The organism is Oryzibacter oryziterrae (assembly GCF_021864535.1).
In the GTDB taxonomy this organism is placed as follows: domain Bacteria; phylum Pseudomonadota; class Alphaproteobacteria; order Rhizobiales; family Pleomorphomonadaceae; genus Pleomorphomonas; species Pleomorphomonas oryziterrae.
Genome location: NZ_JAKJIC010000015.1, coordinates 1 through 56,115 on the forward strand (window position 1 = coordinate 1; position 56,115 = coordinate 56,115).

Consider the following 56,115-nt stretch of genomic DNA (forward strand, 5'->3'; position numbering starts at 1 on the left):
GAGGGGTGAACGCCGGTTCCGTCTGCGCAAGGTGCGAGGATAGGACAGCCAAGGCAGAGGGCCAGTCCAGCCGACGAACGTTTGTTGCGAGACAAAGCGTCGAGCCGGAACCCCTCTCTCCAACTCTCCCCCACAAGGGGGGAGAGGGTGCCGGTTGGTTCCCTCGAAAACCTACCAGCCTTGAAGATTCCAGTCCGACACTCCGACAGGCTCTCTCCCCTCTTGTGGGCGATTGGTTCCTGCCCAGCCCAATCAGCGTAGAGACTTCAGGACAGGGCCTCCAACAAGGTCTGTCCATATGCCCTGCCCAGCCAAGATCAGCCCGCGAGGTCGCGGGCTTGTTCGATCCAGTGTTCGCGTTCGATGCGGCCGGGGAAGGCGAGGTAGGTGCCGATCCACTTGGCTTCGGCCTCGGTCCAGGCGGCGATCTGGCTGAAGTGGAAGATGCCGAGCGCGTTGAGGCGGGCTTCGTTCTGCGGGCCGATGCCCTTGATCTTCTTGAGGTCGTCGGCCCTGCCCTCGCGAGGGCCGGAGAGGGCCATGGGGCGGAGGCCGACCTGATCGGCAGCGGCGGCCTTGACCGGATCGGTGACGCTGTCGCGTGCCTGGGACTCGGCGGCCTGGATGGCCTGCTCGACGGACTCGGGGGCGGCGTCGGCTGCAGGCACCGGTTCGACGGAGGTGGACGGTGGCGTGATGTCGGCTGGAGCTGAGGGCGCGGCCGATGGCGGCTCGTTCAGGAACTCCGCAAGGCTCTGCCCGGCAACGGCCGGCTGGGTCGCAGACGGACGCGCCAGCACCAGCTTGGCGGCGACGCCAAGGCCGATGCCGAGCGCCACGGCGATGGCCGTGAGTATCAAGGTTTCGATGACGAGCCAGACCATGGACCTATCCCCCTAGAGCACCCGCCGAACAGGTTGAAGCAACCTGATCGGCAAGCGGCTGCTCAAACTTTTGAATCAGGAGCGCTTTCTAGTCGACCTCACGATCGCGTCAGGTCGACAAGCGCTCTTGAAGGCCCTCAGGCCGCGCGATCGCTCGCAAACCAGCCGATGACGCCGCCGGCAGCAAGCGCCACCAGAAGATAAGGCCACAGCATTGAAATCAGGTAGAGCATGATCTGTTACCTCGATGCCGCCCGGTGGAGGGAACCTGACGTTTCAGTCCAGATGTCAGGGCCATTTCATTCACCAGATCAAAAGCTTGCGGGCCGACTTGTTGCGGGCATCCGCACCCCGGATGTCGCGACAGAGCCCTCAGGGGTCCGGGGCGAGAACGTGAATTTCGATGCGCCGGTTGCGCGCCCGCCCCTCTTCGGTGGCATTGTCGGCGACCGGCTTGTCAGCCCCGAAACCCTTGAAGCGCAGTCGGCCGGTGTCAACACCCACATCGGCAAGGAAGCCGGCGACGGCACGGGCGCGATCGTCGCTGAGTTTGAGGTTGGCCTGGGGATCGCCGGCATTGTCGGTGTAGCCGTCGATGGCGATGATCGCCGACGGACAGCGCTGGGCGAGCCAGCCGAGACGATCGAGCAGGCCGTGACTGTCGGCGGAGATGGCGGCGGAGGCGTTGTCGAACAGGATGGTGTTCTTGCCCATCACCTCGGCGAACAGGTCGTCGCAGGCCTTGGCGTCCACCTCGCCGTCGGTCTTCATGACGCCGACGGAGGTGTCGAGCCGGTAGCCGGTGGGAACGGCGCCGGCGATATCGGACGAGAAGCGCACCGCACCGACGCCGGTGAAAGCCTTGCCGCTGGCGGTGATGGTGGTGCCCTCGACAGTGACCGATCCCTTGCCGAGAAGCGCGGCGGCCTTGACCGCCAAGAGGGCCACCTTGTCGGAATCGGCCGGCATGCCGTCAGCAGGTTCAAGCTGCACGGTGAGATCGGCCTTGCCGAAGACGCGGGCGGCTTCGTCGAGAATGGCCTTGCGCATGGCGTCGCCCGAATAGGTGCCCTCGATGGTCACGGTATCGAGGCCGCGCTCGACGGCGAAGCGGAAGCTCGGCGGAAAGTCCACCTGCACGATGCCCTTCTTGACCGCCTTGGGCAGGCCAGCCTCCATGGCGGCAATGGCCTCCATGCCGGTCTTGGCGCTGGGCGCCTTGCCGAGAACGGAGAGAGACTCGCCCGTGAGGCTGATGGTGCCGCTCTGCAGACGCGCGATCTCGACAGCGGCAAAGCCGGCCACCTTCTCGAGATCGATGCCGGCGGCAAGACCGGAGGCGAGCGTGGAGCGATCGACCACCACGAGGTCGCCGGCGGCGGCTTCCATGTTCTCGCGGATGGTGGTGCGGATATCCTCTGACGGCACCGAGCCGGAGATGATCAGCTGATCCTCGCGCCGCTCGACCGACCAGACATAGGGCGAGACCACCGGCGGGGCCGCATCGAGCGTGACGGTGAAGCCCTTGGGCCCCTCGGTGGCGGCGGCGTCCAGCTCGATGAGGTCGGCACCGGTCTTGGCCTCGCCGGAGAGGCGGATGGTGGCGTCCGACAGCAGCATGGAGCCATTCGAGAAGCGCGACAGGAGGTCGAGCCCCCAGGCGACCGCCTCGGCATAGCCGTCGGGGGCGCCGGAGGCGAGCGTGGTCTCGATCACGGGCGGGGCAAGGCCGGTGATGGCGGCGGCCGCGTCGGCAATCTTGCGGCGGGCGGCGTCGGACGGGACGAAGCCGGTGATCGACAGCTTGTCGCCGGTGCGCGTGGCGGCCAGCGAATAGGGCCGGACGATGGGCAGATCGATGGCGGTGTTGACGGTGAAACCCTGGTGATCCCAGGTTTCCAGATAGGCGTTGAGGGTGCGGTAGCTCTCCGGCGTGGTGGCGCGGCCGGAGATGGTGAGCGTGGCGTCGGACATGTCGATGCGGCCGACGGACAGGAGATCGAGGAAATCGGCCGCATCGGCGGCGACATCGGCAAAGCGGTCCGGTGCGCCGGAAGCAAGATCCACCTGATCATGGGCTGGAAGCTGTCCGGCGCCGGCGACCACCGCCCCGAAGAGGCTGGTGCGAGTGTCCGGATCGGGAGCGAAGCCCGAGACGAAGACGCCCTTGTCGGTCTTCTCGACGCTCCAGGTGAAGGGCGCGGCAAGGGGACGGGTGACTTCGACCTCGGAAACGGCGTAGTTGGCTGGCAGCGCCAGGGACAGGTGGGCCAGGCGGTCATAGGCGGCGTTGCTGACGGCTTCACCGCTGATGGTGATGGCGCGATCTTGCAGGGTGATGTCGCCGCTCTCAAGGTCGCCCGTCAGCGGGTAGAGCGTGTTCAGGGCCTTGAGAAAATCGGCATCCGGCAGGCCGCGGGCGAGCGACAGGCGGTCATTATAGGCAAGACCAGGAACGGCGCGCGTGAGGGCGTCGACCATGCGCTGGCGATCGGGCTGCGAGGGGGCGTTGCCGTCGATGGTGAGCGAACCGGCATCGCGGTGCAGACCGACGCGATAGGGTTTCACCTCGGGCAACAGGCCGGCGGCGGAGGCATCGACGCTCCGGACGCCGAAGACGCCGGAGATCTTGTCGACGGCAAGCTGGCGGAGCTCTGCCGTCGGGGCGGCGCCTTCGAGGATGACGTCGCGTCCATGCAGGGAGACATGGGCCCAGCTGGTGGCTTCGCCGGCAAGGGCCGCCTCTACACGATGACCGATATCGGCGGAGATCCGGGCACCACCGGCCATCAGCGCCGCAACCGCCACGGCCACCGCCGCAGTGCCGCCGAGGACGGCGGAAATCTGCCAACGCACCATTTCACTCTCTCCCGCATGCCCGTGGCAGCCCTGCCGCGCAGCACCTCAAGTCTATGGGCGGATGTGAGGAAAATGCAACTCCTTCAAGGTGTCGCAGGTATGCAAGAAAGACGAGGCAGCGTGACCGCAAGCGAAAGACGGGAACGAGCAACAAGACAAAAAGAAAAGGCCCGGATTGCTCCGGGCCTTTCCGAATTCCAACAATCCCCAGAGGGGAAAGTTATCAGAATTCCTTGGTGAGCTTGGTCAGAGCGTAGAACGCGTCGTTGGTCTCGTTGTAACCAACTTCACCCAGGAGGGTGGTCTTCTCAGCCAGCGAGTAGGTGGCGCCGAGGCGGGCAGCCCACTCGTTATCAGCCTTGTCGTTGATCGAGTAGCCAACACCGCCGTAGAGCGAAGTGGCATCGTTCAGAGCATACGAAGCAGCGAGGCCGAGACGAGTGGTCTTGTCGTTACCCTCAACGATGTAACCTGCCTTGGCAGAAACCTCAAGAGCGTCAGTAGCCTTGAAGGTCACGCTAGCCTTCACGCCGTAGACGTCCTTGCCATTCGTCCAAGTATCGGGCTCCGTGCCGGAAGCGTCTTCCCAGTAAGCGTCCAACTCAGCCGAACCCCAAGACTGACCGGCAATACCGACCTTGCCTTCAACACCGAGGGCGTTATCAGTGAGAGCATCGGCTTCGAGCACGTCCGGACGGACATACAAACCAACACCAGCGAAGAAGCCGCCACCGAGGTCCGAAGCAACGATCTGAGCGCGCAGGCGGGTCTTGTCCTGACCGATCGAGTAGCCGTCGTCGGCATAGTCGATGTAGCCGTCGCCGTAGAACGAACCGGCATAGCCGATCGTCAGCATGCCAACCTGCAGGTAGGCCTGATCGAGGACGACGTCATGGGTAGAACCAGTGTGAGTGACCGAATAGTCGGCGGCATTAACCGTACCCGAACCATCCAAGTCACCTTCATAGACGCGAACGTCCTTGGCCGTGCTGCCCGACTTGAAACGGAAGTACGAGCGAACGGTACCGAAGTCCGAAGCGGTACGGGTATCAACAAAGATACGACCGTCAGCGCCGAACTTCAGCGTGTCGTCACCGGTCTTCTGGGTGTTGTACTGAACCCACGAACGGACGCGGCCACCGATTTCCATGCAGGTCTGGGTGCCGGGGATGTAGAAGAAGCCAGCGCCGTAGGCGTCGCAAACCTTCACGTAGTCAACAGCAGCCGGAGCGGGCTCGCCCGGCAGGTCGGCAGCGTAAGCACCCGAGGCGACCATCAGGCCGGCGGCGGTACCGAGCAGAATGCTCTTCATGTTCATTTCCTGACCTCCAAAGTCAATTCAGAGAAGGAACCCTTCCTAGCTCGCTCCCAACGGCCTGACCGCGGTAGCTTCGTAGCCTGGAACCGGTTCCGGTTCTTTGCCGCTTCAATCCACTGCCAACCACCCCAGGCCAATCAGCTTCACAAAGCGGTGAGTTCCGTCTCCCGAAATCTCACGGTGATAGTGATGGCCGATCCGGCGTTCCGGTTCAACGGGAAAGAGGCCCGTCAAATGCCTCAAAAGGCACTTACAAATGCCATGTTGCAGAATTGCCACTAATATCAGTAACCACTTATAAACCTAGGTTAAGAACCAGTTAACATTCTGGTTCAAAAGAGAAATATGAATTCTCAAGCCGTTAGGAACCACTCGATTTCCGGGGATTAGGTGGCTTTACGTAGAGGCTTTCAGGGAGCCCCTTGCCACAGGTTTGACAGGCCTTCATCACGGCGATCCACAGGGTGACCGGGCGAATCCGGGGTGAAGAATCACGGATCCGTGATCGAAACAGGCCTGAAGGAGGCATGGTTAGCGGAATCATGGGGAGCGATTCCATGATGCGAGTCGCATGGGCGACCGGTCCTTGGCGTTTCGGAAGCCGGCTCGTTGCTTGGGGAAAGGGATCTATCAACCCACCGGTTGACTCAGCCCGATCGCGACAGCCACCCGCGAGGCGTCCCGCGTTGCTGCATATGATCGGGGCTCGCCCTGGCTGATGGGACACCATAATATGGCGGGCAGAGGCTGACGGCGCCTTATAGAGTGCGCCAGACCGTAAGACTGTCCATCAGATCCATCATCAGGGAATCGGCCATGCGCTGCGTATCGGGAGCCCTTCTGTTGTTGCTGTCGCTGACTGCCGCCGAGGCACGCGAGTGCAAGGCGGTGGACGGCGATGTGCGGGCGGCGCTGGATGCCAAAGCCTACGATCGGCTGGCCCCTCTCTACAGGCAAGCGCAGGCGGCCTGTGATGCCGCCTGGACCGAGGCGCTGGGCGATGACATCGCCAAGGCGCAGGTGGACCGATTCTTCGACGCCGTGGGCGAGGCCCAGGGCGATTCGGACCTGGTGGCGCAGAACCTGTCGCTGCTGACGGACGCCAAGAGCTTCGGCTCGCCGTGGCAGTTGTTGCTGACGCTGGCCGAGGTGGATTTCGACCGCAAGGATTATGACGCGGCCGCGCCGCTCTATCAGGAAGCCATGAACCGGATGAGCGCGGTGGCGGCGCGATCGGACGCTGAAGCCGACGCCCTGCCCGACATTGCCGACTTTAAGGCCATACACGCGCGCATGAGCGAGGCGGTGCTGCTGGCGCAGACTTACGAAGCGCCGCCCGTCCGCCGGGGCGAGCCGGAGGACGGGCTCTATACCGGCAGCTGGCGCGGCTATGTGGTGAAGGCAGTGCCGGTGCCGGTGCAGTTCGCGTTCGGCACGACCGATTTCACCGACAAGGGCCTCAAGGCGGCGACGCATCTGGCGCGCTATCTCGCGACATCCGGGCTCAATCATGTGACGCTGGTGGGGCACACCGATCCGGTGGGCTCGGACAAGGACAACAAGGTATTGTCCCAGAAGCGCGCCGAGGCGCTCAGGGATTTCGTGGCCAAATCGGGCTACAAGGGCAGCATCGATGTGATCGGCAAGGGCGAGAGCGAGCCTTTCGTGCCCGACGATGCCACGCGCTTTGCCAGTGACCGTGATGCACAATATGCCCTCGACCGCCGCGTGGAGCTTCTGAGATGAGATCGACCGTCCTCCTTTCCGCCCTCCTGAGCTGCGCCAGCCTGATGCCGGCGCAGGCGACGACGCGCGCGCTGCTGGTTGGCATCAACGACTACAGCGGCACACCGCCCAAGCTCGAGGGCGCCATCAACGACGTGGAGGACGTGGACAAGAGCCTGCATCATCTGGGCATCGCCACGACCAAACTGGAAAATGGCACCGCGACGCGCCAGGCGGTGGTGGCGGCCTATGAGCAGTTGCTCAATGAGAGCCAGAAGGGCGACAGCATCTATTTCCATTTCTCCGGCCATGGCATTTCCATTCCTGACGACAATGGCGACGAGGCGGACGGGCAGGACGAGTCCTATCTGCTGGCACCCTTCGACGAGACACGGCATCCGGACGAACAACTGGTGGACGACGATCTCGACCGGCTGTTCGCCGCCGCCGAGGACAAGGGCGTCGATGTGGTGTTCGTGGCCGACGCCTGCCATTCGGGCAGTCCGGCGCGGGCGGTCGGTGCCGATCCGCTGCCGACGCGCATGTATCGCCCCAAGACCGACCCGACGCGGCCCGCGCCCATCGACATCGCGGCCAGGGCCACGGACCGCAGCAACGTGATCGCCGTCGGGGCCACGCTCGACGATCGCACCATTCCCGAACTGATGATCGACGATCAGCCGCGCGGCGCGCTGTCCTATGCGGTGGCGCGGGCCTTTGACGGGGCCGCCGATCTCGATGGCGACGGCAAGATCACGGCGGCGGAATTCGAGATCTATACGCGGCAGGTGGTGCGCAATCTCGCCGCCTCCAAGCAGACGCCGCAGTTCGACGTGCCCGATGCGACACGGCTGATCGCGGTGGCCGACAGCGGCGAGCGGCGCACCCGCTACTCCTCCGACCTGCCGGCGCTGCCGGTGGAAGTGCGCAAGACCGGCCCCTGGCAGGCGATCGCCGAAACGCTCGCCGGACTGCAGGGCGTGAAACTGGTGGATGACAGCCAGGCTGCGGCGCTGATTCTCGACCCCGACGACGGCACCGCACTCAATGAAGTGCGCGATACGGTGGCGAGCGTGAAGGATCCGACCAAGGACTTTCAGAGGGTGGTGAAGAATGGCCAGCTGATGCAGGGCATCAACAAGCTGGCCATGCGCAACCCGCTGTCGATCGCGTTCGCGCCGTCCGACGACGTGCTGCCCCAGGGCACGCAGATGTCCTTCAAGGTGGAAGGCATGGACGACGGCTATATCACCGTGTTCGACGTGACCGGGTCCGGCCAGGTGCAGACGCTGTGGCCGCTCGGTCCGTCGGACGCCGATCCGTGGGAGGATGAGGGCCACCCCTTCCTGCTGTCGGCCACGGTGTCGCCGCCCTATGGCGCGGACAATTTCGTGGTGGTGGCGACTCCCGACGAGCCGACGGCGCTGCGGGCGCTGCTGGCGCAGCCGGACAGCCCTTCGCCGGAAGCGCTCTATGGGGCGCTGGTGAAGACCGCCAAGGAGATGCATGTGCAGGTGGGCGTGCAGGCCTTCTTCACGAAAGGAAGCTGAAATGAGCCACGTGATGCGCGCCGCGCTGATGGCCGGCGGGATCTGCCTCGCCGGACAGGCCGCTGCGACCGACCGGGCGCTGATCGTCGGCATCGACAGCTATCCCGACATTCGCATGCACGGGGCGCCGCATGCGCGCGACCTCAAGGGCGCGACCAACGACGCGCTGCGCATGAAGGATCTGGTCACGACCGTGTTCGGCGTACCGGAGAAGAATGTCACGCTGCTGCTGGACGAGGAAGCCTCGGGCCGCGCCATCATCGACGCGTTCCAGAATGATCTCGTCAACAAGACCAAGCCCGGCGACCATGTCTATTTCTATTATGCCGGCCATGGCGCGCAGGTGGTGGACGACAATGGCGACGAGACCGACGACCATCTGGACGAGGTGCTGGTGCCCTCCGACGCAGTGGCCGAGCTTGGCGAGGCCGACGCGACGCTGAACGGCGTCATCTATGACGATGACATCGGTACGCTGGTGTCGGAGCTGGACGGACGGATCGTGACGGTGATCGTCGACGCCTGCCATTCGGGCACGATCACGCGTGGCTATGCGACGGGTGGGGCGACCACGGCCGCCTACAGCCCGATCCGGACGATCACGCCCAACGGCCCGCGCGGGCACAAGAAGCTCAACTCGGCCAAGCGCGACATCCTCACCGAACTCAAGGGTGAGCAACTCATCGATCCGGTCAAGACGCGTGGGGTCGGGGCACCGGAACTGGCCGTGTGGAGCGCGGTGAGCGCCGGGCAATATGCGCTCGAGGACATGAGCCAGGGCGGATCGGCGGGTCTGTTCACCAGCCGCTTCATCCGCGGCCTCGCCGGCATGGAGGCCGATCTCAATCACAATGGCGCGGTAACGCCGGCCGAGTTGCTCGCCTACCTGCGCAAGCAGACCAAGGCTTACTGCGGTTCCTATGATTGCCTCGGGCAGGATCCCCTGCCCCGGCTCGAAGCCTTCGACGACTATCAGCGTTACGCGCTGGCCGTAGGCGACGGCAGCGGCACGCCGGTGGCCTTCAATGACGCGGTGCCGCAATCGGATGCCATCATCCGCGAGACCGGCGTCGCCGTGCCGACCGACATGCTGCCGGCGAGCGACAAGCCGGTGAGCGTGACGCTGAAGGGCGGGGCGCAACAGAAGCTGGGCTCGGCGCTCAATCTGACCGTGACGGCGCCGGAGGCGGGGCGGCTGATCGTGCTCGACCGGCGCGAGAGCGGTGAGACGGTCCAGCTCTTTCCCAACAGCTACTCGCGCATGCTGGGGCAATCGGACCTGGTCAAGGCCGGCGAGACGGTGGCGATCCCCGGGGACGGCGCGCCCTTCGAGCTGACGGCGGATACGGCCGGCAAGGGGACGATCACGGCACTCGTCGTGGACCCGTCGGTGGACGTGAAGGCGCTGATCGACGCCAACCAGGATCTCGCCGACATTGCCGATGCAACGGGCTATGCCAACACTCTGGCCGGTGCCGTGAGCCGCGCCGTGACCTTTACCGTGGCCGCAAACGACCCTAGAGAGATCAGCGTGAAGGCCCCGCTCCTCCTGCGTGGCGATGCTCCCTACGACATCGAGAAATGACAATCATCTATCTGGTTCGGCATGGCCGGACGCATTGGAACGCCGAGGGGCGCTTCCAGGGACAGGGCAACTCGCCCCTGACGGCCGAAGGACGCGCCCAGGCGGCGCATGTGGGCGGGCTGCTGGCAAGCGCGCTTGCCGACCATGCGGGACCGGTGCCGGCGCAGGTGAGCCCGCTCGGGCGCACGGTTGAGACGGCCGCGATCATCGCCGACAAGCTGGCGCTGAGCATGACTGAGGAACCCCGCCTGAAAGAGATCGCCTTCGGGGAATGGGAGGGGCGCACGCGCGGCGACATTCTCGCGAGCATTGGCTACACCGAGGGCAGCAAGCCGGTGGACTGGCAGTTCCATGCGCCGGGCGGCGAGCGGTTCGACGAGATCTATGCCAGGGCGGAAGACTGGCTCCGCAGCCTCGACATGCCCGTGGTGGTGGCGATCAGCCACGGCATGATCGGGCGACTGATCCGCGGGGTCTATGCCGGGCTCGCCAAGGACGACATGCTGACACTTCCCGTGCCGCAGGACGGCTATTATCGACTGCAGGATGGGCAGATCGATTTCGTGGGGTGAACCATGGCCAGTGTGGAGACAAAGAGACGCGCATTTCGCCAACTGCATACGGAGCCGGGGCTCTTTGTCATTCCGAATCCCTGGGATCTAGGTTCAGCGAGGATACTTGAAGCGGAAGGCTTCCTGGCATTGGCCACCACCAGCGCCGGCATGGCGTTTTCCATGGGGCAAGCGGAAGGCAGCGTCTCGTTTGACGCAGCATTGGCCCACTGTCGGCTATTGGCGGAGGCCGTGGACATACCGGTGTCCGCCGATCTCGAAAAGGGAATCGGGGATAGCCCTGCAGACGCTGGAACATCCATACGCATGGCAATCGAAGCCGCACTGGCCGGTGCCTCGCTTGAGGATCACACAGGCGACCCAAAGGACCCGATCTATCCCTTCGACCACGCCGTCGAGCGTATCAGGGCAGCGGCCGAGGTCCGAGACCGCTCCGCGCCGGATTTTGTGCTGACGGCACGGTGTGAAAACTTCCTCTGGGGGCAGGTTGACCTCGACGAGGTGATTGCGCGGTTGCAGGCCTTTGAGCAGGCGGGCGCTGACGTTCTGTTCGCTCCAGGCCTCAAGACGCTCGAGCAGGTCCAGCAAGTGGCAAAATCGCTCCAGCGTCCCATCAACGTGATTGCCGGGCTTTCCGGATCCAGTTTCAGTCTCCCTGACCTAGCAGCAGCGGGGGTAAAGCGGGTCAGCTTAGGCTCTTCATTGGCGAGGCTGGCCTATGGAAGCCTGATTGAGGCTGCCAAGGAAATAACGGGCGAAGGTCGATTTGCGTTCGTCGACAGAGCCGCGAGTTTTAGCGAAATCGAGGCGCGGATGCATAGGGCGCTATAAGTGCCGGTGACTGGTGTTCGTCGACGTTAGAGCAGCCTTCGTGGCGACGGCCTTTGCCGGCGCTTGCTCCTCACATGCTCAGCGCGGGCTTCAGGGTGAAGAGGCAGGTTTCTTGCAGGTCGGCGGAGGCGGTGAGGTCGGGGGCGGGCTCTTCCGGCTTGGGACGCGTCGGCGGCGGCGTGGTGTTTTCGGCGACGACCATGTTGGGATCGACGAGCTGGATCAGGGCGCCGATGCCGCGGGTGCCGCCGGCGAAGCGGCTGACGAGGGCATAGTCGGCGCCGAGATCGGCGCGGTCGCCGGGGTTGGCGGCGAGCTGGTTCTTGATGGTGTCGAGATAGGGGATCGGCTTGCGGGCGCGGACCAGCACCAGCGTCTCGCCCTGATCGGCGGCGGGAATGGCATATTCGGGCACGGCGGCAAGATCGCGGATGGAGCCCGAGCCGGTTTCCCCGAAGGCGTAGAGCGTGGACTGCAGCGGGCCGGAGGTGCTGATCTCGAAGGAGGCCTTCTGGGAGACCGTCATGGTCTCGCCCTTCTGGAGCGGAATGGGCGTCGGCTTGGCATTGGGGCTCGGCAGGGCCGGGTCGGAGACGGCGACATTCCACGAGCAGGTGGTGCGCAAGGCCGGCGCGACCTCCACATAGGCCACGGGGCTGCCGCCGGTTGTCCCGGAGGCGGTGCCGCCGATGGCGCGGGTGGAAGCGGCGGGACCTTCGCCGCGCACACGTTCGATGAGATCGCCATGATCGACACCCAGCTTGACCGCAAGCGTCTTGAGCAGGCGGGTCTGCACCTTGGTATCGTCTGCGGCGACCACCCAGTGCAGGCGCTCGACACCGGCATTGGCGACGATCAGCTGCGACAGCTTCTCGATGGCGGCGTCATCGCCGAGCGGCAGGGGATCGGCGACAGCGGGGCTGGCGGCGATGAGCAGGCCGGCAACGAGAAGGTCACGAGCAGCTTTTCGCATCGAGGGTCACCTTGAACTGGTAATCGATCTGGCCGTCGAAGCGGTCTTTCAGGAACTGGCTGGAGGTGGTCAGCACGGCGGCGCCGGTGAGCCCCTTCAGACGGTCCCTGAGTTCGCCCGTCAGGTCAGACAAGCTTACGGTCTGATTGCGCGTGGCGACCACGAACAGGCGGATCTCGTCCTCGGTCGCCTCGATGGGCAGGGCGGCGATGGCCTCGGTGAGGACGCCCGGGGCGACGGTGTCGCCCGAGGTCTTGAACTGCGAGGCGTCGAGCACGACGGGATCGGCGGCGCGCGAGACCGAGGCGATGAAGAAGCGCGGCGGCGCGAGCAGGCTGGCGAAGGGGCGACCGTCGCGGGCTTCAACGCGCAAGACCAGCGTTTCGCCACCGACAACGACGGGCTGGCGCTGGCTGTCGTAGCAGGTGGGCAGCAGCTCGAACTTGTCGGCACCGGCACTGTAGTGGGCGCGGCGCGGGGCGGCGTTCTCGTGGCTCGCGGCCGCAGTCTTGTCGACCGGCACCCAGGTCAGCTCCACCGGGGCAGTGATCTCAAGATACCAGGCGGTCGCGGTGGCGAGGACGGCGAAAGCGGCGGCGGCGAGCCAGCCGGCCTTGCGGCGGGACAGGAAGGGTTCGGCCGAGAAGGGGCCGAGCAGCGGCTCGATCTCGTCAAGCGTGCCGAGGTGGTGGATGGCGAGGTCGAGACCTGCAGCCGCCTCCTTGAGGCGCAGCAGCGTGCGGGCCTCGGCTTCGGCGAGCGGGCGCCCGTCGACCGCGAGGAGCGGCAGCAGCACCAGGATCTTCATGCCGGCAAGCTGGGCGCGGTGCTGCAGGAGATAATCGCCGATCAGACCGAGCTTGCCACGGATGCCGTCGACGGCGGCGACCGAGACGGTGCCGACGCCGTCCGGCGACTGGGTGAGCGCGATTTCGCCGGTGGCGAAGACGGGGCCATGCGGCCGACCGAAGGTTTCCAGCAGGGCGGAGACGGCGAGGCCGAGACCGGCGGACTTGGCGTTTTCGTCGGAGAGGCGGCCGACCTGCAGCTCGGAAATGCGCAGGTACCAGGGCTTGAGGCGAGCGTTGCGCCGACCGAGCCAGACGCGATCGAGACGAGTGCCGGCGAAGCGGAAAACGGCCTCGCGCACGGTCTGGCCGATGCGATAGAGGCCGAAGTCATAGAGTTCGGAAATCTGCGCGACCAGCTTCGCCGGATGCTCCTCGGGGGGCGTGTCTCCGGCGATCGCTTCGAAAAGCTGCTGGCCTGATCCGTCCGCGCCGACCAGCGGCACGAACACGCGAGATGTCATTGCGCACCGTCCCTGTGGTCCGACCGCGAAACTTGGTACCCAAATGTTCGCGACTTGTCGGACCACAAACCTTTGAAATTGGCGGATAAAATGATCATGACATTTGAGTCTCAAATGTCATGTTTTATCCGTGAGCGGCCACATGTCGAAGGCAGCGAGGTCTTCCTCGACGATCTCCAGACCGGCGAGCGGCACGTCAGCGGCGCCATTGCCATCGAAGGCGACGTCCACATCCGGACCGAAGGGGCCGAAGGAGACGCGGGCGGCCCGGCCGGCCCAGCGATCAAGACCGGCGACGCCGCGCGCCTGCAGCTTGAGGACGGACAGGCGCCCATCGGCATCGCGAACGAGCGCGGCATGGATCAGGCCATCGACGGCCAGGAGACCGGCGGCGGGGAAGGACCAGCCGTCGGCGCCCTTGGCGGCGAGCGCCCGGAAGGCGATCGGGGCCGAGGCCATGGCGCGACCGGCGGTCAACTCAAATTCGGCAAAGGCCGTCGCCGTGGCGACGCGGACGGTGCGGGCAAAACGCCGGAGCAGGAGTTGGTCGGATGTCAGGGTCATTTGCCAAGTCCTCTACAAAATGGATTGGTATTCGTTGTCAATTTCTCTTGGCATGGGCTTACGGTCTGGTTTCGAGGCATCTTGGCATCTCCCCGGAATGCTGACGCATCGGCTCGTTGGTGCACTTCGAATTTCTCATCTGCATCAAGGGCATGAGATAATCGAAGTCGGAATGCCCCACGGCACTTGCGGTGGCGTAGGGCATCAGCCGGCTTCCTTCTGCACGAAGGCGGCGACACGGGCCGACAGGTCGGACACATAGGCGCCGAGATCCCCGTCATAGTCGTTCTTGAGGCGGCGGCGCAGGGAGAGATCGCTCTTCATGGCGTCCGCCAGCGGGCGGCCTTCGAGGATGGCGGCGAGCAGGCCCTTCTCGTCGGCAGCGACGGCGCCGGCCATCACGGCGCGTTCGAGCAGCGGCAGCGCCTCGTCATGGGCGAGCAGCGGCCCGTCATCCTCGTCCTCAAGCTCGGCAAGTACCGGTTCGAGGTCGGTGTAGGAGACCATGCGCGTGACGTCCTGGCCGGCCACGCGGGTGACGATGGCCTTGCCGAGCGGCGTCTTGGCGAAGGCGACGCCGTCGGCACTGCCGGGCACCGGGGCGGAGGCGAAAGCGGTGTTGAGCTCGAGATCGGTGGGACGGCGGCCGACCTCGTCATTCATGGCGGTGCGCAGCGCCTTCAGGAAGCCGTTGGCGGCCTTGAGGCTGTTGACGCCCACCTCTTCCTCGCCCACCAGCCAGTCCTTGGGGCAGAGGCCGAGACGCAGCACCTCGGCATAAGGACGGTTGGCGGCATCGAGGCACTTGAGGATTCGGTTGGACAGTTCGAACAACGCCCCCTGATCGAGGAAGCGGCGGATCCTGGCCGGGCCGCCGACCAGCGCCTTCCAGGTGGACAGCTGATCTTCGCCCGAGACGGCGGTGGGGCCGGCCGCGGCGGACTGAACGAGGGTGCGCAGATTGTCCGCCGACGAGGGCTGGCCGGGACGGCGACCGATAGGCCGATCGAGCACGTTGTCGAAATAGAATTCGGCGGCGCTGTCGGCGTCATTCGGCGGCGGATAGGCCCACAGACCGACGAGGCCTTCCACATAGCGGCGGTTGATGGAGAGGGCCCGGGCGACGCGATCGTAAAGCTGGAAGGCCTTGATCTCGACCAGCGGCACCGACGGCGGCAGATGATCATTGCCGTTGAAGAGATTTGCGAGATGCCCGGCGTATTGCGCCACGATGTCCCGACCACCCTTGCTGCTTGCGCCTGCCATCTTGCCCGCCCCGACTGTTACTCACTGCATCCTAGCAGGGCGTGGGTAGAAAAGTCAGGGACTTTTGGCAATGGGGCATGTGGGGCGGGCCCATGATGCGAGAGGTCGATCAGGAGACACCTGCCCGCGCCAGAAGAACGCCGAAGATCACCAGCAATCCGCCGAACACGCGATCGATCCAGTGGCGCACGGCCAGGATGACCCCGCGAATGCGGCCGGAGGAAAAGAACAGGGCGACCAGGGCGAACCAGATGACATGGGCCGCGGAGATGAAGGCGCCATAGCCAAGCTGAACCGCAAGCGGGGTCGACGGCTGCACCACCTGCATGAACAGGCTGACGATGAAGATGGTCGTCTTGGGATTGAGGGCGTTGGTCAGAAAGCCCGTCCGCCAGGCACTGGCGTCCGATGGAGCCACGTCGGCCTTGGGGGCGGCACCAGACTGCGGCCGCGACAGCAGCATCTTCGCGCCGAGATAGATGAGATAGGCGGCAGCGACGAGCTTCAGCGTGCTGAACAGCCAGAGCGAATGCTGGATCAGCAGGCCGAGCCCGAGAACAGTGTAGGCGACGTGGACGAGCACGCCGCAGCCAATGCCCAGCGCCGTCAGCAATCCCGCGCGGCGCGACAGCAGCAGGCTGTTGCGCGACACCATGGCAAAATCCGGCCCCGGACTGATCACCGCCAGAATGGTTATGGTGACTACAGCTAGCAATTCGGTCATCATGCGCCTCTACAAGATCGGTTGATTTTCTGATGAATATCGCATCGAGCGGCGAGGCACTAACGATGACTTCTGACGATAATGGTGATTTCAAATCACGCATCAGCGGCAGTCGCCTGCCCTCATTGTCGGGATTGCGGTGCTTTGAAATGGCGGCACGCACCGAGAATTTCGGCAAGGCGGCGGACGCGCTGCATCTCACCCATGGCGCCATCAGCCGGGCCGTGCGCCTGCTTGAGGAAGAGCTTGGCGTCGCGCTCTTTGACCGCCGCAGCCGGCGGGTGTTCCTGACCGCCGAGGGACGCCGACTGGCGGAGGCGGTCCAGGCCGGCTTCGGCACCATCGCCGAGGCGGCAGCGGCCTTGCGGTCCGCGCGGCACGGCAACCAGATCACGTTATCCTGCGAGCCGACATTGCTGATGCGGTGGTTGATTCCGCGCCTCGCCAGCTTCGAAAGCGATCATCCCAAAGTGACGTTGCAGCTTGTCGCCGGTGGCGGCCCTGTCCGGCTGGGCGCGGGGGTGGATCTCGCCATTCGCCGCGCCGACTTCCCCTTGCCGCGCGATGCCCGTAGCGAGCCGCTGTTTGACGAGCGCGTCGGGCCGGTGTGCCGGGCGGATCTCGTGGAGCGCTTCTTTGAGGTGACCAGCGGCGGCGTTGCCCTGCGGCGCGATGCGGTGCCTCTGCACACGCGGACGCGACTGCAGGCATGGGCGGACTGGGCGCGGGCGGCCGGACGAACCGCGCCGACAGGCCCGGGACGGCAGTTCGATCACTTTCACCTGAGCTTGCAGGCGGCGCAGGCGGGAATCGGCGTTGCCATCGGCCCCTGGCAGATGGTGCGGGACGAGATTGCCAGCGGCATCCTGGCGGCCCCCTGCGGCTTTGTCGCAGATGGCTCGAGCTATGTGCTTCTGTCGCCGGACAAGCCGCATGCCGCACGGGCGGCGACACACGAGGCCCTGCTGTCGTGGCTCAAGAGTGCGGCGACCTGAAGATCGCGCCCGCTGAAAAGCAGAATGGCCGCAAACGCTCCGCCCGAGGGCGTCGTTGCGGCCATCAGCGCCCTGCGGGCGATGTGAAAGGCCGGTGACTGTTTCCCGCCTGGGGCAAGCGGTCACCGGCTCTCGTTGATATTCCCAAGCCGTCGTCAGGACGACTTGGCGGCGTCGTCCTTTTCCTTGGGGGCGGCGGACGGCAGGGACGGGATGGCCTTCAGATAGGCGGCGATGGCGGCGCGGTCTTCGGGCGGCAGCAGGGCCATGTTTTCCTGCACCTCGACCATGGAGCCGCCGAAGCTGTCGGCATCCGGAGTGAAGCCGGTTTCGAGTGCGCTGGCGATATCCTCGGCGGTCCAGTCGGCGATGCCGTTTTCACCGGAGGTGATGTTGGGGATGGAGCCCTTGCCCTCGGGGTTCGGAGCGCCGGCCAGCCAATGGGCATAGTCGGGCGCGCCGGCGAAGTTGCGGCCGGTGTGGCACTCGCCGCAATGGCCGGGGCCTTCGACCAGATACTGGCCGCGCTTGACGAGATCGGAGGCGTCGGCCGGCAGAGTGACCACGGGCGTGGTCTTCATGAAGGCGAGCTTCCACAGGCCGAGGCCACGACGGATGTTGAAGGGGAACTTGAGGTCATGGTCGGCGACGGCGTTGTTCACGGCCGGCAGGGTGTCCATGTAGGCCTTGAGGTCGATGACATCCTCGACCTTCATGCGGGCATAGGAGGTATAGGGGAAGGCCGGGTAGAGATGCTCGCCCTCGTCGTCGACACCGCGGGTGACGGCATTGACGAAATCGACCGTCGACCAGGAGCCGATGCCGGTGTCCTTGTCGGGCGAGATGTTGGGCACGCGGAAGGTGCCGAAGGGCGTCTTGAACTCGAGGCCGCCGGCGAGCTTCAGCCGCTCGTCGCCCTTGGCGCCGGGGGCGGCGTGACAGGAGACGCAACCGCCGGCGTGGAAGATGCGCGCGCCGTTGGCGACATCGGCCTGATGGGCGGGCAGATCCGCCTCGGTGAGGACCTTGGGGGCGGTGAGCACCCAGAAGGCGCCGAAACCGGCCGCGCCCAACACCACCAAACCACCGAGAATCTTGCCGATTGCCATTCTGCCCCGCTCCTTTGCCCCTTCAACCGACTCAATGCCGGCCGGTTGAACCTGACGCGCAGCAAATCAGCCGGCGCGTGTCATCCACATTAACAAATTTCACCCAGACCCGCGATTCGAGCCTGATGAGGGGCATATCTAATGGGCAAAAGTGTCCGATCCCTGTCAGAAGCGCGAATGAACCCGCCTGTTCACGCCAGACTCACGATTCAGTGCGGCTTCATCATGCGTGACGATTGGGCTCGCAAGCAGAGCGGGCATGGCTTATGATCCCAGCCATGACATTCTGGCAGCAGTTCTCTTATATCGTCAGCCGCATACCGGACGCCGTCACCTGCGTGGTCGAGAGCGTCATCGACGCAGTGCGCGGCAACGCTTCGCCCGAGGCGCGGCGCGAACTCGCCTTCACGGCCGCGATGATCGCGCTGTCGGCCAAGATGGCCAAGGCGGACGGCGTGGTGACCATGGACGAAGTGAACATGGTCAAGCGCCTGTTCGTGGTGCCGGACACCGAGCAGCGCAACGTGGCGCGCCTGTTCAATCTCGCCAAGCAGGACGTGGCCGGGTTCGAGACCTATGCCGCGCGCATCAAGGCGCTTTATGACGGCGACGACGCGACGCTGGAAGACATTCTGGACGGGCTGTTCCGCATCGCCGCCGCCGACGGCACGGTGCATGAAGACGAACTCGCCTTCCTGGAACGGGTGGCGGAAATCTTTGTCCTTAGCCGGGAAACCTTTGCTCGCCTGCTCTATCGCCATGCGCAGATGGGGCCGGATTGTCCCTATGCCGTGCTCGGCCTGACGCCCGATGCACCGCCCGACGAAGTGAAGCGCGCCTGGCGTCGGCTCGTCTCCGAGCATCATCCCGACAAGCTGCATTCGCGCGGGCTGCCGGCCGATTTCATCCGGCTGGCAACCGAGCGCGTGGCGCAGTTCAATGCGGCTTATGCCGCCATCGCCCGGCAAGCCGCCTGAAGCCTGGGGTAAATTCTACTGGGGTGGGCATCTGGCTTAGATGTCTGCGCTTCCGGTGCTCATGGACCATCAAGGTCCACTGCGCTCCGGTTCTCGCCATCGTCGCCACCTGCCGCACCCCAGCGAATTTCCCCGCAGGCTTACACATCCCGATATGGCGGGCATCTGGCCTAGATGTCTGCGCGCGCCAAGGCTCATGGACCATCAAGGTCCACTGCGCTCCGGTTCTCGCCATCGTCGCCACCAGCCGCACCCCAGCGAATTTCCCCTCAGGCTTGCACATCCCGATATGGCGGGCATCTGGCCTAGATGTCTGCGCGCGCCAAGGCTCATGGACGATCATCGACGGTTATCAGCAGTAGCAGCAACGCTGAAATCGTCATGGTCCGCGGAGGCGGACCATCCATGCAGTCATGGGAAAAAAGTCCGAAGGTCCGCTGCCTCTGGAAGAGCGGACGCGAACGTCTTTTCGCGACGTGATGGATGAGGCCTTCTACACTCTTTGTCTTGACTGCGTGGATGGTCCGCCTCCGCGGACCATGACGTGCGGGAAGGAGCGGGAGGCGATCCTTCTCAGGTAACCACCTTCCCTTGCGCCTCAGCCACTCACCCCTGCAGCTTCGCGCGGACCATGACGCGCGGGAAGGAGCGGGATGCGATCCTTCTCAGGTAACCACCTTCCCTTGCGCCCCAGCCACTCCCCCCTGCAGCTTCGCGCGGACCATGACGTGCGGGAAGGAGCGGGACGCGATCCTTCACAGGTAACCACCTTCCCTTGCGCCTCAGCCACTCACTCCTGCAGCTTCGCGCGGAACATGGCGCTGAGAGTCTCGGTGTCGGCCGCGAAGCCGCGCATGCCCTGGCCGAGGAGGTCGTAGGCCATGGGATCGTTGAGGAGAGCCCAGCGGACGGCGGGTTCGCTGAGGTCGACGCGGGGAAGCGGGGTGACCGGCGCGGACGGGCCGAGCTGGCGGGGGACGGTTCCCTCGGTGGCGGCGAGACCGGCGAGAAGCGCCGGGCCGATGGTGAGGTGGTCACAGCCGGCGAGCGCCAGCACCTGGTCGACGCCGCGGAAGGACGCGCCCATCACACGGGTGGGATAGCCGAACTTGCGCAGGTAATTGTAGATGACCGCGACATTGGCGACGCCGGGATCGAAGCCGTCGGCGGTCTTGTCGACGCCGCGGGCCTTGTACCAATCGGTGACGCGCCCGACGTAAGGGGCGATCATGAAGGCGCCGGCTTCGGCGGCGAGTGCAGCCTGAACCACCGAGAAGACCAGGGTCACGTTGCACTCGATGCCACGCGCCTTGAGGATGCGCGCCGCCTCGACGCCTTCCCAGGTGGCGGCGACCTTGATCAGCACCTTGGACACGTCGGCGCCGGCCTCGCGATAAAGATCGATCAGCCGCTCGGAGCGGGCGACGGTGGCGGCGGAGTCGAAGGACAGGCGGATGTCCACCTCGGTGCAGACGAAGCCCGAGGCGATGGTGCACATGGCTGCGCCAAAGTTCACCGCCACCTTGTCGATGGCCCATTCCACCTGGCTCTCAAGGCTGCCGCCCTTGGCGCGGGCGTAGGCAACGGCCTCGTCGAGCAGTGGAGCATGAACAGGATCCTGCGCGGCCTTGAGAATGAGCGTGGGATTTGTGGTGCAATCCTTGGCGCCGAGCGTACGGATGGCGGCGAGGTCGCCGGTGTCGGCACCGATCTGGGTATGCGCGGCAAGGCCAGTGAACAGGGTGGACATGATGCAACTCCTTTTACGTGAGCAATAGCCCATCTCTTGAGCACATGCCATATGGGAATCTGAGGATGCGGACAGGATCGAGCCCGGAAAGGTCGGTCACGGCATCGCGTCCTTTGGCCCGCTATCGCCTCAGGAAGGCCTGTGATACCGGTTTATGCGGATGGCTGGCCTGACAAGGAGTTTGCCGAAATGACCAAAGTCTGGACCAGCGGACGGGTCCGCGAAGACGGATTGCCGGCGCGCCGCGTCTGGCCGGCGATGAAGCGCGGGCTCGCCTGCCGCTGTCCGGCCTGCGGCGAGGGACGGCTGTTCAACGCCTATCTCAAGGTGACGCCGGTCTGCAGCGCCTGCGGCGAGGACCTGTCGCACCAGCGGGCCGACGACGCGCCGCCCTATTTCACCATCCTGATCGTCGGCCACATCATTGTGCCGCTGGTGCTGTTCGTGGAGATGAACTGGCACCCGGACGTGACGCTGCAGATGCTGGTGTGGCTGCCACTGACGGCAATCCTCGCCTTGTTGATCCTGCCGCCGGTGAAGGGCGCGGTGGTGGGCTATCAATGGGCAAATTACATGCACGGTTTCAATCCGCTGGCCCATGAAAGCGAAGAGCGGGATCCAGCCTATGCGGGAGGCGAAAGCCGATGAGCGAAAAGGGTGTGCCGACTGCCGCCAAGCCCAAGACGCTGGTGCCGCGCGATGCGGCAACGCTGCTGGTGCTCGACCGCACCCTTTCGGGCCTGCATGTGCTGATGGGCAAGCGGCGCGACGATCTGGCGTTCAATCCGGGCGCCTATGTGTTTCCGGGGGGTGCCGTCGATCCGGAGGACGGGCTGGTCTCGGTGGTGAGGGGACCGACCGAGCGCACCGAGCAACGGCTCTGCGACCGCATGCGCGGCAAGCCATCCAGGCGTCGCGCCAAGGCGCTGCTGGTCGCGGCCCTGCGCGAGACCGTGGAAGAGACCGGCTATGTGATCGGCCCCGTTGGCAGCAGCTTTGCCAAGGCGCCACCGGAGGTGTTCAGCCCCTTCGTGGAGCGCCAGGTCGGGCTTGATCTCAGCCTGATGACGCTGGTGGGACGGGCGATCACGCCGGTGAAGCGGCCGCGCCGCTTCGACGCACGCTTCTTCGCGCTCTGGGCCGACGCAGCGGTGACGCATGCGCCGTCGAGCCCGGTGCCGCCGGACAACGAACTTTCCGACGTGCGCTTCATATCGCTTGAAGCGACGCTCGACATGAACCTGCATCACATGACAAAAGCAATGCTGAAGGCGCTGAACGAGCGCCTCGACCGGGACCCCAAGCTGACGGGCGAGCTGCCCGCGCCCTTCTATGTTCCGGTCGGTGACACGCACCGCCTGGAAAGCATATGACCGACAAGAGATTTCTGCCCGAAGGCTATCACGCCATCGCCCCCGGCAAGCTTGCCAATGTGGTGACCTTCCTGGAAATGACCGCCCGTCCGGATCGTCCGGCACGACCGACGCCGGCGGGTTACACGCTCACGGAAATTGACCACTGGGACAATGAGGCGTTCCTGCGCCTCTACAAGGCGATCGGCTGGGAATGGCTTTGGACCTCGCGCCTGCTGATGAGCGAGACGGAGCTGACCGCACGGCTGGCCCGACCGGGCAACCGCTCCTTCTGCCCGACGAAGGATGGCCAGCGCATGGGCGTGCTGGAGATGGATTTCGCCGATCCGACCAATGTGGAGATTTCCTTCTTCGGCCTTGTGCCGGAAGCGATCGGCGGCGGCATCGGCGGCTGGCTGATGGACCAGGCCATCGCGCTTGCCTTCGATCGGCCGGAGACGAAGCGGCTCTGGCTGCACACCTGCCACTTCGACAGCCCGCAGGCCCTGCCCTTCTACCAGCGCATGGGGTTCCGCCCCTACGCCCGTGCGGTGGAAGTGCATGACGATCCGCGCCTTCTCGGTCGGCTCGACCCGGCGGCCGGACCGCACGTGCCGCTGATTGCCGACGCGCGCTGGCCGGACGGGCTATAGAGCGCCGCCCTTCCGCGCGATCAGGATTAACGCTAAGGTGGGCACGGCGTCGAGGAGCGCCGCCGCCTCAAATTTCCTGGAGTGCTTTCATGAAGTTGTTTGCGATGACGGCCGCAGCCGCGCTGGTGGCGCTTGCCCTGCCCGCCGAGGCCAAGCCGCCGGTGAAGATCGAGCGTCTCAACGCCTACCAGATCTGGGAAGACAGCGGCGAGCTGTCGGAGAAGGTGCCCAAGGAGAGCGAACAGATCACCGCCAATGGCGACAAGGGCAGCTCGACGCAAATGATCGTGGACACGGTGGTGTCCGGCCCCAAGGGCGAGCTGGTGGAGCCGACGGCCGAGCTGCATGTCTGGGCGGCGGCGGTGTTCCCCCCCGAAGGCCAGCCGGCCAACCTCGTCGACCAGACATGGCCACTGAACTTCGTCGGCATGTCCGGACTGGTCTATCGTTCGGTGGTGGTCAGCCACGAGTGCCAGCCGTTCGACTTTTCGGCGCAGCTGATCCAGGGCAACAAGAAGGGCCCGGTGGTGACGCGGCGGCTGAACATCTTCTGCGGCGATTGAGCCAAAAGGATGCTCCCGCCAGCTGAAAAGCCGGCGGGAGCCGTGGCTGTCATGCGTGGATCAATGGCGCCGGGCCAGCGACAGAAGCAGCGCCCTTTCCGCCTTGGCAAACTTCGGCGAGGGCTTGAGCTGGGCAACCTTGACGCGGGACCTTTCCCCCTGAGCTGACTCCGGCAGGCCATAGGCGATGACGTTCCTTACCGACGAAACCAACAGCTTGCCGTCGACGATCGCGGGGCCGGCATAGTTCGCGTTGGAATAGGTGGCATTGGCGCTGGTGTGCCATACGGACTTGCAATCGGCGTAACAATTGGCCGGGAAGGCAGCCAACTGCCTGGGCGAGGCAACATAGACCAGACTGGAAGCAATCACGGGCGAGTAGGAACTGCCCGGCACCGTCGTGCTCCACAGGGGCGCACAGGGCGAAGCTTCGCAGCCAGCCTTGAAAGCGACCAGTTTGGATCCGGTGACGACGAAAACCTGGTCGCCGCTTGCCGCAACCACTCTACTGCTCGCCTCGGGCAGCGTTCCGGTCCAAAGCGCGCCGCAATTGATGCATTCCGGCGGCAGAGCGAAAAGGGTGGTGCCATAGGTAACGTAAACATACCCGTTGGCCACCGTCGGAGCCGTGTTGTCGACCGTGTCCCAATGTTCCGTAGAGGTACAAATACCGCCGCCGGTCGCGCAGCCGACGTCATAGGCATACAGCTTGTTTGACAGGATCGCAAAGACGCGATCGTAACCAACCGCCAAGCTTCTTTCCGGGAAATAGTAACTCGCGCTGTTACCGTCCTCAGAGTGCCAGATCGGGGTACAGGTCGCCCCACCCGTGCGGCAGGTGACCGAGAAGGCATAAACACCTGCACCGGCTCCGCCTTGAGCCACGACATAAACCACGCTGCCGGAAACCACCGGAGCACCGACGCCGGGAGGCAGGACAGCCTTCCACACGAGACTTCCATCAGAGACCTTGCGAGCAAAGAGCTTGCCCGTGCCAGCATAGATGACATAGCCGTTTGCGAGGACCGGAGCGACGACGCGGTCAGCCAAAGCCGTGGTGCCCGGAATGGAATAGACCTTCGCATGGGTTTTCATGGAATAGGCCGACAGGCTGCTGTCGTTATTGACGGATACGACAATATCGCCCGACACCAATGGCGTGCTGTAAGTGTTCATCGGCGCCCGCCAGAGCGTGTCGAGACTGCGGATGGAATAGCTGTCCAGCACGTTCTCGGTCTTGTTCCAGCCGCGATTGCCGGTGCCGTTGCGCCAGCTGGTCCAGCTGGTTTGCACCTTGAAGGACGTTTGGGCAAACTTGCCACCGGCAACATGCGGCAAGACCGTGAAATCATGGGCGCCCGGCTGCGCGCTGCCGGAGATGCTGGTGGAATAGGTGAATCCACCCGTGCTGGACGTCAGGCGAAAGGCAATCTGCTGCGTGTCGAAATAGATGTCGACGATGGAGTTGGGCGTGAAGGACTTGCCGGTGAGGACCACGGCCGTGGTTGGCGGGCCGCTTGTCCTGCTGAGGGTGAGGCTGGCGGCGGAAGCTGCGGCCGGCAACAAGAAGACCAGGACAATCAAACGCAGCAGCGATGCAATCAAGGGGTGGAGCTGCACATCGGCCTCCTAAAAAAGTAAATGAAAGATTACGCAAAACACCTGAGCGGACTTTCGCATAGCCGCGTGCACTTGTCACTTCGACAAAGACTCCGGGAAATGACCATTTTCAGTCGGCGGATGGGGACTGGCCTGGCGGCTCGGCGTCGCCTGCAGGCAGCCACGGCAAGGCAACCGGATCCGGGCGACACTTGATCGCTGCCCGGGGCGGCCGGCTGAGCCGGGTCAGCACGCAAGCGCTTGATATCCGGGGCGAAACGACCACATCAGCAGCTGCGACAATTTTCATGTCCGCAGGCGAATCGCGAAACTTTGCGCCCGAATCGTCATCTTGTGATATGGGCTTTGTCGTACAAGCTGGTCTGCTATGTACTGACAAAGAGAAAAACGAATGAACGACCTTCCGCGCCCGGCGAGTGCCGGCATTCAGACCCCGCCCTTCATCGCCCCCCGTTCCTTCCGCGATCCCGAAGCAGCCGTGGCGCTGCTGGTGGAGATCTACGAACGCAACACGGATTTCCTGCGCCAGTCCTTTGCGGCTGCCGTCAAGGGCGACGCACCGGAGGGCCGGATCAGAGCCTTCTATCCGATGCTGCGTGTCGCGACCGAGACGCATGACCGCACGGATTCGCGCCTCTCCTACGGCCATGTGACGGGACCGGGCGTCTACGAGACCACCATCACGCGGCCGGACCTCTTCCGCGCCTATCTCGTCGAGCAGCTCTCCATCATCATGCGCAACCACGACGTGGCTGTGGAAGTGGGCGAGAGCCAGATGCCGATCCCGCTGCATTTCGCCTTCTTCGAGGGGGCCTATGTGGAGGGCGCGCTGATGGACAGCCTGACGCGCCCCCTGCGCGACATGTTCGACGTGCCGGATCTCGCCGTCACCGACGACGCCATCGTCAACGGCACGCTGACCACGCGGCCGGGCCAGCCGATGCCGCTCGCCCCGTTCACCGCGCCGCGCGTCGACTACTCGCTGCACCGGCTGCAGCATTACACGGCGACTTCGCCCAAGCATTTCCAGAACTTCGTACTCTTCACCAACTACCAGTTCTATGTGGACGAATTCGCGGCCAAGGCGCGCGAGCTGATGGCCTCGGGCAAGGGCGACTACACCGCCTTTGTCGAGCCGGGCAATCTGGTGACGCCGCTCGGATCGACGAGCCCGCAATCGGGCGAGGCGCCGGCCCGGCTGCCACAAATGCCGGCTTACCATCTGGTGCGCGACGACCACTCGGGCATCACGCTGATCAACATCGGCGTCGGCCCCTCGAACGCCAAGACGGCCACCGACCATGTGGCGGTGCTGCGGCCGCATGCCTGGGTGATGCTGGGCCATTGCGCCGGCCTCAGGAACAGCCAGGAGCTCGGCGACTATGTGCTGGCGCATGGCTATGTGCGCGAGGACCACGTGCTCGACGCCGACCTGCCGACCTGGATCCCGATCCCGCCCCTGGCCGAAGTCCAGGTGGCCATCGAGGACGCGGTGGCGGAGGTGACGGGGCTGACGGGGTGGGAACTCAAGCGCATCATGCGCACGGGCACCGTCGCCACCATCGACAACCGCAACTGGGAACTGCGCGATCACCGCGAGCCGGTGCAGCGCTTCTCGCAATCGCGCGCCATCGCTCTCGACATGGAAAGCGCGACGATTGCCGCCAACGGCTTCCGTTTCCGCGTGCCCTATGGCACGCTGCTCTGCGTGTCCGACAAGCCGCTGCATGGCGAACTCAAGCTGCCGGGCATGGCCAGCGCCTTCTATCGCCGGCAGGTGAGCCAGCATCTTGAAATCGGCATCAAGGCGATGGAAAAGCTGCGGGAGATGGCGCCGGAACGGCTGCATTCGCGCAAGCTGCGCAGCTTCATGGAAACCGCCTTCCAGTGAGGCAAACCCGGCCGGTACGGTCACTTAGCCTCGACGGCTGCGCTTGCGGTGCGCACCGTCTCAGCTATGTGACTGGCGGCGGCGGGCGGCTTGCGATAGGCAGAGTGTCCATTTATACCAACTTGCCAGAATGCTGACGCATTGGCTCGTTGAAGACATTTCGAATTTCTCATCTGCATCAAAGGCATGAGAAATTCGAAAACGGAGTACCACGAGTCATATTCAATGCCTCGTGGTATTACCCCCTCAAGACCGACGACTGCAGGACTGCATGCTCACCATTTTCGACTGCGACGGAGTGCTGATCGACTCCGAAATCATCGACTCCGAAGTCACCGCCGAGCTTCTGACGGCGGAGGGCTACGAGATCACCGCCGAGGAGATGGCGGAGCGCTTCACCGGCATGATGGGCAACAAGATCGCCGAGATCGTCGAGGAAGAGCTGGGGCGGCACCTGCCGGCCGATTTCAAGGATCGCTGCGAGGACGAGATCAACAAGCGGCTGCGCCAGGTGCCGGCGATCGCCGGCGTGGCGGATCTGCTCGACCTGCTGGACGGCCCGCGCTGCGTCTGCTCGAGTTCGGCGTCGGCGCGCCTCAAGGTCACGCTGACGGCGGCCGGCCTCTATGACCGGTTCAAGCCCTATGTGTTCTCGGCGCGCGACGTGGGCGACGGGCGGGGCAAGCCCTCGCCGGACGTGTTCCTGCATGCCGCCAAGGTGTTCGAAGTGGCGCCGCGGCAGGTGCTTGTGATCGAGGATTCGGTGGCCGGCGTGCAGGGCGCGGTGGCAGCGGGCATGCGGGTGATCGGATTTACCGGCGGTTCGCACAGCTGGCAGGGCCATGCCGACCATCTGACGGAAGCCGGCGCCGAAACCGTCGTCCGCCGCATGAAGGACATGCATGCGGTGATCGAGGCCATGCGCAGCTGGGGCGGCCTCGACGCTTGAGTATGCCCTTAAACGCTACACTACACGACAATGAGCCACATGCCTCTGCAAGGCACAAACTGATCAGGATTGTCATGGTCCGCGAAGGCGGACCATCCATGCAGTCAAAACAAAGATGTAGATGGCAACTTTTGGCGTTGCGGTGATGGACTGCGCTGCGTCGACGGGGTTTGCGTCTTTCCAATTGCTGGCAAGGACCTTCGGACTTTTTTGCAATGACTGCGTGGATGGTCCGCCTTCGCGGACCATGACAAGCGATATATTGCGCAGGAATACAAAGGGTTAGATTGCGTTCGTTCCATCGCCTTCGCGAGATTGCCGACAACTCCCCACCGTTCGTTCGCCCTGACCTGCAGTGTGTCGTGTAGTCTGCTTAACTCACCTGCCTAGATAATTAGCCGCCTAACTTTTCCAACTCGCCCTCAGAATGGCGCCGATCACGGCGGCGACGGCCTTGTAGAGGTCCTCGGGGATGGTGGCGTCGAGTTCGAGCTTGGAGAGCGCCTCGGCGAGCAGCGGGTTCTCCTCGATGGGAACGCCGGCTTCGCGCGCCTTGGCGACGATGGCGTCGGCGATCTCGCCCTTGCCGGTGGCGACCACCTTGGGCGGCGCAGGCGCGGTATAGGTGAGAGCCACCGCCTTGCGGATATCTTCGCCGTTCATAGCTGAACATCCAGTCGGTGCCGGTGCGGCGGGGCGGCGGGGTCGGTGCGTTCGGTAGGGCGCCCCCGGTGCAGATCGATGCCGGAAACGGTGAAGCCCTCGGCTTCGAGCGTGGCGATCAGGCCGTCGCGCTCGGCCTCGAGGCGATGCAATTCCTCGACATTTTCACACCAGAGGCCAATGGCGATGCGCTTGCCGGGCAACAGACCGACGCGGACGGTCATGGGGCCCAGGGGGGCGATGTCGAAGGCGATCTCCGCGCGATAGGCCGGGCCGGCCTGGTCGTCGTCCGCATCGGACCGACGGCCGTCGCGCTCGAAGCGGAACTGGGCGATGGAGGTGCCGGTGGGGCCGGCGATGGGCAGTTCGAACAGGAAGGACTGTTGCGGCGGCGCGGACGCTGGCTTGTCGGAGGTCTGGCTGTCGGCGAGCAGTGCCTGATGCAGGAACAGGCGCGACAGGGACCGATCGGATTCCTCGACGAGGCGGGAGACCAGTTGACGCAGATCCGGCGGACTCGCGTCCGGCGGCAGAGCGCCCTGCCCGCGCAACGGCGCGCCCTTGCGCGGTGGCAGCGGGCGCAGGGCGGTGGGGGTTGCCGCTCCGGCGATGAGACGATCGGCGTTGCCCGAGGCCCAGGCGACGACCTCGCGACGCAACTCGGTCAACGAGGCAAGGAGGGCGTCGGCCGGCAGGGGAGCGGCGCCCGCCAGCGGGGCCCCTGCGGCGCGCATCAGGTTGGTGATCGCCTGCTTGAGGCCATCCGGCAGGCCCGCGATGGTGGCGACGCGATCCAGCAGCGGCAGCAGCGGGCTCGTCCCGGGCGACGTCGGCGCGGTGCCGAGAGTTTCCGGACGGACGAGAACGCGGTCGATCTCGTCGACAAGGCGCTGGCCGAGCAAGGTCGGCGGGGCGGTGGCGGCGGGGTCGGGCGCGGTCGGCGCGGCGGTCAGCAGCGTGCGCAAGGCACCGAGCGCGCTCGGCAAATCCGGGCTCGCCGGCGTGGCGGGCGCGAGCAGCTGCGTGAGCGCGGCGCGGATCGGCTCCGGTGTCGTGGCCGTCTGGGCGGCGCGGGCAAAGAGGGTGCGGGCGTCGAGCTCGATGCCGGTTTCGGTGAGCGCGTCGGGCGGCAGCGGCTTGGCGAGCAGACGATCGATCTCGGTGAGAAGACGCTGGCTGACCGGGCGAAAATCCGCTGAGGGCGCCGCGCCGGAGGCAAGCGGCGCACTGGCGGTGCCGGCGAAGGCCGTGGCTTGCTGCCGGAGCCCGGCGAGCGCGGCCTTGAGGTCCGGTGCGGCGGGCTGGTTCTCATGGAAGAGGCCGGACAGGCTGACGGATCGGCGCAGGCTGTCGCCGGTGGGCGGGCCGTCCTGCCCGAGGCGAAAGGCGAGCACGGCGTCGACGGCCGATTTGAGCGGCGGCGGCAGGGACGGAGTATCGGCGACTTTCGTCAGCGTGGCAAAGAGCTGCGCCATGCCGTCCTGCCGGCCAAGCGCCTCGCTGATGGCCTTGTCGAGGGCAGTGGCGGTGGGAAGGATGGAGACGGCGACGGGCGCTTGCGGCTCGGACTGGAGGGCGAGGAGCCCGTCCGGCACTGGCGGCTTGGGAATCGTTCGCCCCGGCTGTCCAGTATATTGCTGGATCTCGCCGACCACGGGGGGAAGGGGAGCGATCGCCATGGACGTGTTTCCTGGACATCTGGAGCCATCGCCGATCGATCAAGTTGTTGATCGGTGCCGCGAAGGCTCTGGGAAACAATACCAGAGCGAGAGTGCTGCGAATCGCGTGAGGCCGCAAGCGGTCGCACGACAGAATCTTGATGCGAACGGGCGATTTCCCGCCCGTTCGCGCTACATCTAGTCCTGCAAAGCTCAGCCAGCGTAGGTGAGCTTGGGCTGGCGGGCGGCCAGCGTCTCGTCGACGCGCTTGCGCGGGGCGAAGACCGGGGCTGCCTTGAACATCTCGACGTCGCCGGCCTTGGCCTTGAGCGCGAGGCTTTCCAGCGTGCCGATGAACTGGTCGAGGCTGGCCTTGGACTCGGACTCGGTCGGCTCGATCAGCAGCGCACCGTGGACAACCAGCGGGAAATACATGGTCATCGGGTGATAGCCCTCGTCGATCATCGCCTTGGCGAAATCGAGCGTGGTGACGCCGGTGCCCTCAAGGAAGCTGTCGTTGAACAGCACCTCGTGCATGGCGGGACGCTCGGGGAAGGCGACCGACATGACCGAGCCAAGGCGGGCCTTGACGTAGTTGGCCGCCAGCACCGCGTCTTCCGACGCCTGACGCAGGCCGTCGCCGCCATGGCTCAGCATATAGGTGAGCGCGCGGACGAACATGCCCATCTGGCCATGGAAGGCGGTGATGCGACCGAAGGGCTTGGCACCCAGGGTTTCGGCGATCTTGCGCGTTTCGACGAATTCCGCCGAGCCATCGGCCTTGAACTGCACGAAGGGCACGGGCGCGAAGGGCGCGAGGCGATCGGACAGCACCACGGGACCGGCACCGGGACCGCCACCGCCGTGGGGGGTGGAAAAGGTCTTGTGCAGGTTGATGTGCATGGCGTCGACGCCGAGATCACCCGGACGGGCCTTGCCGACGATGGCGTTGAAGTTGGCGCCGTCGGCATAGAAATAGGCGCCGGCAGCGTGCACGGCTTCGGCGATCTCGACGATGTCGCGCTCGAACAGGCCGCAGGTGTTGGGATTGGTCAGCATGATCGCCGCCACGTCCGGGCCGAGACGGGTCTTCACCTCGGCGGGGTCGACGGTGCCGTCGGCGCGGGCGGGGACGGAGACGACCTTGAAGCCGAGCAGCGCGGCGGTGGCCGGGTTGGTGCCGTGGGCGCTGTCGGGCACCAGCACCACGTCGCGGTTCTCACCCCGGGCGGCAATGGCGGCCTTGATGGCGGCCATGCCGCACATCTCGCCATGGGCGCCGGCCTTGGGGCTCATGGCCACCGAGGCCATGCCGGTGAGCTCCAGCAGCCAGCGTCCGCATTCGGCGACGAGGTCGATGGCGCCCTCCACCGTGGACAGCGGCTGCAGCGGGTGCACGTCGGCAAAGCCCGGCAGGCGCGCCATCGCCTCGTTGAGGCGCGGGTTGTGCTTCATGGTGCAGGAGCCGAGCGGATAGAGCCCGAGGTCGATGGCGTAGTTCTGGCGGCTGAGGCGCACATAGTGGCGCATGGCCTCCGGCTCGGTGAGACCGGGCAGGTTGATGGCCGAGGTGCGACCAAGACCGCCGAGCGCGTCCTCGAAGGCCTCAGGGGCATCGATGTCGACGCCGGTGACGTCGAGGCGGCCGACTTCGAACAGCAAAGGCTCCTCGATGGCGAGCGCCTGATTGCCGGTGAAGGTGGTCTTGGCCGCACCGGGTGCGGTGGCATTGGGAGTGGTCTGGCGACCGACGTTGTTCATGGACATGTTCACCTCCGGGGTGAAGACACTTTGAAACTGTGGCGGACCTTCGCCGCGAAAGGGGCGAAGGAAGAGAAGCTGTGGGCGGGGTTTACCCCTCTCCCTGTCCCTCTCCCGCAAGGGGAGAGGGGACGATGACAGAGAGCGGCTCACCTGCAGGACAAGATGGCGACCGGTCCGAACCGCGTCCCCTCCCCCCCTTGCGGGGGAGGGACAGGGAGAGGGGTGAGGGCTCGCCTCTTGCCGGTGACTGTTTCCGCGTCTGCGGTAACCGTCACCTTTTGCTCGGAAGCCGACGGCTCGGGTTTTCCGGTTTTCGAGAGGGTGACAGTTACCCCCGAGGGGGAAACAGTCACCGGCCTTCGTCGCGGATGCCTTTGCCGCTTGTCTGCCGTCAGCCCAGCACCTCCGTGAGGCCGGCGACCAGGGCGGCACGATCCTCGTCGGTGGTCACCTCGGTGGAAGCGAGCACGATCAGGTCGTCGAGGCCGGTCTGGCGCGGTTCGATGCGGCGGACGGGGACGCCGGCGAGGATGCCCCTGGCAGCGAGTTTTTCCACCACGTCGACGGCGTTGGCCTTCACGCGGATGGTGAACTCGTTGAAGAAGGTCGGGCTCAGCACCTCGACGCCGGGGACGGCTTTGAGCTGATTGCGCAGCTTGACCGCGTGGGCGTGGTTGACGCGGGCGAGCTCGGTCAATCCGGTCTGGCCGAGCAGGCTCAGGTGGATCGAGAAAGCCAGCGAGCAGAGGCCTGCGTTGGTGCAGATGTTGGAGGTGGCCTTCTCGCGGCGGATGTGCTGCTCGCGGGTCGACAGCGTCAGCACGTAGGAGCGCTTGCCGTCGGCGTCGACGCTCTCGCCGCAGAGGCGGCCGGGCATCTGGCGGATAAACTTGGCGCGCGTGGCGAACAGGCCGACATAGGGGCCGCCGAAGCTCAGCGGGTTGCCGAGCGACTGGCCCTCGCCGACGACGATGTCGGCGCCTTGCGTGCCGGGCGGCTCGATGAGGCCGAGCGAGACGACCTCGGTGAAGGAGGCGATCAGCAGCGCGCCGACGGCATGGGCCTTCTCGGCGATCGGCTTCAAGTCGATGAGGTGGCCGTAGAAGGACGGCGACTGCACCACGACGCAGGAGGTGGTTTCGTCGATGCGCGCGAGGATGTCCTCGGTGCCACACGGATCGGCCGGCAGGGCTTCCACCTCGTGGCCGGGGAACCTGGTGACCGTCTCGACCACGCCGCGATAGTGCGGGTGGACGCCGCCCGACAGCACCGCCTTGTTGCGGCGGGTGATGCGGTGGGCCATCAGCACGGCTTCGGCAAGACCAGTGGAGCCGTCATACATGGAGGCGTTGGCCACTTCCATGCCGGTGAGGCGGGCGACCTGGGTCTGGAACTCGAAGAGAACCTGCAGCGTGCCCTGGGCGATTTCCGGCTGATAGGGCGTGTAGCTGGTCAGAAACTCCGACCGCTGGATCAGGTGGTCGACAGTGGCGGGCACATGGTGCTTGTAGGCACCGGCGCCGACGAAGAAGGGCACCGAGGAGGCCGCGGTGTTCCTGGCCGCCATGGCGGTGAGGCGGCGGGAAACGGCGATCTCGCTCTGACGGTTCGGCAGCTTGGGCTGGGACTTCAGCAGCTTGTCGGCGGGGATATCGGCGAACAGGGCATCGACCGTGTCGACCCCGATCGCCCCGAGCATGGCAGCCCGGTCGGCATCGGAAAGGGGAAGGTAGCGCATGGGGGGATGGCTCCGTGGGGCTTGGTCATGGCCGGTTTCACCCCCCTCTCCAACTCTCCCCCTCAAGGGGGGAGAGAGCGCCGCGCGGTTCCAAACAAAACCGAGCGACGTGAAAGCTCAGCCGAGGACACCGCACCCTCTCTCCCCCCTTGAGGGGGAGAGTTGGAGAGGGGGGTGCCCCGCGCTTTCAGAAGGTGACCGCAAAGACCAAATCTTCAAATCACATCAATGGCTGGCGACGAAGGCCTGGTAGGCGGCTTCGTCCATCAGGCCTTCGAGTTCGGCGGGGTTCGACAGCTCGATCTCGCAGAACCAGCCGGCGCCTTCCGGGTCCTCGTTGATGATGGCCGGGTTGTCGGCGAGCTTGTCGTTGCTCTTCACGACCGTGCCGGTGACGGGCGAATAGACCTCGCTCGCGGCCTTGACGCTCTCGACGACGCCGGCTTCGGCGCCCTTGGCGAGCTTGCGGCCGACTTCCGGGGCTTCGGCGTAGACGACGTCGCCAAGGGCGGACTGGGCGTGGTCGGTGATGCCGAGCGTGGCAATGTTGCCGTTGACGACGATCCACTCATGATCTTCGGTGAAATACTTGGTCATGGTACTGTTCCGTCCTCTCTGGAGTTATTTGGAAGCGCGGTAGAAGCGCGCGGGAACGAAGGGAAGCGAGACGATTTCGGCGGGCATGGACTTGCCGCGCACCACAAGCTGCACCGCCGTGCCGGCAGCGGCATGGGCGGTGGTGACATAGCCCATGGCGACGGGGCCGCCGACCGTGGGGCCGAAGCCACCGGAGGTGATCACGCCGATGGCGTTGCCGGCGGCGTCGAGGATTTCAGTGCCGTCACGCGCCGGGGCCTTGCCCTCGGGACGGATGCCGACGCGCTTGCGGGCGACGCCGTCGCGGATCTGCGCCTGCAGGATGGCCGCACCGGGGAATCCGCCCGCTTCGCGGCGGCGCTTCTGGATCGACCAGATCAGTCCGGCCTCGATGGGCGTGGTGGTGGTGTCGATGTCGTGGCCGTAGAGGCAGAGACCGCCTTCGAGGCGCAGGGAATCGCGGGCGCCGAGGCCGATGGGCTTCACATCCGCGTCGGCCAGCAGCGCGGCCCAGAGGGCGGCGACGTCGGCGTTGGCAACGGAAATCTCGTAGCCGTCCTCACCGGTATAGCCGGAGCGGGAGACGTGAACGTCGAGGCCGGCGAGACGGGCCGGGCCAGCGTTCATGAAGTCCCAGGCGGCGACATCGGCGCCGAGGCGGACCATGACGTCGGCAGCCTTGGGGCCCTGCAGCGCCAGAAGCGCGCGATCGGTGAGGATGTCGAGCGTGACGCCTGCCGGCAGGCGGGCGGCGATATGGGCGTAGTCGGCGTCCTTGCAAGCGGCGTTGACCACCAGGAACAGCCGGCCATCGAGCGCCGGATCGGCGGGCCGGCTGACCATCAGATCGTCGAGGATGCCGCCGGCGTCGTTGAGGAGCTGCGAGTAGCGCTGCTTGCCTGGCGCGAGATTGAGGATATCGGCGGGGATCAGCGCTTCGAGGGCGCCGGCGGTGGTGGCGTGATCGGGACCGATCAGCCAAGCCTGGCCCATGTGCGAGACGTCGAACAGGCCGGCGGCGGCGCGGGTGTGATTGTGCTCGGCGATGATGCCGTCATATTGCACGGGCATCAGATAGCCGGCAAAGGGAACCATGCGAGCGCCGAGCGCCACGTGCGCGTCATAGAGAGGGGTCTTCAAGGGAGGCGCATCAGCGCCATCAGCAGTGACGGGGGATGTCATGCAGGTGCTCCGGTTCGACAGTGGGCGGAGAACCGGTGTCCCGGTTTGTCCGCGCCCCCTCTGTCACGAAACCTGAGAGATTTCCCCGGAGAGCCCGGGTTACTCCTTCGGTGAGATCCAAGGCCTCAGCCTCGATCTGCTTTCCAGAGCGTCGTCCGTTGCAAGCGGTCCTTGAGCCTGAGAGTTTCCGGGGCGGTTGCTCCTTCGGCGTCGACGGATACCCTCCGCCGATCTCTCCCGCACAACGTCCGTTTCCCTCGTTCAACAGGCTGAACCGATTGGCAAATCGGAAAGGCCGATCATCAACGACGGAATCGGGCCCGGTCACGACAGTCCCGAGCCGCGGGCACCATGTCCGAAACGGCCGGAGATTTCAATATGGCCGGCGAGGAAAGCGACAAATTTCCCTAATGAAACGGACAAGCGGGGCGAAAAGCGGCAGACAAGCAAAAAGGCCCCGGTCGGAGAACCTGGGCCTTTTGTGCAACTGGGACAGCGGGACGCTTACTTCTTGCCGCTCTCGTCGAAGCCGACATACAAGACGAAGTTGCCCTGCGACTTGTCAGCGGGGACGACGACGCCATCGGTGATGCTGTTCCACTCGGTGGACGCCTGACCGGCGGGAATGGTGGCGGCGATCTTGAAGAGCTGGGAATAGAGCACTTCATCCCCATTGCGCACCACGACGAGGCGCAGCGGCAAGGTGGCCGAGCCGGTGCCGCCCTTGGGGCCGGCCAGCATACGACCGAAGACGCCGACCTTGATGGTGGTAGCGCCGCTGATGGGGTCGGTGTGGCATTCGCGGGCGAACTTGTTGATGGACGCCTGGAAGCGGATGATGGCGCCGTCGACCGGCTTGCCCTTGTCGAAGATCTGCATCAGCTGCGTGCCGTCACGCACCTGGATCTGCGGGCAGACTGCAACCGCGGCAAACTTCTGGACATTCTGTTGAGCAACGCCAGCCGTCTGCCCAGCCGTGAGGATCGTGCCCGGATTGACATCGCCCAACCCGACCGACGAACAGCCCGCAGCAGCCAAGGCCAGCGCCAGCACCGCTCCGCGCATAAAACGCAACTCGTTCCACATCATGCGAGACGCACCTCCGTTGGCAGCTTCCTTAGCACGCGCTGACGGGCTTGGCGACTCCGGCGAGGGCGGGATTCACCACGGGAAGATGGAGATCAGTTGGCCAGCGTCCAGTTGAGGATCCTGGCGGTAGTGTTGCTGGGTCGATAGGTGATGATGCCGTTACCGGACTCATCCACTGACATGGTGGCCAGCTGGGCTCGGGAGGACGTGCGCTCGATGGTTGCAGTAAAGGCGCTACCCCAGGAAGATGTAGCCGTGAAGGTCAGGTCGTTGGGCTTGTCCACGAGATTCCAGCCGGAGTCGGTAGCGGTGAGAGTTGAATGCGACACAGGCGTCGACGCGCCCTTGAGCACGACGGAAGGAACCGATCGCCCCAAGCCCACATTCAAGGCCCTTTCTGACTGAGAGGATCGAAAATCCCCCGACAAAAGCCCATGCGAAGAAGGAGATTCCAACTTGAACGACAGAACCGTTCCAAGATTTTTCCCGATAGTGTCGAGATCCTGAGCTGCGCCCAAGGCACACACGATTGGTTTGCGGTCGTTTTCAATAAAAGCGCCGCTCCAGTCGCAACTCAGAGCCAGAGTCTCATTTGTGGTAGAGGTAATGAACTTGGCGGTGGCAGTCTGAGTGAACTTGGCCTTTGGCTCATTTGTATTGAAAGCACCAGACAAGCTGAGTGTGCCGCCGAAAGCTCCTTTGCTGCCATAAAACTTGGCGGACAGAACGACGTTAGCGGAAACCATGTCTCCGCTTCCAGCACGCGAAACAACCGAGTTTGCAACGATGTCCTTCACCTTGCAGGACTGATCACGGTAGATCGTGAAGGACTTGTGGAGCCCGCGGGGCAAAGATCCCTTTACTGACTGCACCCTGTAGCTTCGGGCCAACTCCCCGCCGAAGAGAGTGCACTTCGTATCTTTGGAGGGAAGCGCCATTGACAACAGGTACATCAGGTTCACATGCAGCATCGGTTGCAGCCCCTGCTGGGCGAGGGCGCGCACCTGCTGGGCGGTGGATGCGGCTGCGACGGTGTCGGCCTTGGCGAAGCCGCCGGCCAGCGAGACGGAGGTGGCGAGGGCAATGCCGATCAGGCGGCTCGAAAGACGCATCGCAGGCTCCACAAAAAACATCAATATAACCGGTGATTGCTGAGATAACCGTCAATTTTGCAAGCGTCAATCGGGGCGTCTCGTTACCGGACAGGAAAGTGGCCAGTTCCGATTACGCTGGGGGATGCACAGCTTGACGTGACCACCGTCGCCGGGTGGGCAATGACGGTGGTGTCTTGCTGTCCCGCTGAAAGTCGCGCCCGATTGATGACATCGGGGCAAGGACTTGTCTTGCAGCCAATCCGGCGAAGGGCCGAAGCTGTAACCAGACCGAACGTCAAGATCCTGTTGAGCGTGCCGGTCGGTGCGAGCCGACGGGCTTGGCGACTCCGGCGACAGCGGGATTCACCACGGGGAAGTGGAGATCAGTTGGTCAGCGTCCAGAACACGATCTTGGTGGAGGTGCCGCGCGGAAGGTAGGTGATGGTGCCGTTGCCCGCCGGATCAATAGACATTGTGGCCAGCTTGGCTCCGGACGAGGTCCTGCTGATAGTGGCTGTGATGGCACCGGTCGACGACGCCACTGCCCTGAATGAGGTGTTGTTGGACTTGTCGGTGAGTTTCCAACCGTTGCCGGTGAGGGCAAATGTGGAATGCGACAGGGGTGTTGACGCGCCCTTCAGCACCACAGACGGAACCTTCGCTCCGAGCCCGACGGTCAGTGAGCTGCCGGACAGCACAGACTTGAAGTCACCGGACAGGAAGCCGATCGACGTTGGCGCGGTCATTTTCAGCGACACAACCGATCCGACGTTCTTTCCAATACCGTCGAGGTCCTGAGCGCTTCCCCAGGAGCATACGAGCGGCTCGTCACCTTGAGTCACATAATAGTCACTCCAGTCGCAGCTGACTGCCAGCGTCTCGGTCGTGGTCGCGGCAGTGAACTTTCCAGCCGCTGTCTGGGTGTAAGTGCCGGACGAGTCGTTGCTGCCAAAGGCACCGGAGACACTTAGAGTGCCGCCAAAAGCGCCCTTGTTGTCGTAAACCTTGGCGGATAGCGATACCTTTGCCGTTGACGTGCTTCCGCTCATTGTTTCCGTCGCAACCGAGCTGACAACGAGTGCCTTGGATTTGCAGGATCGGTCCTGAAAGGTCGTGAAGGTCTGATGCAGACCACTCGAAATGGAACCACTGACTGACTGCACCTTGTAGCTAAAGGGCAACCCTTTGAACGCATGGCAGGTCCGATCCTTGTTTGGACCGGCTATTGTCTCAATCAGCATCAGTCGGAGCTGCAGCAGTGGCTGCAGCCCCTGCTGGGCGAGGGCGCGGACCTGCTCGGCGGTGGTCGTGGCTGCGACGGTGTCGGCCTTGGCGAAGCCGCCGGCCAGCGAGACGGACGCGGCGAGAGCAAGGCCGATCAGGCGGTTCGAGAAACGCATCGCAAACTCCATGAACTCAATTGAAGATAACCATTGATTGCGGAGATAGCTGTCAATTTTGCAAGCGTCAATCGGGAGTGTCCCGTTACCGGCGGGAAAAGCCGGATTTGGTATACTGGTGTGCAGCTGGCGCAACGCTACGTCTGACCACGGGTATTCAAGGCACAACGGCAGCCGAGCCTTGCCCTGGTTGCTGGACCGGGTGCGCTTGACAAGATCGGGGCAAACACTTCTATTCCGGCCAACCAGCGGAAGGCCGAAGCCGTGACCAAGCCGAACCTCAAGATCCTCTTGTGCGCGCCGCGCGGCTTCTGTGCCGGCGTGGATCGCGCGATCCAGATCGTCGACCTGGCGCTCGAGCGCTTCGGCGCGCCCGTCTATGTGCGCCACGAGATCGTGCACAACAAATACGTGGTCGAGGAACTGCGCCGGAAGGGTGCGGTGTTCGTCGAAGAGCTCGATGAGATTCCCGATACCAGGCAGCCCGTCATCTTCTCGGCCCATGGCGTGGCCAAGGCGGTGCCGGCGGCGGCGACGGCGCGCAACTTCTTCCAGCTGGATGCCACCTGCCCGCTGGTGACCAAGGTGCATCGCGAGGCGGAAGTGCACCACCGCAAGGGGCGGCACGTGATCCTGATCGGGCACGCCGGCCATCCCGAGGTGATCGGCACCATGGGGCAGTTGCCCGAGGGCGCCGTGACGCTGATCGAGACCATCGACGACGTGGCCCGGCTCGATTTCGCGCCGGGTACGCCGCTGGCCTATACGACGCAGACGACGCTGTCGGTGGATGACACGCGCGCCATCGTCGAGGCGCTGTCGCAGCGCTTCCCGGACGTGGCGCCGCCGCACAAGGAAGACATCTGCTACGCCACCACCAACCGTCAGGCGGCAGTGCGGGAAGTGGCGCCCAAGGTGGATGCCATGCTGGTGGTGGGCGCGCCCAACTCGTCCAACTCGCAGCGGCTGCGTGAGGTGGCCGCCCGCGAGGGCTGCGCCCGTGCCGTGCTGATCCAGCGCGCCTCGGACATTGACTGGAGCGAGCTTCAGGGCCTCTCGACGCTCGGCATCACCGCCGGCGCCTCGGCGCCGGAAGTGCTGGTGGAAGAGGTGATCGACGCCTTTGCCGAGCGCTATACGGTGACGGTGGAATCGGTGCGCACCGCCGACGAGACCGTTGCCTTCAACCTGCCGCGCGAGTTGCGCGATGACCCGGCGGCCTGACCGCCCTCCCTTCAGATTCCGGATCGATCTTGCCATGGCCGTCTATACCGACGTTTCCGACGAAGAGCTTGCCGACTTTCTCAAAGACTATGACATCGGCACGCTCGTCTCCTGCAAGGGGATCGCGGAAGGGGTCGAGAATTCCAATTTCCTGCTGCGCACGGCCAAGGGCACCTTCATCCTGACGCTCTACGAGAAGCGGGTGAACGAGGCGGACCTGCCCTTCTTCCTCGGCCTGATGCAGCATCTGGCGGGCGGCGGCATCAATTGTCCGCAGCCGGTCAAGGCCCGCAACGGCGAGGCGCTCGGCCGCATCGCCGGGCGGCCGGCGACCATCGTCACCTTCCTCGACGGCATGTGGGTGAAGCGGCCGGCGGTGAGCCACTGCGCGCAGGTGGGCACGGCGCTTGCCGCCCTGCACAAGGCGGGCGAGGGCTTTGCCATCACCCGCGCCAATGCGCTGAGCCTTGCCGGCTGGCCGCCGCTGTTTGCCGGCAGCCGCGACCGGGCCGACGAGGTGCTGCCGGGCCTCAGCGAGGATATCGAGGCGGAGCTGGCCTTCCTGGCCGCCAACTGGCCGATGGATCTGCCGTCGGGCGTCATCCACGCCGATCTCTTCCCCGACAATGTGTTCTTCCTCAACAACAAGCTGTCGGGCCTCATCGACTTCTACTTCGCCTGCAACGACTTCCTGGCCTATGATCTGGCCATCTGCCTCAACGCCTGGTGCTTCGAGATCGACGGCGCCTACAACATGACCAAGGGCCGGGCGATGCTGACGAGCTACATGCGCGAGCGGCAGCTGACGGACGCCGAACTTGCGGCCCTGCCGATCCTCGCCCGCGGCTCGGCGCTGCGCTTCCTGCTGACGCGGCTCTACGACTGGCTGATGACGCCGCCGGGCGCGCTGGTGCGCAAGAAGGATCCGCTCGAGTATCACCGCAAGATGCGATTCCACCGGGCGATATCGTCGGTGGCCGCCTATGGCCTCGATGCCGAGGATTTCGGCCGATGAGCGAGGTGGGAGAAAAGCGCGTGACCGTCTACACGGACGGCGCCTGTTCGGGCAATCCCGGCCCCGGCGGCTGGGGGGCGATCCTGATTTACGGCGGGCGCGAGAAGGAACTGTGCGGCGGCGAAGCTGATACCACCAACAACCGCATGGAACTGACGGCGGCCTGTGTGGCGCTTGAGTCCTTGACGCGCCCTTGCGGCGTCGATCTGTGGACCGACAGCCAGTATGTGAAGGGCGGCATCACCGGCTGGATCTTCGGCTGGAAGCGCAACGGCTGGCGCACCGCCGACAAGAAGGCCGTGAAGAATGCCGACCTGTGGCAGCGCCTTGACGTGGCCGCCGCCAAGCACCAGATCGAGTGGCATTGGGTCAAGGGGCATGCCGGCCACGACATGAACGAGCGGGCCGACGCGCTCGCCCGCCAGGGCATGGCTCCGTTCAAACCGGGATACAGGCCGCCAGATGAACTATAACCCAGCCCCCATCCTCGTCGTCGCCAATCCGGTGGCCGGCAGCTTTCGCCACCGCCACCTCATGCGCCTCGCCGAGCGACTGGACCGGCTGGGGCGACGCTCCGACATCTGGCTGACGCGCTATCCGGGCGAACTCACCGAGATCGCCGAGAGCCTGCCCGACAGCGTGCGCACGCTGGTGGTAGGCGGCGGCGACGGCTCGATCAACGAGGCGATCACCGGGCTGCTGCGGCGCAAGGGTCACGTGCCCGACCTCTCCATCCTGCCTTTCGGCACGGCCAATGTGCTGGCCCATGAACTCGGCCTGCCGTTTTCGCCGGAGCGTCTGGCCGACCGCATCGCCAAGGGCCGCACCAAGCCGCTCAATCTCGGCATGGCCGGCGAACGGCCGTTTGCGCTGATGGTCTCCGCCGGCTTCGACGCCGACGTGGTGCATGCGGTGGACGGGCCGACCAAGAAGCGCTGGGGCAAGCTCGCCTATGCCTGGGCAGCGCTGAAGCTGGCGGTCGCCGGCGAAGGGCGTGACGTGACGGTGGAAGCCGACGGACAGGAAATCGTCTCGCGTCTGGCGGTGGTGACCACCGCGCGCTTCTACGGCGGGCCGATGAAGATCACCCATGGCACCGACGTGACGCAGCCGGGGCTGCGGCTGGTGTCGCTCGCCGATGATCGGCCGCTGACGCTGGCCAAAGCTGCGGTGGCGCTGGGATTGGGCCGGCTCGACCGGCTGAAGGCGGTGACCGATCGCGATGTGAGCGAGATTCGCTTTTCCGGCGACGGCGTGCTGATGCAGATCGACGGCGACCGGATGAAGGCGTCGGAAGCGGTGATCCGGGCCGGGCGGGTGCTGTCGGTGATCGCGTGAGGGGCAGAGGCTGCAAAGGCAGTCGCGGCGAAGACCGGTGACCGTTTCCCCGAGAGGGGTAACCGTCACCCTGTCCACAACGGAAAACCCGAACGATTTCCGCCGCTTCCCACACTAAGGCTGACAGTTACGCCGGCTTTGCCGTCGAAACAGTCGCCGGCATTCGCGGTGCATGGCTAGACGGCCCCTACCCGATGGAGCAGAGGCCGCCTCGCAAATCAGAGCTTTTCGAGGATGCTCGGGGCGGCCGAACAGGTGGCCTGGCCGGGGTTTTCCTCGACGTCGATGGTCTTGACCACGCCGTCCTCGATGATGGCGGCATAGCGGGTCGAGCGGATGCCGAGGCCGCCGGCGGTCAGGTCGAGATCGGCGCCGATCGCCTTGGCGAAGACGGCCGAGCCATCGGCCAGGAACAGCACCTTGCCGGAGGCATTGGCGGACTTTTCCCAGGCGTTCATGACGAAGACGTCGTTGACCGAGGTGAAGGCGATGAAGTCCACACCCTTGGCCTTGAGGGCATCGGCGCTGTTGACGAAGCCCGGCAGGTGGTTCTTGTCGCAGGTGGGGGTGAAGGCGCCGGGCACGGCCACGAGAATCGCCTTCTTGCCGGCAAAGAGTTCGCCCGTGGAGACTTCCTTGACGCCGTCGGCGGTCATGGTCTTGAACTTGACGTCGGGCAGCTTATCGCCTGCAGCAATCATGGTCCTATCCTTCCATTGGTGTCGGATGCACACTTCATACGTGCTTGGGAACGCTCAGTCGAGCGTTATCGGTGCGTCCCAGGACCGGGTCTTGCCCACGACGACAAAGCGCAGGACGACGCCGGCGGGATCCTTGGCGGCGCTCGATCCCGAGAGCGCCACCTTGTAGAGGCGACGGCCATCGGCGCTGCCGACCGGTTCGGGCGGGGAGGCATACCAGTCGTCGGTGCCGGTGACGAATAGATCCAGGAAGTCGCCATCGTCGGCGACGGAGACGGTGAGGCTGGCCAAGGTGCTGGCGGCGTCGAGGCTCCTGGAAGCCAGGGTCACGCGCTTGTCCTCGGCGCGGGCGGGCACGGGCACACGGGCCGCGGCGGCGGCGATGTCGGCCGTCGCAGTGGCGTCAGCGGCCATATCAGGGGCGAGATCGACGGCGGCGTCCGCCTCGGCGGGCACGCAGACCTCGGCACAGAGGCCATATTGCAGGTGGACCGACAGGGTCACCGTGTCGCCGGGGCTGGTCGGGGTAACCGTGAGCGGCAGCACAAGACGGCCGGTGTAGACCATGGAGGTGTTCACGCCATCGAAGTAGCGCTCGGGCGCGGGATAGGCGACGACGGCGTTCTGGACATTGGAGCTCGCCGCAAAATCAAACTGCGGCGGAATGCCGGCGTCGCCGGGATTTTCCCAATAGGTGTGCCAGCCCTGGGGGATGTCGATGACGAGGCCAGCGCGATAGCTGCCATCGGCAGCCGGCGGACCGGCGGCGATCAGCGAGACGTTGGCTTCGGGGATGGCAGGCTGGGCGGCGGCGGCAGGCAAGGAAAATGCAATCAAGGCAATGAATGGGGCAGACAAGCTGTTCATATGGATCTACTCATGAACGAAGCGGAATTTCATCCGGCGATATTGCCTTGAAACGCGCGCCTGTCGCATCATATTGGCGTGAGGGGCGCAAGAAAAAGTACTCTGAAGATGGGAAGCAGCCAACGATCCTTTCTTGATGGCAAGCTGCTGATTGCCATGCCGAGCCTGGAGGAAGGCAATTTCTCCCGGAGCGTGGTTTATGTCTGCGCCCACTCGGCCGAAGGTGCGATGGGGCTGATCATCAACAAGCCCCTGAGCCATCTGTCCTTCACCGACCTGCTGATGCAGCTGGACATCATCGACACCGACCAGCCGATCCGCCTGCCGACCACGGCACGCGGCATGCGCGTACATCGCGGCGGGCCGGTGGACACCGGACGCGGCTTCGTGCTGCACAGCTCCGACTATCACCTTGAGAGCGCGACGCTGCCGATTTCCGAGCAGCTGTCGCTGACCGCAACGCTGGAAGTGCTGCGCGCGATCGCCGAGGGACGCGGACCGGAGCGGGCGCTGCTGACGCTCGGCTATGCCGGCTGGGCGCCGGGGCAGCTGGAAAGCGAGATCCAGGCCAATGGCTGGCTGGTGACCGAGGCCGACCCACGCCTGATCTTCGAGACCGATGACGACAGCCGCTACAAGAAAGCGCTGGCGACATTGGGGATCGACATGGCGAGCCTGTCGCCGGTGGCCGGGCGGGCGTGATACTCGGGCTGGGAGGTTGCCGAGACCGATCAGCTCCCCGCCTTTTCGCGCTCCACGGCGCGCCAGCCGATGTCGCGGCGGCAGAAACCATCCGGCCAGATCACCTGATCGACGGCGGCATAGGCACGCGCCTGTGCTTGGGCGACCGAGGTACCACGGGCGGTGATGGCCAGCACGCGGCCACCATTGGCAACGAGGGCGCCGTCCTTGAGGGCGGTGCCGGCGTGGAAGACGTCAACGTTGGGCAGCGCGGCGACGGCCTCGAGGCCATCGATGCGGCCGCCCTTGGCGTAGGCGCCGGGATAGCCCTTCGACGCAAGAACGACGGTGAGCGCGGTGGCCGAATCGAATTCGGCGGAGAGGCCTTCAAGCTTGCCGTCGACGGCGGCGAGCATCAGGGCGAGCAGGTCGGATTTGAGGCGCGGCAGCACCACCTCGGTTTCCGGATCGCCGAAGCGGACGTTGTATTCGATGAGCTTGGGACCGTCGGCCTCGATCATCAGGCCGGCGAAGAGGATACCGACGAAGGGCGTGCCGCGCTTGGCGAGACAGGCGACGGTGGGACGGACGATCTCGGCCATGATGCGTTCGGCCATGGCGGCATCGACCACCGGGGCGGGCGAATAGGCGCCCATGCCGCCGGTGTTGGGACCGGTGTCGCCGTCGCCGACGCGCTTGTGATCCTGCGCGGCGGCGAGCGGCAGCACATGCGTGCCGTCGGAGATGGCAAAGAAGCTGGCTTCCTCGCCCACCAGCAGGTCCTCGATCACCACTTCGGCGCCGGCGTCGCCAAAGGCGCCGTCGAAGCAGGCGTCGACGGCTTCGAGCGCTTCGTCCAGCGTGGCGGCTACGACCACGCCCTTGCCGGCGGCGAGACCGTCAGCCTTGACGACGATGGGCGCGCCGCGACTTTGCAGATAGGCGCGGGCCGAGGCAGCATCAGCAAAGCGACCGTAGGCGGCGGTGGGGATGCCGGCCTCGGTGCACAGTTCCTTGGTGAAGGCCTTGGAGCCTTCAAGGCGAGCCGGCTCCTTGCGGGGACCGAAGGCCTTGATGCCGGCGGCGGCGAGATCGTCGACCAGACCGGCAACCAGCGGCGCCTCGGGGCCGACGACGACGAAATCGACGGCATTGGCACGGGCGAAGGCGATGACCGCCGGATGATCGGCCGGATCGAGGCTCACGCGCTCGGCAATGGCACCGATGCCGGCGTTGCCGGGTGCGACGCTGAGACGGGTCAGAAGCGGCGAACGGCGCAGCGCTGCGGCGATGGCATGCTCGCGGCCGCCGGACCCGATCAGAAGAACATGCATGGAGGTGCCTCGACGCTGGAGCTATTTGAGCTGCGCCATTAGCACAGTGGCAGCCGTCGGTGAAGTCCTGCGCCGTTGTTTCCGAAGGCGTTGACGCGCAACAATTTCAGGTGGAAAAATGAAGGCGGCACCCGTTTCCAGGTCCGCCTTCCGATCTTGTCCACGGGAGGGGCCGAAGCAACCTGTCCGCAGCTCACGGATTCAACTTATGCAGACGCCGCCCAAAAATCAATTAATTCCGAGACCGACACCGGACCAAGTTGTGCGCCTGGAAACGGTGATGCAACCCCAGCGAATATCTCGCTATCTCCCCGCAGCAGAATTTGATCGATCGGCCGCCTTCGAAATGTATCTGTGGAACTGTGAGCTATCAGAGGCGTTCTACATTCCTCTGCATTTTGCCGAAATCATCATTCGCAATGCCATTCACAACGCTCTCCTCAATCGGCTCGGCGAGAGTTGGTTTGAGCACCAGACCTTTCTCAAGGTAATTGATCCCCGATTTCGATCAGAGCTGGAAATCGCGATTGATGATGAGAGGGAGCAACATGGAAGCGCAACGAACAGCCATCATATTGCGTCGGCACTGACATTCGGCTTTTGGGAGCACCTGACCACCAAGCGCTTTGACCGCATGATCTGGTCGAAGGGAATACGCTACAACTTCCCCAATGCCCATCATCTTCGACGCAGAGAAGACCTTCAACGACACATCGAAAGCATAAGAAGATGGCGAAACAGAATCGCTCACCATCGCGCGATCTTCGACAAGGAGCCGGTCAAGAAACATCAGGAGATCGTAGAGGTAATCAATTGGGTGTGCACGGAGAGTGCGAGCTGGGTCAACTCAGCCAGCCGCGTTATGCAAACCATCGCATCTCGCCCCACTCCCCCCTCGCGCCGTAAAGCCGAAGGCGCTACAACGGCACCATGAGCACGTCCGATCCCCATGCCTCCTCCATTCCCGATGCCCAGTCCGGCAATTGGGTGGATCGCTTTCTGCCCGCTTGGGTGAAGCCCTATGCCCAGCTTGCCCGCTGGGATCGACCGATCGGCTGGCGGCTGCTATTGCCGCCGTGCTGGTGGTCACTGGCGCTGGCGAGCGGCGTACATGGTGACCGCTTTCCCTCGCCGCTCTATCTCCTGCTGTTCCTCATGGGGGCGGTGGTGATGCGCGGGGCGGGCTGCACCTATAACGACATTCTCGATCGCGACATCGACGCGCAGGTGGCCCGCACGCGGGCGCGCCCCATTCCCTCGGGGCGGGTGAGCGCCAAGGCGGCGGCGGCGTTCATGGTGGCACAGGCGCTGGTCGGGCTCGGCATCCTCTTGTGCTTCAACCCGTTTTCGGTGCTGCTGGGCATCGCCTCGCTCATTCCGGTGGCGATCTATCCGTTCATGAAGCGCATCACCAACTATCCGCAGGTGATGCTGGGCCTGGCCTTTTCCTGGGGCGGGCTGATGGGCTGGGCGGTGGTGTTCGGCGACCTGTCGCTGCCGGCCGTGCTCATCTATGTGGCGTCGGTGCTGTGGACGATCGGCTATGACACGATCTATGCCCATCAGGACCGCGAAGACGACGCGCTGATCGGCATGGGCTCGACGGCGCAGGCCTTTGCCGAGACCACGCCGAAGCTGCTCACGGTCTGCTACGGGCTGGCGGTGGTGCTGATCGGCGGCGCGATGGTGGACGCCCAATGCGGCTTTGCCGCCTTTGTCGGTCTTGCCGCCTTCGCCCGCCACCTGTTCTGGCAGGTGGAGCGCTTCGACAAGGACAACCCGGATCTCTGCCTGATGCTGTTCAAGTCGAACCGCTGGGCCGGCTGGCTGCTGTTCGCAGGGCTGGTGGCGGACGGCTATCTGCGCAACATGTGAGGGGTGCCGGATGCGGCGCACCCGGCTTTTGCTGGTGGTCAGCTCACGTCATTTTCGATGACGCTCGGTATCACTCGTAGGAAATGATCTCGCGGCAGCCGCGCAGGACCGGCATCTCACCGGTCTGACCGACCTTGCGGCGCATCAGGAAGCGCGGACGGCGGCTGGCCGTGGCGCCGTGGCTGCGGCGCGGCACCGGAGCACCGATCTCGACGCTGGCACGGGGACCGACCTGTTCGGCGGCGCCGTCGCGTTCGATCAGCAGCATGGGCAGATGCAGACGATCCGACCAGCCCTGCCAGTCGGCGGCGGCGATCTCCATGTTGCGGGTGACCGTGAGCGGCACGGACAGCGCCGGGTCGTGGTGGTGAAGCTCGACGTGAGCGGTGAGGTCGCCGTCGGCGTCCGTCGCAAGACGTACCGCAACGCCCTGGAAGGCTTCGAAAGGCAAGCTCAGGGTCAAGGGCAGTCCGGACAGACGGCGCTTCATGACGATGCCGCCATCGTCCATGTAGAGGCTGGCCTCCTGGGCCTGCCGCCCCTTCTCGTCAACTTCGACTGACCAGCGGGCTGGAAGGCTGGACGGATCCAGTCGCATCTGCCCGCCTGAACTTGCCAGAGTGGCTCCTGTCATCTCCGACGCCTCTTCAAACTCAATTTGCACATCCCTGTCGGGCCAGGCGTCGTTTTGGTTTGATCGCACCCGGTCCCGAACAGTCCTGAGGCTAAGGGATGACCAGTCGTTGGCCGATTAAGGGATTGGGTAAATTTTCTGTGGACTTTCAAGAGGGTTAGCGGAGTCTGAAGTCCGGCTTCACTTAAAAGGGCCAAGCTTCCACCAGGTCGCAAACGATCAATTGATCAGCATGCGTCCTTTTTGTGCCGCAAATGTCGAGGAAGTCCCGGCATTGGACCTTGTCGTTGCCGCGCCCACCACCTAAACACAAACTCAGCGTTACAGTGGATTCTCCTTGTCATGAGCGAACTTGTCGATCTTCAAGCCCTGACCGAAATGGCCGACCGTCTGGTCAAGGCGGCGCTGGCGGCGGGCGCTGATGCCGCCGATGCCGTCTCGGCGCGATCGGTCAATCAGGTCGTGTCGGTGCTGAAGGGCAACGTGGAAAAGGTCACGCATTCGGAGAATGACGAGTTCGGCCTCCGCGTCTTCGTCGGCGACCGCAACGCGACGATCTCCGCTACCCTGGGCGCCGACGTCAAGGAACTGGCGGCGCGGGCGGTGACCATGGCCAAGATCGCCACGCCCGATCCCTTTGCGGGCCTTGCCGACAAGCTGAGACTGACCCACGACTTCCCCGACCTCGATCTTCTGGACGAGACGCCGGTGAGTTCGGCCGATCTGGTGATCCGTGGCCGCGCCCTCGAGGCGGCGGCGATGGACGTGCCGGGCGTCACCAACATTACCGGCGCTTCGGCCTATTGGGCGCGCGGCGGTGCGGCGCTGGTCACCTCGCACGGCTTTGCCGGAGCCTATGAGACGTCGAGCCATGGCCATTCGGTGGCCGCCATCGCCGGATCCGGCACGTCGATGGAGCGTGACTGGGACTCCTCGGGCAAGTCGCATCTCAGCGATCTCGAAGACGCGACGCTGGTTGGCCGCCGGGCCGGCGAGCGGGCCGTGCGGCGGCTCAATCCGCGGCAGGTGAGCACGCAGCAGGCGACGATCGTCTATGATCCGCGCGTGGCGACCAGCATTCTCGGGGCGCTCTCCGGCGCGATCTCGGGCAGCTCGATCGCACGCGGCTCGTCCTTCCTGAAGTCCAAGCTCGGCCAGCGGGTGCTGAGCCCGAGCATCCGCATCACCGACGATCCCTTACGTCCGCGCGGGCCGGGGTCGCGCCCCTTCGACGGCGAGGGGCTCGCTTCGGTGGCGCTCGACATCATCAGCGACGGCGTGCTGAACTGCTGGCTGCTCGACAGCGCCACAGCGCGCGAACTGGGGCTCGCATCCAACGGCCGCGCGGCGCGCGGCAGTGGCGCACCGGGACCGGGCGCCACCAACATGCTGCTGCATCCGGGTGAGCAGAGCCCCGACGAACTGATCAAGGCGATCGGCACCGGCCTCTACGTGACCGACTTCATCGGCCATGGCGCCAATCTCGTCACCGGCGACTATTCGCGCGGCGCTTCGGGCTTCTGGATCGAAGACGGCGAGCTGGCCTATCCGGTTGCCGAAATCACCGTGGCGGGCAATCTCGCGGACATGTTCCAGCGGATCACGCCGGCCAACGACATCGAGTTCCGCAGCGCCTTCACGGCGCCGACGCTTGCCATCGAGGGGCTGACCATTGCCGGACGCTGACGGGCGCCAGCCCGATGCCGATCTTCAGTTGCTGGTGAGCGCCGCGGAAACGGCGGCCTATCTGGCACTGTCCTATTTCCGGCAGGATCCCAAGGTCTGGCACAAGGACAATGCGTCGCCGGTGAGCGAGGCCGACTATGCGGTCGACCACTTGCTCAAGGAAACGCTGCTGGCGGCGCGGCCCGACTATGGCTGGCTGTCGGAGGAGACTGAGGACGATCCGGCGCGGCTCGCCTGCCGGCGGGTGTTCGTGGTCGACCCCATCGACGGCACGCGCGGCTTTCTGGCCGGCTCGGACGAATGGACGATCTCGCTCGCCGTGGTGGAAGACGGTGCCCCCAAGGCGGCGGTGCTGATCCAGCCGACAGCGGCGCGTATTTTCACGGCGACGGCCGATGGCGGCGCCTATGTGGGCGGGCAGCCGCTGGCCATCATCCGCGTGCCCGAAATTGCTGACGCGCGGGTGGCCGGACCGACGGCGCTGATGACACGCCTGCGCAAGGCGGTGCCGACGGTGCGCGACGGCGGCTATGTCGCCTCGCTGGCGCTGAGGATTGCGCTCGTGGCTGACGGGCGGCTCGACCTCGCCTTCGCCCGGCCCAACGCCCATGACTGGGACATTGCGGCGGCACATCTGATCCTGACCGAGGCCGGCGGCACGCTGATGGCTGCAAACGGCGCCGACATCAGGTACAATCTGGCGGTGACGACCCATCCGGGGCTGATCGCCGGCAGCGACATGCTGGCAAGGCAGGCCCTTGACCAGCTGGGTCCTTTTTGACGCGTGAACGGGAGCTTTCATGACGACTGAAGTCACTTCGAAACAACTGATCCACATGGTCATCGGCGGCGAGATGAAGTCGCTCGACTCGGTCGAGTTTTCCAATCTCAACGCGGTCGATATCGTCGGCCTCTTCCCGAGCTATGCCGAAGCCTATTCGGCCTGGAAGCAGAAGGCACAGGCGACCGTCGATCAGGCGCAGACGCGGTATTTCATCGTCCACCTGCATCGTCTGCTCGATCCGGCGCAGAACTGAGCTCCTTCAGCGCACCTGACTTGTCCTCTTCAGACCGGGATCTCTGGACGAACAGACTTCGGCGCACTAGACATTGCGCCGAATACATTTGCTTTGGGCGGCTTGGATGACTGAGGACAGGACTGCAGTCGCGGATCGAAACCAACCCGGATGGGCGGAGACCGGCGACGGCGACGAGTCTGTCTATGTGGTGAAGCGGATCTTCCGCGAATTCATCTGGCCGCGCCGCAAGCTGGTGCTCAGGTCGATGCTGACGATGATCTTCGTCGCGGCAACCACAGGCGCCCTGCCCTTCCTGATGCAGACCGCCGCCGACCGCGTGTTCATCCAGAAAGACCAGACGACGCTGTATATCCTGCCGCTGGTGGTGGCGGTGGTGATGGCGGTTCGCTCGCTGGCCGAATATTCGAGCCGCATGACGGAAGCGCGGATCTCCGGCGAGATCGTCGCCGAACTGCGCGAAAAGCTGTTCCGGCGGCTTGCCAACTCCGATCTCGGCTTTCTCCAGGGCACACATTCGGCGCGCTTTGTCAGCGTGTTCTCGGCCGATACGCTGGTGGTGAACCAGGCGGCCTCGCAGACGCTGACGGCGCTGGTGCGCAACGCCCTGCAATCGGTGGCGCTGGTTGGCGCCATGCTGTGGCTGGACTGGGTGCTGGGCATCCTGGTGCTGGGCTCGCTGCCGATCTCCATCATGCTGATGAGCAAGCAGCGGCGCAAGCTGACCAAGTCCGTCAAGCAATCGCTGTCGGGATCGGGCGACATTGCCCGCATCGTGGCGCAGACGCTCGCGGGCATTCGCGTGGTGAAGGCCTACGGCCAGGAGGCTTCCGAAACGGCACGTGCCCTGCGCCATATCGAATCCACACGCGACGCCGGGTTGAGGACGCAGAAGACCCGCGCGCGGACGGGACCGTTCACCGAGGGCCTGTCGGGCCTCGGCTTTGCGGCGGCGATCTTCTATGGCGGCTGGCGCGGCATTCACGGCGGCCTGACGCTGGGCGAGTTCATGGGCTTCATGTCGGCGGCCATGCTGATCTACCAGCCGCTGAAGACTCTGGCGAACCTGCAGAATGTCCTGATGGAAGGCATCATCGCCGCGCGGCGGGTGTTCAGCATTCTCGACGAAGAGCCCAAGGTGGTGGAGCGGGCCGAGGCGAAGGTGTTGCTCAATCCAGCCGGGGCCATCACCTTTGATCATGTGACCTTCGGCTATAACGAAGAGACGCCGGTGCTGCACGACGTCAGCCTGACGATCCAGCCGGGGCAGAAGGTGGCTTTCGTCGGCCCGTCCGGAGCGGGAAAGTCGACGCTGCTCAATCTCGTGCTGCGCTTTTACGATCCGGCATCCGGCGTGGTGCGGATCGACGGGCAGAACATTGCCGACTTCACGCTTGCTTCGGTGCGCAAGGCGTCTGCCCTGCTGACGCAGGACCCGGTGCTGTTCGACGACACGATCCGCGCCAACATCGCCTATGGCAGCCCCGAGGCCGACCAGGCCGCCATCGAGGCGGCGGCGCGGGCGGCGGATGCGCACAGCTTCATCTCGACGCTGGAGAAGGGCTACGACACGCCGGTGGGCGAGGCGGGCAGCCTGCTGTCGGGCGGGCAGAAGCAGCGCATCGCCATCGCGCGCGCCATGCTGCGCGGCGCGCCCATCCTGCTGCTGGACGAGCCGACCAGCGCCCTCGACGCCAACTCGGAGGCGCATGTGCAGGCCGCGCTCGATGGCCTGTTTGCGGGCCGCACGGTGCTGATGATCGCCCATCGCCTGTCGACGGTGAAGCGCGCCGACATGATCGTGGTGCTGGACAAGGGGCGCATCGTCGAAACAGGTACACATGACGAGCTCGCCGCGGCAGGCGGGCTCTACGCGCATCTGCACAAGACGCAGCTGTCTGGCGCCGGCGCGGCGGCGGAGGGCGGCAATGCGGCTTGATCGTCGGTTGCTCAGCTTCGGTGCGCTGCACAGACTTGTCGGCAGGCTGGTTGGCGCCTATGCCCGCCTCGTCTACACCACGGCCAAGATGACGGTCGAGCCGGCAGATGCCTTCGCGGCAGCGCATCGCAGAGGGGCAACCATCTTCGCCTTCTGGCATGGACTGGCGCTGATGTCGCCGGCGGCGCGCCCCGAGGATCTGCCGACGGCGATCATGATCGCCCGCAATGCGGCGGCGGGGATCGGCGCGGTGGCGGCGGAGACGCAGGGCATCGGCACGATCCGCGCGTCGGGCTCGCACAATGCGCGGGCGGCTCGGCGCAAGGGCGGCAGCGTCGGCTATCGGCAGGCGCTGCGCGAACTCTCCGAGGGCCGTTGCGTGATGATGACGGCGGACGTGCCCAAGATCTCGCAAGTGGCCGGACGCGGCATCGTGCATCTGGCACGGTCGAGCGGCTGTCCGATCCTGCCGGTTGCCTATGTGTCGCGTCGGGCCATCCGCCTTTCAAACTGGGATCGCATGTCGATCGACCTGCCCTTCAGCCGCGCCGCCGTCGTGCACGGCGCGCCGATCGATGTGCCGAAGGAGGCAACCGACGCGGACATGGAACGCATCGCCCGTCAGTTGAGTGCCGAGCTTGATCGGACGACCCAACGCGCTTACGAGATCCTGGGCATCGCCCACAAGTTCCACCCTGGTCCCCGTCACGATGGCTGATTTCAGCGACGCCCTGCTCGGCGCATATGTCGCCCTGACCCGCGTGGGCGGCCCGATCGGCCGCGCCGTGGTCGGCTGGCGCCTCAAGCAGGGCAAGGAAGACGCCTTGCGCTGGCGCGAGCGGCTGGGCGAGGCCTCGGTCGCGCGTCCGGCGGGGCGGGTCGTCTGGGTGCATGCCGTCTCGGTGGGCGAGAGCGTCAGCGCGGTGCCGTTGATCGAGCAACTGGCGGCGGAAGGTTTCACGGTGTTGGTGACAACGGTGACGACCACGTCGGCGGCCGTGCTGGCGGCGCGGACGGGGGCGGCGGTGATCCACCAGTTTGCCCCGCTCGATCTTGCCGGATTCGTCGACCGCTTCCTCGATCACTGGCGGCCGGAGCTGGCCATATTGGTGGAAAGCGAAATCTGGCCGGTGACGATCGCGCGGCTGAAGGCACGGCGCGTTCCACTCGTCATCTCCAACGCCCGCATGTCGCCCCGTTCGCTGGACGGCTGGGGGCGGTTTGCCTTTGCCACGCGTGCCATCTTCCGCAGCATCGGCCTGGTGCTGGCACAGACGCCGGGGGACGCGGAACGCTACGAGCAGCTGGGGTGCGGCGAGACGCGGGCGGTCGGCAACATGAAGTTCGAGGCCGGCGTACCGGATGGTTCGGCCGAAGCCGAGGCCCAGTTGCGCGGCGCCTTCGGGAGCCGGCCGGTGCTGCTGGCGGCTTCCACGCATCCAGGCGAAGAGGAAATCGCGCTGGCGGCCTTTGCCAGGGTACGCGCAGAGCGGCCCGATTGCCTGCTGGTGCTGGCGCCGCGCCATCCGCACCGCGGTGAGGCCGTGGCCGATCTGGCCGGGGGGGACTTTACCGTGAAGCGGCGGGCCGTGGGCGAGCTGCCGGACGAGCAGACGGCCGTCTATGTGGCCGACACCATGGGCGAGCTCGGCACGCTTTACCGGCTGGCGAGCGTGGCGGTGATCGGCGGCACGCTGGTGCCGGATATCGGCGGGCACAATCCGATCGAGCCGGCGCGGCTCAAGACGGCAATGCTGGCAGGACCGCACTATGCCAACTGGCCGGACGTCTACCGCAGCTTCATCGAGTGCGGTGGTCTGACCATCGCAGAGAACGCAGAGACGATCGCCGAAGCGGCGCTGGTGCTCCTCAAGGACAGTTCGCAGCGGAAAACACAGATTTCGGCAGCGCTTTCCGTCGTGGAAAGCTATGCTGGAGCCCTCGGGCGTACGATGGCGGCGCTGACGCCGCTGCTGGCCCGGCGCGAGGCGTGAAGGATGCGTGCTCCGGCGTTCTGGTGGGAGAGACTGGGCCTCAGAGCCCTGCTGCTATGGCCGATCGGTGCTGTCTACGGCTGGCTGACCGCCCGGCGCATGGCGCGACCCGGGGCGCGACCGCCGCTGCCGATGATCTGTGTCGGCAACTTCGTGGTGGGCGGAGCAGGCAAGACGCCAACAGCGATCGCGCTGGCCGAGATTGCCGCGAAGAATGGCCTTGCTCCCTGCTTCCTGACGCGCGGTTATGGCGGGCGGCTCAAGGGGCCGGTGCGGGTGGATCCTGCAATACACGGCGCAGCCGACGTGGGGGACGAGGCGCTGCTGCTGGCCGCCGTGGCGCCAACCATCGTCAGCCGCCGGCGCGAGCGCGCCTTTGATCTCCTGAAAGAATCCGGTGCCAGCCTGTGCTTCATGGACGACGGGCTGCAGAATCCGTCCATCGCCAAGACCATGAGCCTTGCCGTGGTGGATGGCGCGGTGGGGATCGGCAATGGCCTGTCGCTGCCGGCCGGACCGATGCGGGCGCCGCTGCGCCGGCAGATCGGCCATGCGGACGTGGTTCTGGTTTACGGGTCGAGCC

At 65.1% G+C, this 56,115-nt stretch carries 51 protein-coding genes and 1 riboswitch (1 of these 52 only partly in view); of the genes, 27 read left to right on the plus strand and 24 right to left on the minus strand.

Annotated elements, in window-relative coordinates; all coding sequences use genetic code 11:
- Nucleotides 1-317: 317 nt before the first annotated feature.
- The 3 genes from L2I41_RS21590 to L2I41_RS15600 all read right to left on the minus strand — a co-directional run bounded on the left by L2I41_RS21590 (nt 318) and on the right by L2I41_RS15600 (nt 5,055).
- Complete coding sequence (locus L2I41_RS21590) at nt 318-884, minus strand: helix-hairpin-helix domain-containing protein (RefSeq protein ID WP_313791144.1); 567 nt, start codon at nt 882-884, stop codon at nt 318-320.
- 372 nt (nt 885-1,256) lie between these two features.
- The gene (locus tag L2I41_RS15595; RefSeq protein ID WP_237154501.1) at nt 1,257-3,743 is read right to left on the minus strand and encodes an OmpA family protein; all 2,487 of its coding nucleotides are present in this window, start codon (nt 3,741-3,743) and stop codon (nt 1,257-1,259) included.
- A gap of 223 nt (nt 3,744-3,966) precedes the next feature.
- Nucleotides 3,967-5,055: a porin gene (locus tag L2I41_RS15600; RefSeq protein WP_237154502.1), complete on the minus strand. Its 1,089-nt coding sequence runs from the start codon at nt 5,053-5,055 to the stop codon at nt 3,967-3,969.
- A gap of 822 nt (nt 5,056-5,877) precedes the next feature.
- Between L2I41_RS15600 and L2I41_RS15605 the strand changes: the two genes are divergently transcribed.
- From L2I41_RS15605 to L2I41_RS15625, 5 genes are read left to right on the plus strand one after another with little or no spacing between them, the layout of a single operon-like run.
- The gene (locus tag L2I41_RS15605; protein ID WP_237154503.1) at nt 5,878-6,807 is read left to right on the plus strand and encodes an OmpA family protein; all 930 of its coding nucleotides are present in this window, start codon (nt 5,878-5,880) and stop codon (nt 6,805-6,807) included.
- The gene (locus L2I41_RS15610) at nt 6,804-8,336 is read left to right on the plus strand and encodes a caspase family protein (protein ID WP_237154504.1); all 1,533 of its coding nucleotides are present in this window, start codon (nt 6,804-6,806) and stop codon (nt 8,334-8,336) included. The genes L2I41_RS15605 and L2I41_RS15610 overlap by 4 nt, the downstream gene beginning before the upstream one ends.
- A 1-nt stretch (nt 8,337) precedes the next feature.
- Nucleotides 8,338-9,921 carry a caspase family protein gene (locus tag L2I41_RS15615; RefSeq protein ID WP_237154505.1) on the plus strand — a complete coding sequence of 528 codons (1,584 nt, stop codon included), beginning with the start codon at nt 8,338-8,340 and terminating at the stop codon, nt 9,919-9,921.
- A complete protein-coding gene (locus tag L2I41_RS15620; RefSeq protein ID WP_237154506.1) occupies nt 9,918-10,493 on the plus strand; it encodes a histidine phosphatase family protein in 576 nt (191 codons plus the stop codon). The genes L2I41_RS15615 and L2I41_RS15620 overlap by 4 nt, the downstream gene beginning before the upstream one ends.
- A gap of 3 nt (nt 10,494-10,496) precedes the next feature.
- Nucleotides 10,497-11,324: an isocitrate lyase/PEP mutase family protein gene (locus L2I41_RS15625; RefSeq protein ID WP_237154507.1), complete on the plus strand. Its 828-nt coding sequence runs from the start codon at nt 10,497-10,499 to the stop codon at nt 11,322-11,324.
- Nucleotides 11,325-11,394: 70 nt separating this feature from the next.
- Here L2I41_RS15625 and L2I41_RS15630 read toward each other — a convergent pair whose 3' ends face one another.
- The 5 genes from L2I41_RS15630 to L2I41_RS15650 form a co-directional block, all read right to left on the minus strand.
- A complete protein-coding gene (locus L2I41_RS15630) occupies nt 11,395-12,297 on the minus strand; it encodes a hypothetical protein (RefSeq protein ID WP_237154508.1) in 903 nt (300 codons plus the stop codon).
- The gene (locus L2I41_RS15635) at nt 12,278-13,609 is read right to left on the minus strand and encodes a hypothetical protein (RefSeq protein WP_237154509.1); all 1,332 of its coding nucleotides are present in this window, start codon (nt 13,607-13,609) and stop codon (nt 12,278-12,280) included. The genes L2I41_RS15630 and L2I41_RS15635 overlap by 20 nt, the downstream gene beginning before the upstream one ends.
- 117 nt (nt 13,610-13,726) lie before the next feature.
- Nucleotides 13,727-14,173 (minus strand): hypothetical protein, encoded by a 447-nt coding sequence (locus L2I41_RS15640; RefSeq protein WP_237154510.1) that lies wholly within the window; start codon nt 14,171-14,173, stop codon nt 13,727-13,729.
- Between the two features lie 204 nt (nt 14,174-14,377).
- Nucleotides 14,378-15,439 (minus strand): hypothetical protein, encoded by a 1,062-nt coding sequence (locus tag L2I41_RS15645; RefSeq protein WP_237154511.1) that lies wholly within the window; start codon nt 15,437-15,439, stop codon nt 14,378-14,380.
- Between the two features lie 109 nt (nt 15,440-15,548).
- A complete protein-coding gene (locus L2I41_RS15650; protein WP_237154512.1) occupies nt 15,549-16,163 on the minus strand; it encodes a LysE family translocator in 615 nt (204 codons plus the stop codon).
- A 65-nt stretch (nt 16,164-16,228) separates the two neighbouring features.
- Here L2I41_RS15650 and L2I41_RS15655 point away from each other — a divergent pair, with 65 nt between their 5' ends.
- Nucleotides 16,229-17,158 (plus strand): LysR family transcriptional regulator, encoded by a 930-nt coding sequence (locus tag L2I41_RS15655; protein ID WP_255720259.1) that lies wholly within the window; start codon nt 16,229-16,231, stop codon nt 17,156-17,158.
- Nucleotides 17,159-17,313: 155 nt separating this feature from the next.
- Here L2I41_RS15655 and L2I41_RS15660 read toward each other — a convergent pair whose 3' ends face one another.
- Nucleotides 17,314-18,267 (minus strand): c-type cytochrome, encoded by a 954-nt coding sequence (locus L2I41_RS15660; protein WP_237154514.1) that lies wholly within the window; start codon nt 18,265-18,267, stop codon nt 17,314-17,316.
- A gap of 278 nt (nt 18,268-18,545) precedes the next feature.
- Here L2I41_RS15660 and L2I41_RS15665 point away from each other — a divergent pair, with 278 nt between their 5' ends.
- The gene (locus L2I41_RS15665; RefSeq protein WP_237154515.1) at nt 18,546-19,244 is read left to right on the plus strand and encodes a molecular chaperone DjiA; all 699 of its coding nucleotides are present in this window, start codon (nt 18,546-18,548) and stop codon (nt 19,242-19,244) included.
- A gap of 790 nt (nt 19,245-20,034) precedes the next feature.
- Here the strand turns inward: L2I41_RS15665 and L2I41_RS15670 are convergent.
- On the minus strand, nt 20,035-20,994 hold the full coding sequence (locus L2I41_RS15670) for a transaldolase family protein (RefSeq protein ID WP_237154516.1): 960 nt from the start codon (nt 20,992-20,994) through the stop codon (nt 20,035-20,037).
- A 189-nt stretch (nt 20,995-21,183) separates the two neighbouring features.
- Between L2I41_RS15670 and L2I41_RS15675 the strand changes: the two genes are divergently transcribed.
- From L2I41_RS15675 to L2I41_RS15690, 4 genes are all read left to right on the plus strand, one after another.
- On the plus strand, nt 21,184-21,642 hold the full coding sequence (locus tag L2I41_RS15675; RefSeq protein ID WP_237154517.1) for a DUF983 domain-containing protein: 459 nt from the start codon (nt 21,184-21,186) through the stop codon (nt 21,640-21,642).
- Entirely contained in the window at nt 21,639-22,367 is a 729-nt protein-coding gene (locus tag L2I41_RS15680; RefSeq protein WP_237154518.1) for an NUDIX hydrolase, read from the plus strand. The genes L2I41_RS15675 and L2I41_RS15680 overlap by 4 nt, the downstream gene beginning before the upstream one ends.
- Nucleotides 22,364-22,999, plus strand: a complete 636-nt coding sequence (locus L2I41_RS15685) for a GNAT family N-acetyltransferase (protein ID WP_237154519.1) — start codon at nt 22,364-22,366, stop codon at nt 22,997-22,999. The genes L2I41_RS15680 and L2I41_RS15685 overlap by 4 nt, the downstream gene beginning before the upstream one ends.
- Before the next feature lie 89 nt (nt 23,000-23,088).
- Nucleotides 23,089-23,562 (plus strand): hypothetical protein, encoded by a 474-nt coding sequence (locus tag L2I41_RS15690; protein ID WP_237154520.1) that lies wholly within the window; start codon nt 23,089-23,091, stop codon nt 23,560-23,562.
- 60 nt (nt 23,563-23,622) lie between these two features.
- Here L2I41_RS15690 and L2I41_RS15695 read toward each other — a convergent pair whose 3' ends face one another.
- Entirely contained in the window at nt 23,623-25,182 is a 1,560-nt protein-coding gene (locus tag L2I41_RS15695; protein ID WP_237154521.1) for an outer membrane protein assembly factor BamB family protein, read from the minus strand.
- Nucleotides 25,183-25,573: 391 nt separating this feature from the next.
- On the opposite strand from L2I41_RS15695, the gene L2I41_RS15700 reads away from it, so the two are divergent.
- Nucleotides 25,574-27,073 carry an AMP nucleosidase gene (locus L2I41_RS15700; protein WP_237154522.1) on the plus strand — a complete coding sequence of 500 codons (1,500 nt, stop codon included), beginning with the start codon at nt 25,574-25,576 and terminating at the stop codon, nt 27,071-27,073.
- Between the two features lie 271 nt (nt 27,074-27,344).
- Nucleotides 27,345-28,022: an HAD family hydrolase gene (locus L2I41_RS15705; RefSeq protein WP_237154523.1), complete on the plus strand. Its 678-nt coding sequence runs from the start codon at nt 27,345-27,347 to the stop codon at nt 28,020-28,022.
- Nucleotides 28,023-28,424: 402 nt separating this feature from the next.
- On the opposite strand, the gene L2I41_RS15710 is transcribed toward L2I41_RS15705, so the two are convergent.
- The 9 genes from L2I41_RS15710 to L2I41_RS15750 form a co-directional block, all read right to left on the minus strand.
- Complete coding sequence (locus L2I41_RS15710) at nt 28,425-28,685, minus strand: EscU/YscU/HrcU family type III secretion system export apparatus switch protein (RefSeq protein ID WP_237154524.1); 261 nt, start codon at nt 28,683-28,685, stop codon at nt 28,425-28,427.
- Nucleotides 28,682-30,364: a flagellar hook-length control protein FliK gene (gene fliK, locus L2I41_RS15715; protein WP_237154525.1), complete on the minus strand. Its 1,683-nt coding sequence runs from the start codon at nt 30,362-30,364 to the stop codon at nt 28,682-28,684. The genes L2I41_RS15710 and fliK overlap by 4 nt, the downstream gene beginning before the upstream one ends.
- Before the next feature lie 192 nt (nt 30,365-30,556).
- The gene (gene gcvPB, locus L2I41_RS15720; RefSeq protein ID WP_390634309.1) at nt 30,557-32,110 is read right to left on the minus strand and encodes an aminomethyl-transferring glycine dehydrogenase subunit GcvPB; all 1,554 of its coding nucleotides are present in this window, start codon (nt 32,108-32,110) and stop codon (nt 30,557-30,559) included.
- A 388-nt stretch (nt 32,111-32,498) separates the two neighbouring features.
- Nucleotides 32,499-33,845, minus strand: a complete 1,347-nt coding sequence (gene gcvPA / locus L2I41_RS15725) for an aminomethyl-transferring glycine dehydrogenase subunit GcvPA (RefSeq protein ID WP_237154526.1) — start codon at nt 33,843-33,845, stop codon at nt 32,499-32,501.
- A gap of 225 nt (nt 33,846-34,070) precedes the next feature.
- On the minus strand, nt 34,071-34,442 hold the full coding sequence (gene gcvH / locus L2I41_RS15730) for a glycine cleavage system protein GcvH (RefSeq protein ID WP_237154527.1): 372 nt from the start codon (nt 34,440-34,442) through the stop codon (nt 34,071-34,073).
- 24 nt (nt 34,443-34,466) lie between these two features.
- Entirely contained in the window at nt 34,467-35,624 is a 1,158-nt protein-coding gene (gene gcvT / locus L2I41_RS15735) for a glycine cleavage system aminomethyltransferase GcvT (RefSeq protein ID WP_237154528.1), read from the minus strand.
- Nucleotides 35,625-35,779: 155 nt separating this feature from the next.
- Nucleotides 35,780-35,874, minus strand: a riboswitch (glycine riboswitch).
- A gap of 254 nt (nt 35,875-36,128) precedes the next feature.
- The gene (locus L2I41_RS15740; RefSeq protein ID WP_237154529.1) at nt 36,129-36,713 is read right to left on the minus strand and encodes a hypothetical protein; all 585 of its coding nucleotides are present in this window, start codon (nt 36,711-36,713) and stop codon (nt 36,129-36,131) included.
- 92 nt (nt 36,714-36,805) lie between these two features.
- Nucleotides 36,806-37,825 (minus strand): hypothetical protein, encoded by a 1,020-nt coding sequence (locus L2I41_RS15745; RefSeq protein ID WP_237154530.1) that lies wholly within the window; start codon nt 37,823-37,825, stop codon nt 36,806-36,808.
- Between the two features lie 365 nt (nt 37,826-38,190).
- Nucleotides 38,191-39,207 (minus strand): hypothetical protein, encoded by a 1,017-nt coding sequence (locus L2I41_RS15750; RefSeq protein ID WP_237154531.1) that lies wholly within the window; start codon nt 39,205-39,207, stop codon nt 38,191-38,193.
- Between the two features lie 264 nt (nt 39,208-39,471).
- Here L2I41_RS15750 and ispH point away from each other — a divergent pair, with 264 nt between their 5' ends.
- The 4 genes from ispH to L2I41_RS15770 are packed head-to-tail and all read left to right on the plus strand — an operon-like array spanning nt 39,472 to nt 42,784.
- Nucleotides 39,472-40,431 carry a 4-hydroxy-3-methylbut-2-enyl diphosphate reductase gene (gene ispH / locus L2I41_RS15755; protein WP_237154532.1) on the plus strand — a complete coding sequence of 320 codons (960 nt, stop codon included), beginning with the start codon at nt 39,472-39,474 and terminating at the stop codon, nt 40,429-40,431.
- A gap of 34 nt (nt 40,432-40,465) precedes the next feature.
- The gene (locus tag L2I41_RS15760; RefSeq protein WP_237154533.1) at nt 40,466-41,446 is read left to right on the plus strand and encodes a homoserine kinase; all 981 of its coding nucleotides are present in this window, start codon (nt 40,466-40,468) and stop codon (nt 41,444-41,446) included.
- Nucleotides 41,443-41,919 (plus strand): ribonuclease HI, encoded by a 477-nt coding sequence (gene rnhA, locus L2I41_RS15765; protein WP_237154534.1) that lies wholly within the window; start codon nt 41,443-41,445, stop codon nt 41,917-41,919. Before L2I41_RS15760 ends, rnhA begins: the two co-directional genes overlap by 4 nt.
- Nucleotides 41,909-42,784, plus strand: coding sequence for a diacylglycerol/lipid kinase family protein (locus L2I41_RS15770; RefSeq protein WP_237154535.1), 876 nt, complete (start codon nt 41,909-41,911; stop codon nt 42,782-42,784). Before rnhA ends, L2I41_RS15770 begins: the two co-directional genes overlap by 11 nt.
- 218 nt (nt 42,785-43,002) lie before the next feature.
- Here the strand turns inward: L2I41_RS15770 and L2I41_RS15775 are convergent, their stop codons facing one another.
- Nucleotides 43,003-43,485 (minus strand): peroxiredoxin, encoded by a 483-nt coding sequence (locus L2I41_RS15775; protein WP_237154536.1) that lies wholly within the window; start codon nt 43,483-43,485, stop codon nt 43,003-43,005.
- A 54-nt stretch (nt 43,486-43,539) separates the two neighbouring features.
- The gene (locus L2I41_RS15780; RefSeq protein ID WP_237154537.1) at nt 43,540-44,352 is read right to left on the minus strand and encodes a protein-disulfide reductase DsbD domain-containing protein; all 813 of its coding nucleotides are present in this window, start codon (nt 44,350-44,352) and stop codon (nt 43,540-43,542) included.
- 60 nt (nt 44,353-44,412) lie between these two features.
- Between L2I41_RS15780 and L2I41_RS15785 the strand changes: the two genes are divergently transcribed.
- Nucleotides 44,413-45,054 carry a YqgE/AlgH family protein gene (locus L2I41_RS15785; RefSeq protein WP_390634331.1) on the plus strand — a complete coding sequence of 214 codons (642 nt, stop codon included), beginning with the start codon at nt 44,413-44,415 and terminating at the stop codon, nt 45,052-45,054.
- A gap of 29 nt (nt 45,055-45,083) precedes the next feature.
- On the opposite strand, the gene purD is transcribed toward L2I41_RS15785, so the two are convergent.
- Complete coding sequence (purD, locus tag L2I41_RS15790; RefSeq protein WP_237154539.1) at nt 45,084-46,367, minus strand: phosphoribosylamine--glycine ligase; 1,284 nt, start codon at nt 46,365-46,367, stop codon at nt 45,084-45,086.
- Between the two features lie 208 nt (nt 46,368-46,575).
- Here purD and L2I41_RS15795 point away from each other — a divergent pair, with 208 nt between their 5' ends.
- Together L2I41_RS15795 and ubiA are read left to right on the plus strand one after the other, a co-directional pair.
- Complete coding sequence (locus tag L2I41_RS15795) at nt 46,576-47,301, plus strand: Abi family protein (RefSeq protein WP_237154540.1); 726 nt, start codon at nt 46,576-46,578, stop codon at nt 47,299-47,301.
- Nucleotides 47,298-48,242 carry a 4-hydroxybenzoate octaprenyltransferase gene (gene ubiA / locus L2I41_RS15800; protein WP_237154541.1) on the plus strand — a complete coding sequence of 315 codons (945 nt, stop codon included), beginning with the start codon at nt 47,298-47,300 and terminating at the stop codon, nt 48,240-48,242. The genes L2I41_RS15795 and ubiA overlap by 4 nt, the downstream gene beginning before the upstream one ends.
- A gap of 70 nt (nt 48,243-48,312) precedes the next feature.
- Here ubiA and L2I41_RS15805 read toward each other — a convergent pair whose 3' ends face one another.
- The gene (locus tag L2I41_RS15805) at nt 48,313-48,876 is read right to left on the minus strand and encodes a DUF6101 family protein (RefSeq protein WP_237154542.1); all 564 of its coding nucleotides are present in this window, start codon (nt 48,874-48,876) and stop codon (nt 48,313-48,315) included.
- 342 nt (nt 48,877-49,218) lie between these two features.
- On the opposite strand from L2I41_RS15805, the gene L2I41_RS15810 reads away from it, so the two are divergent.
- From L2I41_RS15810 to lpxK, 7 genes are all read left to right on the plus strand, one after another.
- On the plus strand, nt 49,219-50,562 hold the full coding sequence (locus L2I41_RS15810) for a TldD/PmbA family protein (protein WP_237154543.1): 1,344 nt from the start codon (nt 49,219-49,221) through the stop codon (nt 50,560-50,562).
- Nucleotides 50,549-51,343, plus strand: a complete 795-nt coding sequence (locus L2I41_RS15815) for a 3'(2'),5'-bisphosphate nucleotidase CysQ (protein WP_237154544.1) — start codon at nt 50,549-50,551, stop codon at nt 51,341-51,343. Before L2I41_RS15810 ends, L2I41_RS15815 begins: the two co-directional genes overlap by 14 nt.
- Before the next feature lie 19 nt (nt 51,344-51,362).
- The gene (locus L2I41_RS15820; RefSeq protein ID WP_237154545.1) at nt 51,363-51,599 is read left to right on the plus strand and encodes a DUF4170 domain-containing protein; all 237 of its coding nucleotides are present in this window, start codon (nt 51,363-51,365) and stop codon (nt 51,597-51,599) included.
- Between the two features lie 106 nt (nt 51,600-51,705).
- Complete coding sequence (locus L2I41_RS15825) at nt 51,706-53,538, plus strand: ABC transporter ATP-binding protein (RefSeq protein ID WP_237154546.1); 1,833 nt, start codon at nt 51,706-51,708, stop codon at nt 53,536-53,538.
- The gene (locus tag L2I41_RS15830) at nt 53,528-54,256 is read left to right on the plus strand and encodes a lysophospholipid acyltransferase family protein (RefSeq protein WP_237154547.1); all 729 of its coding nucleotides are present in this window, start codon (nt 53,528-53,530) and stop codon (nt 54,254-54,256) included. Before L2I41_RS15825 ends, L2I41_RS15830 begins: the two co-directional genes overlap by 11 nt.
- Nucleotides 54,249-55,532: a 3-deoxy-D-manno-octulosonic acid transferase gene (locus tag L2I41_RS15835; RefSeq protein ID WP_237154548.1), complete on the plus strand. Its 1,284-nt coding sequence runs from the start codon at nt 54,249-54,251 to the stop codon at nt 55,530-55,532. The genes L2I41_RS15830 and L2I41_RS15835 overlap by 8 nt, the downstream gene beginning before the upstream one ends.
- A 3-nt stretch (nt 55,533-55,535) precedes the next feature.
- A protein-coding gene (gene lpxK / locus L2I41_RS15840) for a tetraacyldisaccharide 4'-kinase (protein WP_237154549.1) crosses the window boundary here: on the plus strand, nt 55,536-56,115 show its 5' portion. Its footprint extends 452 nt past the window's final position; only the first 580 of its 1,032 coding nucleotides appear in the window; it begins with the start codon at nt 55,536-55,538; the stop codon falls past the right edge of the window.

What these genes read in the sequence shown, in the direction of transcription:
- L2I41_RS21590 (WP_313791144.1), bottom strand. Translation starts at nt 884, where the DNA reads ATGGTCTGGCTCGTCATCGAAACCTTGATACTCACGGCCATCGCCGTG.
- L2I41_RS15595 (WP_237154501.1), bottom strand. Translation starts at nt 3,743, where the DNA reads ATGGTGCGTTGGCAGATTTCCGCCGTCCTCGGCGGCACTGCGGCGGTG.
- L2I41_RS15600 (WP_237154502.1), bottom strand. Translation starts at nt 5,055, where the DNA reads ATGAAGAGCATTCTGCTCGGTACCGCCGCCGGCCTGATGGTCGCCTCG.
- L2I41_RS15605 (WP_237154503.1), top strand. Translation starts at nt 5,878, where the DNA reads ATGCGCTGCGTATCGGGAGCCCTTCTGTTGTTGCTGTCGCTGACTGCC.
- L2I41_RS15610 (WP_237154504.1), top strand. Translation starts at nt 6,804, where the DNA reads ATGAGATCGACCGTCCTCCTTTCCGCCCTCCTGAGCTGCGCCAGCCTG.
- L2I41_RS15615 (WP_237154505.1), top strand. Translation starts at nt 8,338, where the DNA reads ATGAGCCACGTGATGCGCGCCGCGCTGATGGCCGGCGGGATCTGCCTC.
- L2I41_RS15620 (WP_237154506.1), top strand. Translation starts at nt 9,918, where the DNA reads ATGACAATCATCTATCTGGTTCGGCATGGCCGGACGCATTGGAACGCC.
- L2I41_RS15625 (WP_237154507.1), top strand. Translation starts at nt 10,497, where the DNA reads ATGGCCAGTGTGGAGACAAAGAGACGCGCATTTCGCCAACTGCATACG.
- L2I41_RS15630 (WP_237154508.1), bottom strand. Translation starts at nt 12,297, where the DNA reads ATGCGAAAAGCTGCTCGTGACCTTCTCGTTGCCGGCCTGCTCATCGCC.
- L2I41_RS15635 (WP_237154509.1), bottom strand. Translation starts at nt 13,609, where the DNA reads ATGACATCTCGCGTGTTCGTGCCGCTGGTCGGCGCGGACGGATCAGGC.
- L2I41_RS15640 (WP_237154510.1), bottom strand. Translation starts at nt 14,173, where the DNA reads ATGACCCTGACATCCGACCAACTCCTGCTCCGGCGTTTTGCCCGCACC.
- L2I41_RS15645 (WP_237154511.1), bottom strand. Translation starts at nt 15,439, where the DNA reads ATGGCAGGCGCAAGCAGCAAGGGTGGTCGGGACATCGTGGCGCAATAC.
- L2I41_RS15650 (WP_237154512.1), bottom strand. Translation starts at nt 16,163, where the DNA reads ATGACCGAATTGCTAGCTGTAGTCACCATAACCATTCTGGCGGTGATC.
- L2I41_RS15655 (WP_255720259.1), top strand. Translation starts at nt 16,229, where the DNA reads ATGACTTCTGACGATAATGGTGATTTCAAATCACGCATCAGCGGCAGT.
- L2I41_RS15660 (WP_237154514.1), bottom strand. Translation starts at nt 18,267, where the DNA reads ATGGCAATCGGCAAGATTCTCGGTGGTTTGGTGGTGTTGGGCGCGGCC.
- L2I41_RS15665 (WP_237154515.1), top strand. Translation starts at nt 18,546, where the DNA reads ATGACATTCTGGCAGCAGTTCTCTTATATCGTCAGCCGCATACCGGAC.
- L2I41_RS15670 (WP_237154516.1), bottom strand. Translation starts at nt 20,994, where the DNA reads ATGTCCACCCTGTTCACTGGCCTTGCCGCGCATACCCAGATCGGTGCC.
- L2I41_RS15675 (WP_237154517.1), top strand. Translation starts at nt 21,184, where the DNA reads ATGACCAAAGTCTGGACCAGCGGACGGGTCCGCGAAGACGGATTGCCG.
- L2I41_RS15680 (WP_237154518.1), top strand. Translation starts at nt 21,639, where the DNA reads ATGAGCGAAAAGGGTGTGCCGACTGCCGCCAAGCCCAAGACGCTGGTG.
- L2I41_RS15685 (WP_237154519.1), top strand. Translation starts at nt 22,364, where the DNA reads ATGACCGACAAGAGATTTCTGCCCGAAGGCTATCACGCCATCGCCCCC.
- L2I41_RS15690 (WP_237154520.1), top strand. Translation starts at nt 23,089, where the DNA reads ATGAAGTTGTTTGCGATGACGGCCGCAGCCGCGCTGGTGGCGCTTGCC.
- L2I41_RS15700 (WP_237154522.1), top strand. Translation starts at nt 25,574, where the DNA reads ATGAACGACCTTCCGCGCCCGGCGAGTGCCGGCATTCAGACCCCGCCC.
- L2I41_RS15705 (WP_237154523.1), top strand. Translation starts at nt 27,345, where the DNA reads ATGCTCACCATTTTCGACTGCGACGGAGTGCTGATCGACTCCGAAATC.
- L2I41_RS15710 (WP_237154524.1), bottom strand. Translation starts at nt 28,685, where the DNA reads ATGAACGGCGAAGATATCCGCAAGGCGGTGGCTCTCACCTATACCGCG.
- fliK (WP_237154525.1), bottom strand. Translation starts at nt 30,364, where the DNA reads ATGGCGATCGCTCCCCTTCCCCCCGTGGTCGGCGAGATCCAGCAATAT.
- gcvPB (WP_390634309.1), bottom strand. Translation starts at nt 32,110, where the DNA reads ATGTCCATGAACAACGTCGGTCGCCAGACCACTCCCAATGCCACCGCA.
- gcvPA (WP_237154526.1), bottom strand. Translation starts at nt 33,845, where the DNA reads ATGCGCTACCTTCCCCTTTCCGATGCCGACCGGGCTGCCATGCTCGGG.
- gcvH (WP_237154527.1), bottom strand. Translation starts at nt 34,442, where the DNA reads ATGACCAAGTATTTCACCGAAGATCATGAGTGGATCGTCGTCAACGGC.
- gcvT (WP_237154528.1), bottom strand. Translation starts at nt 35,624, where the DNA reads ATGACATCCCCCGTCACTGCTGATGGCGCTGATGCGCCTCCCTTGAAG.
- L2I41_RS15740 (WP_237154529.1), bottom strand. Translation starts at nt 36,713, where the DNA reads ATGATGTGGAACGAGTTGCGTTTTATGCGCGGAGCGGTGCTGGCGCTG.
- L2I41_RS15745 (WP_237154530.1), bottom strand. Translation starts at nt 37,825, where the DNA reads ATGCGTCTTTCGAGCCGCCTGATCGGCATTGCCCTCGCCACCTCCGTC.
- L2I41_RS15750 (WP_237154531.1), bottom strand. Translation starts at nt 39,207, where the DNA reads ATGCGTTTCTCGAACCGCCTGATCGGCCTTGCTCTCGCCGCGTCCGTC.
- L2I41_RS15760 (WP_237154533.1), top strand. Translation starts at nt 40,466, where the DNA reads ATGGCCGTCTATACCGACGTTTCCGACGAAGAGCTTGCCGACTTTCTC.
- rnhA (WP_237154534.1), top strand. Translation starts at nt 41,443, where the DNA reads ATGAGCGAGGTGGGAGAAAAGCGCGTGACCGTCTACACGGACGGCGCC.
- L2I41_RS15770 (WP_237154535.1), top strand. Translation starts at nt 41,909, where the DNA reads ATGAACTATAACCCAGCCCCCATCCTCGTCGTCGCCAATCCGGTGGCC.
- L2I41_RS15775 (WP_237154536.1), bottom strand. Translation starts at nt 43,485, where the DNA reads ATGATTGCTGCAGGCGATAAGCTGCCCGACGTCAAGTTCAAGACCATG.
- L2I41_RS15780 (WP_237154537.1), bottom strand. Translation starts at nt 44,352, where the DNA reads ATGAACAGCTTGTCTGCCCCATTCATTGCCTTGATTGCATTTTCCTTG.
- purD (WP_237154539.1), bottom strand. Translation starts at nt 46,367, where the DNA reads ATGCATGTTCTTCTGATCGGGTCCGGCGGCCGCGAGCATGCCATCGCC.
- L2I41_RS15795 (WP_237154540.1), top strand. Translation starts at nt 46,576, where the DNA reads ATGCAGACGCCGCCCAAAAATCAATTAATTCCGAGACCGACACCGGAC.
- ubiA (WP_237154541.1), top strand. Translation starts at nt 47,298, where the DNA reads ATGAGCACGTCCGATCCCCATGCCTCCTCCATTCCCGATGCCCAGTCC.
- L2I41_RS15805 (WP_237154542.1), bottom strand. Translation starts at nt 48,876, where the DNA reads ATGACAGGAGCCACTCTGGCAAGTTCAGGCGGGCAGATGCGACTGGAT.
- L2I41_RS15810 (WP_237154543.1), top strand. Translation starts at nt 49,219, where the DNA reads ATGAGCGAACTTGTCGATCTTCAAGCCCTGACCGAAATGGCCGACCGT.
- L2I41_RS15820 (WP_237154545.1), top strand. Translation starts at nt 51,363, where the DNA reads ATGACGACTGAAGTCACTTCGAAACAACTGATCCACATGGTCATCGGC.
- L2I41_RS15825 (WP_237154546.1), top strand. Translation starts at nt 51,706, where the DNA reads ATGACTGAGGACAGGACTGCAGTCGCGGATCGAAACCAACCCGGATGG.
- L2I41_RS15830 (WP_237154547.1), top strand. Translation starts at nt 53,528, where the DNA reads ATGCGGCTTGATCGTCGGTTGCTCAGCTTCGGTGCGCTGCACAGACTT.
- L2I41_RS15835 (WP_237154548.1), top strand. Translation starts at nt 54,249, where the DNA reads ATGGCTGATTTCAGCGACGCCCTGCTCGGCGCATATGTCGCCCTGACC.